The sequence below is a fragment of the Streptomyces sp. NPDC000410 genome, from assembly GCF_040300305.1.
In the GTDB taxonomy this organism is placed as follows: Bacteria; Actinomycetota; Actinomycetes; order Streptomycetales; family Streptomycetaceae; genus Streptomyces.
The window spans coordinates 57,672-114,965 of record NZ_JBEPDM010000004.1 but is presented as its reverse complement, the minus strand read 5'-3'; the positions used below and the strand labels follow the sequence as shown (position 1 = coordinate 114,965).

At 71.6% G+C, this 57,294-nt stretch carries 49 protein-coding genes (2 of these 49 running past the window's edge); 32 read left to right on the top strand and 17 right to left on the bottom strand.

All coding sequences use genetic code 11. The annotated features are described in order from the left end of the window. Positions 1-1,694, top strand: partial view of a 3-hydroxyacyl-CoA dehydrogenase NAD-binding domain-containing protein gene (locus ABT342_RS07450; protein ID WP_351568401.1) — the 3' portion only. The gene continues 481 nt to the left of window position 1, outside the view; the window shows 1,694 of its 2,175 coding nt (coding positions 482-2,175); its start codon lies beyond the left edge, outside the window; it ends in the stop codon at positions 1,692-1,694. 77 nt (positions 1,695-1,771) lie between these two features. Here ABT342_RS07450 and ABT342_RS07445 read toward each other — a convergent pair whose 3' ends face one another. Then, positions 1,772-2,515 carry a MerR family transcriptional regulator gene (locus ABT342_RS07445; protein ID WP_351568398.1) on the bottom strand — a complete coding sequence of 248 codons (744 nt, stop codon included), beginning with the start codon at positions 2,513-2,515 and terminating at the stop codon, positions 1,772-1,774. A 103-nt stretch (positions 2,516-2,618) separates the two neighbouring features. On the opposite strand from ABT342_RS07445, the gene ABT342_RS07440 reads away from it, so the two are divergent. The 3 genes from ABT342_RS07440 to ABT342_RS07430 all read left to right on the top strand — a co-directional run bounded on the left by ABT342_RS07440 (position 2,619) and on the right by ABT342_RS07430 (position 5,535). After that, a complete protein-coding gene (locus ABT342_RS07440) occupies positions 2,619-4,451 on the top strand; it encodes an AMP-dependent synthetase/ligase (RefSeq protein WP_351568395.1) in 1,833 nt (610 codons plus the stop codon). Between the two features lie 29 nt (positions 4,452-4,480). Further along, positions 4,481-4,960, top strand: a complete 480-nt coding sequence (locus ABT342_RS07435; protein ID WP_351568393.1) for a macro domain-containing protein — start codon at positions 4,481-4,483, stop codon at positions 4,958-4,960. A 92-nt stretch (positions 4,961-5,052) separates the two neighbouring features. Further along, positions 5,053-5,535 (top strand): hypothetical protein, encoded by a 483-nt coding sequence (locus ABT342_RS07430; protein WP_351568390.1) that lies wholly within the window; start codon positions 5,053-5,055, stop codon positions 5,533-5,535. Between the two features lie 147 nt (positions 5,536-5,682). Here ABT342_RS07430 and sph read toward each other — a convergent pair whose 3' ends face one another. Continuing rightward, complete coding sequence (gene sph, locus ABT342_RS07425; RefSeq protein WP_351568387.1) at positions 5,683-6,687, bottom strand: sphingomyelin phosphodiesterase; 1,005 nt, start codon at positions 6,685-6,687, stop codon at positions 5,683-5,685. A 138-nt stretch (positions 6,688-6,825) separates the two neighbouring features. After that, positions 6,826-7,965: an acyl-CoA dehydrogenase family protein gene (locus ABT342_RS07420; protein WP_351568384.1), complete on the bottom strand. Its 1,140-nt coding sequence runs from the start codon at positions 7,963-7,965 to the stop codon at positions 6,826-6,828. 88 nt (positions 7,966-8,053) lie between these two features. Here ABT342_RS07420 and ABT342_RS07415 point away from each other — a divergent pair, with 88 nt between their 5' ends. After that, on the top strand, positions 8,054-8,683 hold the full coding sequence (locus ABT342_RS07415; protein ID WP_502965479.1) for a TetR/AcrR family transcriptional regulator: 630 nt from the start codon (positions 8,054-8,056) through the stop codon (positions 8,681-8,683). Between the two features lie 161 nt (positions 8,684-8,844). Here ABT342_RS07415 and ABT342_RS07410 read toward each other — a convergent pair whose 3' ends face one another. From ABT342_RS07410 to ABT342_RS07395, 4 genes are read right to left on the bottom strand one after another with little or no spacing between them, the layout of a single operon-like run. Continuing rightward, positions 8,845-10,251, bottom strand: a complete 1,407-nt coding sequence (locus ABT342_RS07410) for an aldehyde dehydrogenase family protein (protein ID WP_351568381.1) — start codon at positions 10,249-10,251, stop codon at positions 8,845-8,847. After that, on the bottom strand, positions 10,248-11,117 hold the full coding sequence (locus ABT342_RS07405; RefSeq protein WP_351568378.1) for an oxygenase MpaB family protein: 870 nt from the start codon (positions 11,115-11,117) through the stop codon (positions 10,248-10,250). Before ABT342_RS07405 ends, ABT342_RS07410 begins: the two co-directional genes overlap by 4 nt. A 14-nt stretch (positions 11,118-11,131) precedes the next feature. Next, positions 11,132-12,640: a DUF6114 domain-containing protein gene (locus ABT342_RS07400; protein WP_351568375.1), complete on the bottom strand. Its 1,509-nt coding sequence runs from the start codon at positions 12,638-12,640 to the stop codon at positions 11,132-11,134. 12 nt (positions 12,641-12,652) lie between these two features. Further along, positions 12,653-13,273, bottom strand: a complete 621-nt coding sequence (locus ABT342_RS07395; RefSeq protein WP_351568372.1) for a DUF6230 family protein — start codon at positions 13,271-13,273, stop codon at positions 12,653-12,655. A gap of 111 nt (positions 13,274-13,384) precedes the next feature. Here ABT342_RS07395 and ABT342_RS07390 point away from each other — a divergent pair, with 111 nt between their 5' ends. Together ABT342_RS07390 and ABT342_RS07385 are read left to right on the top strand one after the other, a co-directional pair. Further along, positions 13,385-14,290: an oxygenase MpaB family protein gene (locus ABT342_RS07390; RefSeq protein WP_351568369.1), complete on the top strand. Its 906-nt coding sequence runs from the start codon at positions 13,385-13,387 to the stop codon at positions 14,288-14,290. After that, positions 14,287-15,144: an oxygenase MpaB family protein gene (locus ABT342_RS07385; protein ID WP_351568366.1), complete on the top strand. Its 858-nt coding sequence runs from the start codon at positions 14,287-14,289 to the stop codon at positions 15,142-15,144. The genes ABT342_RS07390 and ABT342_RS07385 overlap by 4 nt, the downstream gene beginning before the upstream one ends. A 218-nt stretch (positions 15,145-15,362) precedes the next feature. Here the strand turns inward: ABT342_RS07385 and ABT342_RS07380 are convergent, their stop codons facing one another. Both ABT342_RS07380 and ABT342_RS07375 read right to left on the bottom strand, forming a co-directional pair. Then, positions 15,363-16,382 carry a LacI family DNA-binding transcriptional regulator gene (locus ABT342_RS07380; RefSeq protein WP_351568363.1) on the bottom strand — a complete coding sequence of 340 codons (1,020 nt, stop codon included), beginning with the start codon at positions 16,380-16,382 and terminating at the stop codon, positions 15,363-15,365. Between the two features lie 98 nt (positions 16,383-16,480). Continuing rightward, positions 16,481-17,980: a M1 family metallopeptidase gene (locus ABT342_RS07375; protein ID WP_351568360.1), complete on the bottom strand. Its 1,500-nt coding sequence runs from the start codon at positions 17,978-17,980 to the stop codon at positions 16,481-16,483. 190 nt (positions 17,981-18,170) lie between these two features. On the opposite strand from ABT342_RS07375, the gene ABT342_RS07370 reads away from it, so the two are divergent. From ABT342_RS07370 to ABT342_RS07360, 3 genes are all read left to right on the top strand, one after another. Further along, the gene (locus ABT342_RS07370; protein ID WP_351568357.1) at positions 18,171-20,132 is read left to right on the top strand and encodes a Xaa-Pro dipeptidyl-peptidase; all 1,962 of its coding nucleotides are present in this window, start codon (positions 18,171-18,173) and stop codon (positions 20,130-20,132) included. Beyond that, positions 20,129-21,415: a M14 family metallopeptidase gene (locus tag ABT342_RS07365; protein WP_351568354.1), complete on the top strand. Its 1,287-nt coding sequence runs from the start codon at positions 20,129-20,131 to the stop codon at positions 21,413-21,415. The genes ABT342_RS07370 and ABT342_RS07365 overlap by 4 nt, the downstream gene beginning before the upstream one ends. A gap of 119 nt (positions 21,416-21,534) precedes the next feature. Beyond that, positions 21,535-23,163, top strand: a complete 1,629-nt coding sequence (locus ABT342_RS07360; protein ID WP_502965488.1) for a BCCT family transporter — start codon at positions 21,535-21,537, stop codon at positions 23,161-23,163. Between the two features lie 90 nt (positions 23,164-23,253). On the opposite strand, the gene ABT342_RS07355 is transcribed toward ABT342_RS07360, so the two are convergent. Further along, positions 23,254-24,213, bottom strand: coding sequence for an NAD(P)/FAD-dependent oxidoreductase (locus tag ABT342_RS07355; protein WP_351568353.1), 960 nt, complete (start codon positions 24,211-24,213; stop codon positions 23,254-23,256). 67 nt (positions 24,214-24,280) lie between these two features. On the opposite strand from ABT342_RS07355, the gene ABT342_RS07350 reads away from it, so the two are divergent. Together ABT342_RS07350 and ABT342_RS07345 are read left to right on the top strand one after the other, a co-directional pair. Then, entirely contained in the window at positions 24,281-25,309 is a 1,029-nt protein-coding gene (locus tag ABT342_RS07350; protein WP_351568351.1) for an oxidoreductase, read from the top strand. A 230-nt stretch (positions 25,310-25,539) separates the two neighbouring features. Next, positions 25,540-27,177: an ABC-F family ATP-binding cassette domain-containing protein gene (locus tag ABT342_RS07345; RefSeq protein WP_351568349.1), complete on the top strand. Its 1,638-nt coding sequence runs from the start codon at positions 25,540-25,542 to the stop codon at positions 27,175-27,177. A 271-nt stretch (positions 27,178-27,448) separates the two neighbouring features. On the opposite strand, the gene ABT342_RS07340 is transcribed toward ABT342_RS07345, so the two are convergent. Both ABT342_RS07340 and ABT342_RS07335 read right to left on the bottom strand, forming a co-directional pair. Then, the gene (locus tag ABT342_RS07340) at positions 27,449-29,836 is read right to left on the bottom strand and encodes a Tex family protein (protein WP_351568347.1); all 2,388 of its coding nucleotides are present in this window, start codon (positions 29,834-29,836) and stop codon (positions 27,449-27,451) included. A gap of 141 nt (positions 29,837-29,977) precedes the next feature. Beyond that, on the bottom strand, positions 29,978-30,832 hold the full coding sequence (locus ABT342_RS07335; protein WP_351568344.1) for an SCO6745 family protein: 855 nt from the start codon (positions 30,830-30,832) through the stop codon (positions 29,978-29,980). A 115-nt stretch (positions 30,833-30,947) separates the two neighbouring features. Here ABT342_RS07335 and ABT342_RS07330 point away from each other — a divergent pair, with 115 nt between their 5' ends. Beyond that, on the top strand, positions 30,948-31,973 hold the full coding sequence (locus tag ABT342_RS07330; protein WP_351568342.1) for a GlxA family transcriptional regulator: 1,026 nt from the start codon (positions 30,948-30,950) through the stop codon (positions 31,971-31,973). A 97-nt stretch (positions 31,974-32,070) separates the two neighbouring features. After that, positions 32,071-32,703 (top strand): DJ-1/PfpI family protein, encoded by a 633-nt coding sequence (locus ABT342_RS07325; protein ID WP_351568340.1) that lies wholly within the window; start codon positions 32,071-32,073, stop codon positions 32,701-32,703. A 21-nt stretch (positions 32,704-32,724) separates the two neighbouring features. On the opposite strand, the gene ABT342_RS07320 is transcribed toward ABT342_RS07325, so the two are convergent. Further along, positions 32,725-33,477, bottom strand: coding sequence for an enoyl-CoA hydratase/isomerase family protein (locus ABT342_RS07320; RefSeq protein ID WP_351568338.1), 753 nt, complete (start codon positions 33,475-33,477; stop codon positions 32,725-32,727). A gap of 75 nt (positions 33,478-33,552) precedes the next feature. Here ABT342_RS07320 and ABT342_RS07315 point away from each other — a divergent pair, with 75 nt between their 5' ends. Together ABT342_RS07315 and ABT342_RS07310 are read left to right on the top strand one after the other, a co-directional pair. Next, a complete protein-coding gene (locus ABT342_RS07315; RefSeq protein WP_351568335.1) occupies positions 33,553-34,212 on the top strand; it encodes an HdeD family acid-resistance protein in 660 nt (219 codons plus the stop codon). 143 nt (positions 34,213-34,355) lie between these two features. Beyond that, positions 34,356-34,853: an ATP-binding protein gene (locus ABT342_RS07310; RefSeq protein ID WP_351568872.1), complete on the top strand. Its 498-nt coding sequence runs from the start codon at positions 34,356-34,358 to the stop codon at positions 34,851-34,853. On the opposite strand, the gene idi is transcribed toward ABT342_RS07310, so the two are convergent. The 4 genes from idi to galE form a co-directional block, all read right to left on the bottom strand. Beyond that, entirely contained in the window at positions 34,828-35,421 is a 594-nt protein-coding gene (gene idi, locus ABT342_RS07305) for an isopentenyl-diphosphate Delta-isomerase (RefSeq protein ID WP_351568332.1), read from the bottom strand. The genes ABT342_RS07310 and idi overlap by 26 nt on opposite strands. A gap of 137 nt (positions 35,422-35,558) precedes the next feature. Continuing rightward, positions 35,559-36,806 (bottom strand): bifunctional class I SAM-dependent methyltransferase/N-acetyltransferase, encoded by a 1,248-nt coding sequence (locus ABT342_RS07300; RefSeq protein ID WP_351568329.1) that lies wholly within the window; start codon positions 36,804-36,806, stop codon positions 35,559-35,561. A gap of 271 nt (positions 36,807-37,077) precedes the next feature. Next, positions 37,078-38,025, bottom strand: coding sequence for a cation diffusion facilitator family transporter (locus tag ABT342_RS07295; RefSeq protein WP_351568326.1), 948 nt, complete (start codon positions 38,023-38,025; stop codon positions 37,078-37,080). Positions 38,026-38,168: 143 nt separating this feature from the next. Further along, entirely contained in the window at positions 38,169-39,152 is a 984-nt protein-coding gene (gene galE, locus ABT342_RS07290) for a UDP-glucose 4-epimerase GalE (protein ID WP_351568323.1), read from the bottom strand. Between the two features lie 265 nt (positions 39,153-39,417). Between galE and ABT342_RS07285 the strand changes: the two genes are divergently transcribed. The 16 genes from ABT342_RS07285 to ABT342_RS07210 form a co-directional block, all read left to right on the top strand. Beyond that, the gene (locus ABT342_RS07285) at positions 39,418-41,262 is read left to right on the top strand and encodes a DUF5941 domain-containing protein (protein WP_351568870.1); all 1,845 of its coding nucleotides are present in this window, start codon (positions 39,418-39,420) and stop codon (positions 41,260-41,262) included. Next, the gene (locus ABT342_RS07280; RefSeq protein WP_351568320.1) at positions 41,259-41,996 is read left to right on the top strand and encodes a phosphocholine cytidylyltransferase family protein; all 738 of its coding nucleotides are present in this window, start codon (positions 41,259-41,261) and stop codon (positions 41,994-41,996) included. The genes ABT342_RS07285 and ABT342_RS07280 overlap by 4 nt, the downstream gene beginning before the upstream one ends. Then, positions 41,984-43,045, top strand: a complete 1,062-nt coding sequence (locus ABT342_RS07275; RefSeq protein ID WP_351568317.1) for an iron-containing alcohol dehydrogenase family protein — start codon at positions 41,984-41,986, stop codon at positions 43,043-43,045. Before ABT342_RS07280 ends, ABT342_RS07275 begins: the two co-directional genes overlap by 13 nt. Then, positions 43,023-43,802 (top strand): CDP-alcohol phosphatidyltransferase family protein, encoded by a 780-nt coding sequence (locus ABT342_RS07270; protein WP_351568314.1) that lies wholly within the window; start codon positions 43,023-43,025, stop codon positions 43,800-43,802. Before ABT342_RS07275 ends, ABT342_RS07270 begins: the two co-directional genes overlap by 23 nt. Before the next feature lie 20 nt (positions 43,803-43,822). Further along, positions 43,823-44,695: a glycosyltransferase family 2 protein gene (locus ABT342_RS07265; RefSeq protein WP_502965487.1), complete on the top strand. Its 873-nt coding sequence runs from the start codon at positions 43,823-43,825 to the stop codon at positions 44,693-44,695. A gap of 100 nt (positions 44,696-44,795) precedes the next feature. After that, positions 44,796-45,725: an ABC transporter permease gene (locus tag ABT342_RS07260; protein WP_351568309.1), complete on the top strand. Its 930-nt coding sequence runs from the start codon at positions 44,796-44,798 to the stop codon at positions 45,723-45,725. Then, entirely contained in the window at positions 45,718-46,515 is a 798-nt protein-coding gene (locus ABT342_RS07255) for an ABC transporter ATP-binding protein (RefSeq protein WP_351568306.1), read from the top strand. Before ABT342_RS07260 ends, ABT342_RS07255 begins: the two co-directional genes overlap by 8 nt. Positions 46,516-46,842: 327 nt before the next feature. Next, positions 46,843-47,757, top strand: coding sequence for a squalene synthase HpnC (hpnC, locus tag ABT342_RS07250; protein ID WP_351568303.1), 915 nt, complete (start codon positions 46,843-46,845; stop codon positions 47,755-47,757). Positions 47,758-47,765: 8 nt separating this feature from the next. Continuing rightward, complete coding sequence (gene hpnD, locus ABT342_RS07245; protein ID WP_502965478.1) at positions 47,766-48,704, top strand: presqualene diphosphate synthase HpnD; 939 nt, start codon at positions 47,766-47,768, stop codon at positions 48,702-48,704. A 232-nt stretch (positions 48,705-48,936) separates the two neighbouring features. Then, positions 48,937-50,322: a hydroxysqualene dehydroxylase HpnE gene (gene hpnE, locus ABT342_RS07240; protein WP_351568297.1), complete on the top strand. Its 1,386-nt coding sequence runs from the start codon at positions 48,937-48,939 to the stop codon at positions 50,320-50,322. Beyond that, complete coding sequence (locus ABT342_RS07235; protein WP_351568294.1) at positions 50,319-51,428, top strand: polyprenyl synthetase family protein; 1,110 nt, start codon at positions 50,319-50,321, stop codon at positions 51,426-51,428. Before hpnE ends, ABT342_RS07235 begins: the two co-directional genes overlap by 4 nt. A gap of 118 nt (positions 51,429-51,546) precedes the next feature. Further along, positions 51,547-53,514 carry a squalene--hopene cyclase gene (shc, locus tag ABT342_RS07230; protein ID WP_351568291.1) on the top strand — a complete coding sequence of 656 codons (1,968 nt, stop codon included), beginning with the start codon at positions 51,547-51,549 and terminating at the stop codon, positions 53,512-53,514. Continuing rightward, positions 53,515-54,147, top strand: coding sequence for a phosphorylase family protein (locus tag ABT342_RS07225; RefSeq protein WP_351568288.1), 633 nt, complete (start codon positions 53,515-53,517; stop codon positions 54,145-54,147). It abuts the gene before it with no gap. A 5-nt stretch (positions 54,148-54,152) separates the two neighbouring features. Further along, positions 54,153-55,175 carry an adenosyl-hopene transferase HpnH gene (gene hpnH / locus ABT342_RS07220; RefSeq protein WP_351568285.1) on the top strand — a complete coding sequence of 341 codons (1,023 nt, stop codon included), beginning with the start codon at positions 54,153-54,155 and terminating at the stop codon, positions 55,173-55,175. Positions 55,176-55,256: 81 nt separating this feature from the next. Next, positions 55,257-57,155, top strand: coding sequence for a 1-deoxy-D-xylulose-5-phosphate synthase (gene dxs / locus ABT342_RS07215; protein WP_351568282.1), 1,899 nt, complete (start codon positions 55,257-55,259; stop codon positions 57,153-57,155). Next, positions 57,152-57,294, top strand: partial view of an aspartate aminotransferase family protein gene (locus ABT342_RS07210; protein WP_351568279.1) — the 5' portion only. The gene runs 1,243 nt beyond the window's last position; 143 of the gene's 1,386 nt are visible here — the first part of the coding sequence; it begins with the start codon at positions 57,152-57,154; its stop codon lies beyond the right edge, outside the window. The genes dxs and ABT342_RS07210 overlap by 4 nt, the downstream gene beginning before the upstream one ends.

The following is a 57,294-nucleotide window of genomic DNA, read 5'->3' as shown; positions in this document are numbered from 1 at the left end:
TCATGGGCATCGCCGACGCGCTGCTCAAGGTGCTGCTCCAGGGCACGCAGTACTCGCCCCGGCGGGCCCTGGAGAACGGCCTGGTCCACGAAGTGGCCGCCACCCCCGAGGACATGCTCGCCAAGGCGCGCGCCTTCATCGACGCCCACCCCGAGTCACAGCAGCCCTGGGACGTGCCCGGCTACAAGATCCCCGGCGGTACGCCGTCGAACCCGAAGTTCGCCGCCAACCTGCCCGCGTTCCCGGCCAACCTCAAGAAGCAGCTGAACGGCGCCCCCTACCCGGCCCCGCGCAACATCCTCGCCTGCGCCGTCGAAGGCTCCCAGGTCGACTTCGAGACCGCCCTGACGATCGAGGCCCGGTACTTCACCGAGCTGGTCACCGGGCAGACCGCCAAGAACATGATCCAGGCGTTCTTCTTCGACCTCCAGGCGGTCAACGCGGGCCGCAGCCGCCCGCAGGGCGTCGCACCGCGCAAGGTCCGCAAGGTCGCCGTCCTCGGCGCCGGGATGATGGGCGCGGGGATCGCGTACTCCTGCGCCAAGGCCGGTATCGAGGTCGTCCTCAAGGATGTGGGCATCGACGCCGCCGAGCGCGGCAAGGAGTACGCGCAGCGGCTGCTGGACAAGGCCCTGAGCCGGGGCCGTACGACCGAGGCCAAGCGCGCCGAGCTGCTCGCCCGGATCACCCCGACCGCCGACCCCGCCGATCTCGCGGGCTGCGACGCCGTCATCGAGGCGGTCTTCGAGGACCCGGCGCTCAAGCACAAGGTGTTCCAGGAGATCCAGGAGATCGTGGAGCCGGACGCGCTGCTGTGCTCCAACACCTCGACCCTGCCGATCACGCTGCTCGCCGAGGGCGTCGACCGCCCCGTCGACTTCATCGGACTCCACTTCTTCTCGCCCGTCGACAAGATGCCGCTCGTCGAGATCATCAAGGGCGAGCGGACCGGCGACGAGGCGCTCGCCCGCGCCTTCGACCTGGTCCGCCAGATCAACAAGACCCCGATCGTCGTCAACGACTCGCGCGGCTTCTTCACCTCGCGCGTCATCGGCCAGTTCATCAACGAGGGCGTCGCGATGGTCGGCGAGGGCATCGAGCCCGCGTCGGTCGAACAGGCCGCGGCCCAGGCCGGCTACCCGGCGAAGGTGCTCTCGCTGATGGACGAGCTGACCCTCACCCTCCCGCGCAAGATCCGTAACGAGACGCGACGAGCCGTCGAGGAGGCGGGCGGCACCTGGGCCGGACACCCGTCGGACGCGGTGATCGACCGCATGGTCGACGAGTTCGGACGCACGGGCCGCAGCGGCGGAGCGGGCTTCTACGACTACGCGGACGGCAGGCGGACGGCTCTGTGGCCGGGCCTGCGCGAGCACTTCGGCAAGCCGGACGTGGATGTGCCGTTCACCGACATGAAGGAGCGGATGCTCTTCTCCGAGGCGCTCGACACGGTGCGCTGCCTCGAGGAGGGCGTGCTGACGTCGGTCGCCGACGCCAACATCGGCTCCATCATGGGCATCGGCTTCCCGGCCTGGACGGGCGGTGTTCTCCAGTACATCAACGGCTACGAGGGCGGCCTCCCCGGCTTCGTCGCCCGCGCGCGCGAGCTGGCCAAGCGCTACGGCGCCCGCTTCGAGCCGCCGGCCCTGCTGCTGGCCAAGGCCGAGAGGGGAGAGGTCTTCACCGACGCCTGACCCCGGTCCGGGGACCTACCGCCCCGCACCGTCGCCCCCAGGTGTGAGAGGCGAGGGGGCCCGCCGCAGGTGGGCCCCTACCTCCCGTCGGCGCCGAACGCCTCCCGCAGTTCCTCCCGCAGTGACCGCTGGAACGCCGTCACCAGCGCCTGTATCACCATCGGCTGCATATGTGCCGACAGGGACTTCATCGCCGCCACATGATCGGGGTCCGACTCGCGCTCCCGGTACGGATTCCACACCTCGTCGCGGAAGAGGCGGGTCAGCTCGTGCGCCGCCGCCCTGGAGTGCTCCAGCAGCACCGTGCGGGAGGCGAGGATCGTCTCGTGCGCTATCGGTACGTCCAGCAGCTCCACCCCGAGCCGCAGCAGCCCGCCGTCCAGCCGGAACGCGTCGGGGACGCTGCCGCGGTCGAGGACGCCCATCGCCGCGAGCCGGTCGACGTCCTGGTCCGACAGGGGACGCCCGGCGCGGCGTTCGAGTTCGGAGCGGGGGACCTCCTCGGCGGACTCGGGCGCCCACGAGGCCACCAGGGCACGGTGGATCGCGAGATCCTGGGCGCTCAGATCGGGCGGCAGCTGCTCCAGGTAGCGTTCGATCGCGGCCAGCGTCATGCCCTGGTGCTGCAACTCCTCGATCAGGGCCAGCCGGGAGAGGTGATCCGGGCCGTACCGCCCGACCCGGCGCGCGCCGATCACCGGCGGCGGGAGCAGACCCCGCGTGCTGTAGAAGCGGATCGTGCGCACGGTGACACCGGCGCGCGTGGCCAGTTCGTCCACGGTCAGAGTCGGCTGCGTCGGCTCCTCGGTCTCGGTCGCCATGGCTCTCCTCGCTCCGCGTACGCACCAATCCGGTGCAACAGTATTGCTGTCTCACCAGTGTTGTGAAAGCGTCCCGCGCATTCGACGGCGACAGGAGGCGGTCATGACCACGATCCTGCGGCTTCCCGGGGGCGACCCGGACGCGCTCACCCTCCCCGCTCTGCTGCTGCGCAACGCCGAGGACCACGGCGATCTGCCCGCCCTCTCCTGGCGGGATGCCGCCGGCGCCGGCTGGACCACCCTCACCTGGCGCGAGGTGCGCCGGAAGACCGCCGTCCTCGCGGCCGGATACGCGGCGCTCGGAGTCGAGCGCGGCGAGCAGGTCCTGATGATGATGAGCAACCGGCCGGAACACTGGCTGACCGACCTCGCACTCAGCCACCTCGGCGCGATCCCCGTCACGGTCTACGGCACGGCGGCGTCCGAGCAGATCGCCCATATCGCGCGGCTGAGCGGTGCCCGGTTCGCGGTCGTCGAAGGCGCGCGGGAGCGCGAGCTCTGGGAGCCGCTGCTTGCCGACGGAGACGTACCCCTGCGGAAGCTGGTCGTCGTGGAGGCGGCCGAGGCGGGGCCGCACCGGGCGTACGGTTCGCTGTACGCGACCGGGGCGCGGCTGCACCGGCCCGAGTCGTTCGAGAAGGGGTGGCGCGAGACGCGAGCGGGCGACCCGCTCACCGTCGTCTACACCTCCGGGACGACCGGCGACCCCAAGGGCGTTCCCCTCACTCACCGCCATGTGATCACCAACGCGCTCTGTCTGGACCGGGTCGTCGAACTCCCCGCCCACGTCGAGCACATCTGCTATCTCCCCTTCGCGCACATCGCGGAGCGCATGCTCGGGATCTATCTGCCGGTCTTCCGGGCCTCGCACGTGTATCTGTGCGCCGATCCGACGGCGGTCGCCGGGGCCGTCCGCGAACTGCGCCCGGCGCAGTTCTTCGGAGTGCCGAGGGTGTGGGAGAAGCTGGCGGCCGGAGTGCGGGCGGCCCTTGAGATGCTGCCGGCCGAGCAGCGCGCGGCGATCGACGCGGCGGCGGAGGTGGCTCGCGAGCACATCGGCCACCGGGAGCGCGGTGAGACGCCACCCGCCGAGCTCGATGCCGCGTACCGGAAGCTGAAGGAGCAGGTGCTCGACCCGTTACTCGCGCTCGCCGGGTTCGACCGGCTGGTGTGGACGGCGAGCGCGTCGGCGCCGATGCCGCCCGATGTGGTGCGGTTCTGGGCCGGATTCGGGATCGTGATCATGGACGCCTGGGGGCTGACCGAGACGGTCGGCGTCTGTACCGCCAACAGCCCCACGGCGGGCTTCCGCCTGGGCTCGGTGGGCCGGCCCATCGTCGGTGTGGAGCTGAGGATCGCGGACGACGGCGAGATCCTGGTACGCGGAGAGACGGTCTTCGCCGGATATCTGCGCGGCGACGGGGGAGTGGAGAGTGCGCGCGACGCGGACGGCTGGTTCGCGACGGGTGACGTCGGCCGGATCGACGAGGACGGCTATCTGTGGCTCACCGACCGCAAGAAGGAGTTGATCGTCACCTCCTCGGGAAAGAACGTCGCCCCGGCACTCGTCGAGAACGCCCTCAAGGAACACCCCCTGATCGGCCAGGCCCTGGTGCACGGCGACGAACGCCCCTATCTGGTGGCCCTGCTGGTGCTCGACGGAGAGGTGGCGTCCGCCTGGGCGGTCGCCCACGGCCTCGATGGGGGCACGGGGGATCTGGCCGCGCATCCCGCCGTACGGGAGGAGATCGAGCGTGCGGTCACGGCCGCGAACGCCCGGCTCAGCCGCCCGGAGCAGATCAAGCGCTACCGGCTGCTGAGCGAGGAGTGGGGTCCCGACACGGGTGAGCTGACACCCTCGCTGAAGCTGCGGCGCCGGGTGATCCGCGAGAAGTACGCCGAGCTGATCGAGGCCCTGTACACCGGCGAGGGGTGACTGTCAGTGGTGCCTCGTACGGTAGGGGCATGTCGGGGATCACGTATGTACAGGGGGACGCCACCGCGCCGCACGGCAAGGGCGTCAAGCTGATCGCGCATGTCTGCAACGATCTGGGCGGCTGGGGCAAGGGGTTCGTCGTCGCGATATCCCGCCGCTGGCCGGAGCCGGAGGCGGCGTTCCGGCGCTGGCACCGGGAGCGGGCGGGCAACGACTTCGGCCTGGGAGCGGTCCAGTCCGTCCAGGTCTCCCCGTATGTGTGGGTGGCGAACATGGTGGGTCAGCGGGGCATGCGCACCGGCAGCAAGGGCGTGCCCGTGCGGTACGAGGCGATCGACACGGCCCTCGGGGCGCTCGGTGACAAGGCGGTCGAGCTGGGGGCTTCGGTTCATATGCCCCGGATCGGATGCGGGCTGGCGGGCGGCAAGTGGTCGAGGGTGGAGCCGCTGATCGCGGACCGGCTCGCCGCACGGGGCATACCGGTGACGGTGTACGACTACGACGGGTAGCGGCAACCCCTCGCCCCCGCCCGCTTCTTGGTGTGTACCTGACGCTAGAGTGCGGTGCTTGTTCGAATTACCGTACGATGGAGGGGGAGGGCATGAGCGGGCAACTGCGGGATACCGCAAGCGAGTTGGCCGAAGTCCTGTGGCGGGAGCACACCGTGTACCGGGACCGGTCCGGTGGGGTGGTCATACGCGGCGAGCACGTCCAGCGCTGGATCAGTCTGGCCCCGGCCGGGGGGCGGGACGAGATCCTCATCCGCGCGGGCCGCATCCTCGAAGGCGGCACCACCGCGCCGGCGCGCTCGGAGGCGATCGTGCCGCTCTCCGCCGGGACGAGTGACCTCGCCGCGACCTGCCGGCGCCTGCTGGCCGACGCCGCCGCCGACGCCGAGCCCCGCCACTCCTCGGCCGGGCCGCGGCGGACCGCCGGACCCGGCAAGGCCCCCAGGAAGTCCAAGGCGGCCAAGCGGCGCACTGACGAGCCGCGCAGGCACACGAGCGTCAGCTCCTGGGTGGTCATCGCCTGCGTCGTCGGACTCGTCGGCTACTACTGCTACAGCGTCGCCGCGACGTACTAGACGTACTTGGGGCGTCGTGAGCCCGGCATGATCCACCAGACACCCGGACACCTCTCGGGCATGTCTTCTCCGGGCGGGCACGCGCAGCGCCGCGACGACCGTCCGTACGACGGCCGTCGCGGCGACGAATCCGAACCCGCGTCGCGGCTACCGCCCGGACGCGACGACCGGGTAGTGGTCGGACAGGTTGGTGTACGTGTAGCTCTTGCCCCAGCTGGAGACGGTCCAGGGCGCGCTCTGCTCCTTGATCACGTCGTTGTTCCAGCCCGCGGGCCTGGCGTGCCCGGCGCGGTGCAGGACGTAGTCCAGGTCCTCGCGCGGGTCGTCCGGGTAGCGGTCGGACGCGATCGAGTTGTCCTGCGTGTCGAAGGAGTACGCGTGGCCGGTGCGCGAGTCCGCGCCGACGAAGCCGCCGTCCGCGAGCATCGTGGCGTACTCGGACGTACGGGAGTCCACGTTGAAGTCGCCCGCGACCAGGACCTGCTCGGAGGCCGGGATGTTCTTCGCGTCGAGGAACGCGTCCATCGCCTTGAACTGGCGGCTGCGCATCTGCGCCGCCTCGCCCGCGCCGCACCCCGGGTCGGTGGACTGGGCGTGCGTGCCGACGACGTGCACCTTGCTGCCGTTCACGTTCAGCACGGCGTAGACGAAGCCCTTGTTGGAGTACCAGTCGGCGCCGCAGGCGTCCTTGTAGACGTACTGCTCCTTGCGGACGATCGGCCACTTGCTGAGGACGGTGACGCCGCCGTCCTCCGGTGTCGTCGCCGAGTACGCCCCGCTCGTCGCGTCCCAGCCGGTCTTGGACCGGCCCATCACCGGGGTCTGGTACGGGTACTGGGCGGCGGCGTTCTGCTTCAGCGCGTCGGAGGAGGAGTTGTCGAAGGCCTCCTGGACCACGACGACGTCGTTGCCCTGGAAGAACGAGGTCCTGGGGATCTCCCGCGCGCGGTGGTCCTGGCCCCAGTTCGGGTACAGGTTCTTGCTGAAGAGGAAGACGTTGTACGTCAGCACCTTCAGCGACGGCGTCGCCGCGGCGGACTCGGCGGCGGGCGCCACCGCGGTCGCCGAGGGCGCGGCCACGGCCAGGGTGGCGGCGGCGAGCGCGGTGGAGAGTGCTGCGCCGGATATGCGGCGGAGCGTGGAGTGCGGCACTGGAACTCCCGTGTGAGGGTGTGGGGGTAATGCCTTGGCGCGCACATCAAAGCAGCGTCAGTTACTTCGGGGTAACCACCCGGTGCCGAGTTTCTTGCCGCAGATCCACGATCTTTCGAACATGTACCGACTTGCGGTCTACAGGCCGTAGCTCCGGCCGATGATGTCCCGCTGGATCTCGCTCGTCCCGCCGTACACCGTGGAGACCACCGCCGTGCGCAGATGCCGCTCCATCTCGTACTCCGTGGCGTAGCCGTAGCCGCCCATCATCTGCATCCCCTCCAGTGCCGCCCGTTTCGCCGTCTCCGTCGCCTTCAGCTTCGCCATCGACGCCTCGCGCGGAAACGGCCGGTCCGGCTCCGCGTCGCAGCCCGCCGCGACCCCGAACACCAGCAGCCGCACGCACTCGATCTCGGTCGCCAGCTCGGCGAGCCGGTGCCGCAGGGCCTGGAAGGAACCGACCGGGCGGCCGAACTGCTCACGGCCCTTCACGTAGGCGACCGTGTCGTCGAAGATCCGTTCAGCGAGACCCAGCATGTTCGCCGCGAGGAACAGCCGTTCCGCGTTCAGCCCCGCCATCAGCTGCTCCCACGCCCGGTCGACGGTGCCGACCACCGCGTCCGCCGGCAGCCGCACATCCGTGAAGTACACGTCGTTGACGTCCCGGCCCCCCATGGTCGGGATCCCCCGGATCTCGATCCCCTCGGCCGCGGCGGGCACGTGGAACATGGTCAGCCCCTCGTGCTTCCCCCTGCCCGCCTCCGTCCGGGCGACCAGCAGGATGTACTCGGCCAGATGGGCGTTGGAGATCCAGGTCTTGTGGCCGCTGACCAGCCAGCCGCCGTCGGCGCCGCGCTCCGCCCGGCAGTGCAGCGCCGCCACGTCCGAACCGGCGTCCGGCTCCGACATCGCGACGGCGAGCACCCGGCCCGCCACGGCGCCGCCTATCGCCGCCTTGCGCTGGGCCTCGCTGCCGAACCGCTCGTACGCCTTCGCGGTGATGACGGAGGTGATGAAGCCCCCCACCGGCATCAGCGCGCGAGCCGTCTCCCGCAGGAACAGACACACGTCCGTCATCCCGCCGCCCGCCCCGCCGTACTCCCGCGGCAGACAGACCCCGAGCCAGCCGAGCTCCGCGAGCCGCGCGTAGAGCCCGGGGGAGTGCGCGTCGCCGCCGCGCTGCTCACGTGTGGCGCACTCGCGCCGCGCGAAGTCGCGCAGCGCCCCGGCGAAGTCCCGTTGCTCGGGCGTGAGCGAGCGGTCCTGATCCATGGCCATGGAAAGCCCCTCCTGAAGTGGGCGGAGTTACAAAGTGATTGGGTTAGTGTCTGTGTAACAACGAAGGAACGGACGACGGGGAGGGCACATGGAGGACGGAACGCTGCTGGCCCGGGCGCTGAGTGGTGCCGCGTCGCCGCCGATGCCCGCCGACGCGCTGACCGAGCAGATACTCGACGCGGCCCGCGAACAGTTCATGACCTTCGGCCTGCGCCGCTCCACCGTGGACGACGTGGCGAAGCGCGCCAAGGTCTCCCGGGTCACCGTGTACCGTCGCGTCGGCAACAAGGACGCCCTGGTGTCCGCCTGCCTGCTGCGCGAGTACCGGCGCTTCGTCGCCGATGTCGACAGTGCCGTGGCCGCCCTGCCGGCCATGGAGGACCGGCTCGTCGAAGGCTTCGTCGCGGTGCTGCGGCACATCCGCGAACACCCGCTGATCGGCGGGCTGATGCGGCTGGAGCCCGAGACGATGCTGCCCTTCCTCACGCTGGAGAGCGGGCCCGCCTTCCTCGCCATGCGCGGATACCTGACCGACCGGCTGCGCCGTGCCCAGCGCGACGAGGGCCGCCCGGAGAGCGATCCGACACCGGTGGCGGAGCTGATGGTGCGGATCACGGTGTCCTTTCTGCTCAATCCGGTGAGCTGTTTCGAGTTGGACGACGATGATCGGGTGCGGGATTTCGCGCGGCGCTATCTGCTGCCGCTGCTGGACAGCTGACGCCGGTGGGGTGGGGGTGCCTGCGGCGGGCTACGGGCTGGGAGTGGGGCGTAGCCCCACAATCCAGCCCCGCCGGCGTTTGAGGCGCGGGGTCTGGGGCGGAGCCCCAGTTGTGGGAAGGGGCGGGTAGGGGAAAGAAGCCCGCCGCAGGCGCCGCCCCCCTACCACCGCCCGTGCCACCACCTCCCCAGCTCCACCGCCCGCGCCGCCCTCGCGCCCGGCGTCGCGAACGACGTCAGGTCGGCGAGCGGTGCGAAGCGGCGGACGGTCATGGAGCGGGGCGTCGCGAACGCGCGCAGACCGTCCGCGCCGTGGATCCGGCCGTAACCGGACTCACCCGTGCCGCCGAACGGCAGCGCCGGCACCGCCGCGAAGCCGAGCACCGAATCGACCGACACCGCGCCCGCACGCAGCCGCTCGGCCACCGCCTGCCCGGCGGCGCGGGAACCGGCGAAGACCGCCGCGCCGAGCCCGTACGCGGAGGAGTTCGCCCGCGCGACGGCCTCGTCCATGTCCCGCACCCGGTTGACGGCGACGACCGGGCCGAACGTCTCCTCCGTCATCGCCGACGCGTCCTCGGGCACCTCGGTCAGCACCACCGGACCGACGAACGGCGGCCGCAGCGACCCGGGCCCGCCCAGCAGAGCCCGGGCCCCGGCCGCGAGGGCCTCCTTCACGTGTCGTTCCACGACCGCGAGCTGTCCGGGCAGGGTCAGCGGGCCGTAGTCCTCGCCCGGCGTCAGCCCGCGCGCCCTGCTCACGATCCGCTCGCACAGGCCGTCGTACGCCGACCCGACGACGTACACCCGCTCCACGCCCGCGCAGGTCTGCCCGGCGTTCGCCATCGCCCCCCACACCACCGCGTCCGCCACGGCGTCGAGATCCGCGCCCTCGCCCACCAGTACCGCGTCCTTGCCGCCGCATTCCGCGAGCAGCGGCGTGAGGGTCGCGGCGCAGGCGGCCGCCACCTTCCGGGCGGTTCCCGGCGAACCGGTGAACGCGACCTTGTCGACGCCCGCCGATCCGGCGAGCACCTCGCCGACCGTCCCGGGTCCGGTGACCGCCAGGAACAGCCCGGCGTGCTCCGGCACCGCGTCGGCGAAGCTGCGGGCCAGTAATTCGCCCACCGAGCTGGTGAGTTCGGAGGGCTTGAAGACGACGCCGTTGCCTGCGGCCAGGGCGTAACCGATCGAGCCCATCGGGGTGTAGACCGGGTAGTTCCAGGGCCCGATCACCCCGATCACGCCCATCGGCCGGTACGCGAGCAGCGCTCGCTGGTGCGCGGACAGCGGCCCGGACGGCACGCGCCGACGCCCCAGCACCCGGCGGGCGTTGCGTGCCGCCCAGTCCAGATGCACGAGCGCCAGCAGCACCTCGGCCCGCGCGTCATGGTGCGGTTTGCCCGTCTCGGCGGCGACCGTCTCCGCGACCTCGTCCATCCGGGCGGCCAGCGACCGTTTCCAGCCGAGCAGCGCGGCGCGGCGCCCGCCCCAGCCGGCCGCCGCCCACCGCGCGGCGGCGGCCCGCGCTTGTACGACGGAGGCCTGTACCTCGTCCGGGGTGCTCATGAAGTCTCCTGTTCCAGTGGCCTGTTCTGCGCCCAGTGCGGGCCGAGGTCGTCGAGCGTCCAGCCGAACGGGTACGAGCGGGGCTTGGGCAACGACGGGCGGCGGTGCGGCCGGGCGGGCAGCAGCCGTACGACGTACGAGCGGGCCCGTACGGCGCGGACGGCCAGCGAGCGCAGCCAGGGCGGCTGGGGCCGGAATCCGAGGGGGCGCAGCAGCGGTTCGTCGAGGAGCGCGAGCGAGAGGCGGGCGATCAGGGGCCGCAGCGGGCGCGGATACCAGCTCACCATCGTCCGGAAGGTCGCCGCCGCCACGCGCCGGTTCGCCGGGTCGTACGCGAACATCTCCCGCTCGTAGTCGACGAGCAGCTTCTCGAAACCGGCGTACGTGGTCGGCGCGCCGTCGATGTGCATCGCCTGCGCCATCCGGTGGCCGACCAGGGCCAGCGCCTCCACCTCGTTGGCGCACAGCGGCCGCCAGCCGAACCGGTCGATCCAGCGTTTCGGTCCGACGACGGTCGTGGCGAGGACGAAGAGGAAGTCCTCGTTGGGGATCCGGTACCGGCCGTGGATGCGGTTGAGATGGCGGGCGGCGGCACGGCCGCGCGGTGAGTCGAAGCCGTCCTGGGCCATTTCGAAGCCGAAGAGGACGGTGTCGTCGTAGCGCTTCTGGCCGGCCTTCTCGAACTCCTGGGTACGGTCGAGGAGCTGGGAGATCCGGGGCACTCCGTAGTCCCGGAGGAAGGCGACGCTGACGCCCTGCATGTAGTCCCAGGGGAATTCGTACTGGGTGATCAGTTTGTGGATCAGCTCGTAGTCCTGGGCGGGGTCCATACGGCGGATCTCGCGGAGCCGGGTGTAGCGCCCCATGGCGGTTGGCCTCCTCAAGCGGTTCGGGGGCGGGCGTCGAGCCCTGAGAAGCGGACATCGGCGGCGTCGACGAGGACCTGGCCGGCCTCGACCGTCTCCAGGGTGAGCCGGGGGAGACGTACGGCCACGGGCAGATTGGCCGGGATGACGTCGGCGCCGAGGCAGATCCGGGGTGTGCTCACCCCCAGGAGCGGGATCTCGATCGAGCCGGTCAGCTGGGTGGCGTATACGTCGACATTCCGGATGTCGAGCTGGACGTCGATGGTCGAGGGCGTGCCGCTCGGCCCGGTGACGCGCAGGTGGTAGTCCTTCGCGACGATCCGTCCGGCATGCACCCAGAGGACTTTGACGCGGCCGCCGCCGAGGGTGGGGAGGTACGTGGCGCCGTGCACGATCGCGTCGTACGCGTCGAGCCGGGCGGCGCTCACCTGGGGGTGGTACGGGCTGACGGGGTACGTCGCCCGGCCGGGTCCGGGTTGCTTGCCCACCACGATCGGCGGCCTGAGAGGAGTGAGATCACCGGGGTCCGCTCCGGTCCCTCCGGTCGCCGCTGTCCCTCCGGTCGCAGCCGTCCCTACGGTCGGCGCGGTTCGCCGCGAGGGCGGCGGCCCTTGCGGAGGCGGGTTGTCGAGGCCGCCGGTGTCGACGCCGGTGAGGCAGGGGAGCGTGATCTGCTCGGCTCCGGTGGGCGCCGGGGCGTCGGCCGCCCGGGAGTGCCCGCCTCCGCGTGTGGGTGCGGCTCCGGTCGGTCCGGCGGCCAGTACGAGCACGGCCGCTGCCGCGGCGAGTGGCCTGAGCGAAGCGAGTGAGACGAGAGAGATGTGTGAGACGCGCGTGGCGAGTGGGAGAGCCGTGCCGTCCCCGGGCGACCGGTCCGGAATCCGGCGCGCGGCACGGCTCTCACGCGCTTTTGGGGACGGGTTCCTCACCTCCGGGCCGTGCGGGCCGCGTCCGTGGACGGCGGTGACGAACGGTTGCCCGTCCGCCGCCGAGGCCGGCGCCGGGACGTTCGGCGCCTGCGTGACCCGCGCCGCCGAGGCCTCCCGAGCCGACGTGGCCCGCGCCGCCGTCTCCGTACCCCTCGTACCCCCGTCCTCGGCTCGATGCGGCAGCCAGCCGAAAGCCATCGACGAGCCCAGCAGTCCGAGCCCCACTCCCACACCGAAGCCGCCCAGGTTCGTCGTCGCCAGGGACACGAGCGAGGCGATGGCCGTCACCACGGAGACGAACATCCGCTGGGCCGGTACGAAGACGAAGAAGAGGCCGCCCGCGATGAGCACCAACCCCACCCCGATCGCGGACATCGCCCCGATGCCGACCTTCAGCATCAGCGGCAGCGGCGCCAGCGGAAGGACGATCATTTCGAGACCGCCCAGCACGGTCCACACACCCGCCCAGAACGGGCGCCGCCTCCGCCAGGACCGCAGCGGCCGGCGCAGGCCCGGGGCCGGGAGGACACGATCCAGCCAGTCGCCGGTCTCCTTCAACAGCTCGGCCCCGAAGCCGAGCACCAGAGAGATCATGGCCCGGCCCCCTCAGTAGCACTCTGTGCCGTCGTGGCTGAGCTCGATCTCCACCTTGTCCAGCGTGAGCGACCCCCCGTTGGACGCCCACGCCGTGCTCTTCACGTCCCGTGCCACCGCCGACGACGCCTGTACACCGAAGAGTCCGGCCGGCCCGGTCACCCCGGGCGCGGCGTCGAGCGTCGAGGCGTCGCGGCCCGCCTGCACCCCGGTCACCCGCCCGCCCGCACTCGTCAGCGCGTCGGCGTTCACCACCAGGTTCTCGCCCTTGACCGGCTTGTCGCTGCCGGATCTGACGATCAGTGAGACCTCGCCGACCATCGGCAGGTCCTGCTTCATCGACAGACAGACCCCCTTGGCCGTGCCGCTCCTGATCCCGGCGAGCAGCACCGCGTGTCCCTTGCCGTCCTTGGTGCCGATCGACGACGGGAAGCTGGAGATCCCCTCGCCCGTGATCTCCTCCGCCGACACCTTGAAGTTCTTGCCGGAGACCGCGAAGGACGCGGCCATCGCGCCCTGGGCGAGGGCGATGACGACCGCGCCGACGGCCAGCACGCCAGGGACGAGCATCACCGCCGTTCTCTTCCAGTGCGTGCGCCCCTCGGGGCCCAACTCGCGCTGTTCCCGGGCCATATGACGGCCCCCTCTCGTCCGGAGAGTCAAAGTTACAAAGACTATTGACTTGTTTCACGAGACGCGTCAACACTGCTGACACAGATTCAGAAGAGCGAGAAAGGAGCGCTCATGGAGGGCGACCGCACCGCCAGGACGTCCGAGAAGTCAACGGGTCCGGCCCCCCGCCGCGGCGGAGCCGCCTGGCGGTACTTCGGGGACAGCCGCAACTTCCTCATCGCGCCCCAGCTGCTGCTCCTCCAGGTCGCCCACCCCGTCGTCGGCGCGGGCGTCGAGCAGCACTCCGACTTCCGCGCCGAGCCCTGGCAGCGGCTCTGGCGCACGGTCTCCTCCCTCGCCACCGTGATCTACGGAGGCCAGGCGGCCGCCACCGCCGAGGCCGACCGCATCCGCGAGCTGCACAAACCGATGAAGGGCACCGACGACCGGGGCCGCCGCTACCACGCGCTGAACCCCGAGGCCTACCACTGGGTCCACGCCACCCTCGTCCGCGGCGGCGTCGACGGGCACCGCGTCTTCGGCAAGGGCCTGAGTCCGCAGGAGACCGAGGCGTACTACCGCGACATGCGGGGCGTCGGGCGCGTCTGGGGCCTGCGGGACCACCACATGCCCCCGGACTGGGCCTCGTTCTGCGCGTACTACGACGAGGTCGTCCAGAACCGCCTCGAACTCAACCGGTCCGTCCACGACGTACTCGACGAGCTGCGCCGACCGCGGAAACCGCCGGTCCCGTGGATACCCGGCCCGCTCTGGCGGCCCTTCGCCGCCGTCGCCTCGCACTACGCCCTGCTGGTCACCGTCGGCACCCTGCCGCCCGTGCTGCGCGAGCGCCTCGGGCTGAGCTGGACCGAGCGCCAGGAGCGTGCGCTGCGCCGCTTCGCGCGCCTCGTCCGCGCGCTCACGGTGCTGCTCCCGCCACCCCTCCGGATCGCCGGAAGCCTGGCGATCGCATACTGGAATACGCACAAGCCGGGCACCGCACCAGGCGCCCGCCGACCGCTGGGAGCACACGTATGACCAGGCCGGACCCCGTACCGCCGCCTCCCGGCGGAGTGCTGTGGACCCTCGCGGGCGACGTCCGCGGGCTGCTCATGCTGCCCGCCGCGCTCACCATGCAGGTGGCGCACCCGGCCGTCGGCGCCGGGGTCGACGACCACTCCGTGTTCCGTACCGACCCCTGGGGGCGCGGAGAGCGCTCCCTGCGCTCGCTCCAGCTGTGGGTGTACGGCGGAGAGGCGGCGGCCGAGGAGGGGCGCCGGCTGCGGAAGCTGCACAGGACCATCCAGGGCACCGACACCCGGGGCCGCCACTACCACGCGCTCAGCCCCGAGTACTACGCGTGGGTCCACGCCACCGGGTTCCCCGTCTACCAGCACGCCGCGCGCTATCTCGTCCGCCCGCTCACCGACGCGCAGGAGCGGCAGCTGTACGCGGAGTGGCTGCGCGTCGGACGGATCCTCGGCATCCACGACCGGGACATGCCGCAGACGATCGAGGAGTTCTGGCCGTACTACCGCAAGGTCCTCGCCGACGAGTTGGAGGCGACCGCCGTCGTCCAGGAGCTCACCGCCGTCGACCGGCCGGTGCCGCCGCCCGACCGGGGGCCGCTCGTGCTGCGGCTGCTGCTGAGGGTGCTGTGGCCGGTACTGCTGCCGCCGCTCGCCCGCTTCCGGCGGTTCGTCACGGTCGGGCTGATGCCGCCTGACGCGCGTGAGGCGATCGGGTTGGAGTGGACGGACGAACAGGAGCGGAGGCTGCGGCGCTTCGGGAGGTTGGTGCGGGCTGTGGTGCCGGTGCTGCCGGAACGCCTGCGCTATCTGCCCCTGGCGCGCGAGGCCCGCAGCGCGGTGCGGAGCGCGCGGCCCCGCTGACCCTGACGGGGCGCGTCAGGGGGCGCCTGCGGCGGGCTCTTTCCCCACCCCGCCCCTTCCCGCAGTGTCGATTTGCGGCTCCGCCGCGTGGGGGGCTCTGCCCCCGAACCCCCGCGTCTCAAACGCCGGCGAGGCTGGATATGGGGCTCTGGGGGCTTGCCCCCAGTTTCGGGAAGGGGCGGGTAGGGGACAGCCCGCCGCAGGCGCCCGGCACCCCCTCACGCCGAGGCGCGGCGTACCAGTCGTGTCGGGGTGACCACCGGCAGTGGCGACGCGTCCGGCTCGCGCAGCATGCGCATCAGCAGGCGCACCATCCGGCGCCCGTTCCCCTCGATGTCCTGGCGGACCGTCGTGAGCGGCGGATCCGTGGTCCCGGCGACCGACTCCATGTCGTCGAAGCCGATGACCGCGACATCGTCCGGCACCCGCAGGCCCCGCTCGCGCAGCACCCGCAGTGCGCCCGAGGCCATCAGGTCGTTCGCGGCGAACACCGCGTCCAGGTCCGAGTGCCGTTCCAGCAGTTCCGCCATCGCGCGCGCCCCGCTCTCCACGGTGAACGCCCCCTGCGCGACGATGCCGCGCGCGGCTCCGAGAGCCTCGCGGTAACCGGCGACCCGGTCCAGCGCGGAGGTCTGGTCGCGCGGTCCCGCGATGTGCGCGACGCGGGTGCGGCCGAGCGCGACGAGATGGCGTACCGCCTCGCGCGCCCCGCCGCGGTTGTCGCAGTCGACGTACGGAACCGGCTGCCCGGAGGTCGTGCCCGGTCGCCCGCCGAAGACCACCGGCACTCCCGACTCCCGGACGATCGCGGGCAGTTCGTGCTCGTCGTGGAGCGAGAAGGCGAGTGCCCCGTCGACATGGCCGCCGCCGAGGTACCGGGCGATACGGTCGTGGTCCTCCGGCCCCTCCACCCACAGCAGCACCAGCTGGGAGTCGTTCGCCGTCAGTTCCCGGCTGATGCCGCGTAGCTGCCGCTCGAAGAACGGGTCGGAGAAGATCCTGAACTCGGGCTCGGCGATGACCACCGCGACCGCGCCGGTGCGCCGGGTCACCAGCGACCGCGCGGCCTGGTTCGGTACGTAACCGAGTTCGGCGATCGCCGTGCGCACCCGTTCCACCAGCGGCGCGCGGACACCGGCGCCGCCGTTGACGACGCGGGAGACCGTCGCCCGGGAGACCCCGGCGCGGGCGGCGACGGCCTCCAGGGTGGGCCGGGCTCCAGTGGTCGGGTCGGGCAACGGATGCTCCTCGTCGGCGCGTCGGACCGTACCGGCACGAGGGTAGCCGCCGGCGCCGCCGCCCGGCCCGGGGCGACGGCGCCACCACACCCCGTACGTCAGTGGTCGTGGTCGTGGATCGTGTTCGTCGCGGCGATCTTCTTGTACGACTTCGGCTGCACCGGCCGGACGCTGTCGGCGCCGGCGATCCGCGCGTCCGCCGCCGCCGGGGCGGCCGGCTTCGTCGGCTCGTACAGCCAGGTCTCGAACAGCTCCGCCAGCGGCTTGCCCGAGATCTTCTCGGCGTACCGGACGAAGTCGCCCACGCTCCCGTTGCCGTTCGCGTTCACGGTCGGCCAGCCCTTGAGGATCGCGAAGAAGTCGTCGTCGCCGATCTCGTTGCGCAGCGCCTGCAGGGCCAGCGCGCCCCGGTCGTACACGGCGATGTCGAACTGCTTGTCCGGCCCCGGGTCGCCCGGCTTCACCGTCCAGAACGGGTCGTCGGCCGGGTGCAGCGCGTAGATGTAGTCGGCGAGCTCCTGCGCGGTGCCCTCGCCCTCCTTCTCCGACCACAGCCACTGGCTGTAGCGGGCGAAGCCCTCGTTGACCCAGATGTCCTTCCAGCCCTTGACGGAGACGCTGTCGCCGTACCACTGGTGGGCCTGCTCGTGCACGACCACCGAGACGTTGGCGCCGTTCGCGAACTGGCGCGGGCTGTAGAACGGGCGCGTCTGCGTCTCCAGGGCGTAGCCGCTCTTCACGTTCGGGACGTAGCCGCCGAGCGCGTTGAACGGGTACGGGCCGAAGTACTCCTCCAGCCATTCCGTGACCTCGACGGTCCGCTCGACGCTCGCGCGCGCCGCGCCCGCGTTGTCGCCGAGGTCCTTGCTGTACGCGTTGAGGACGGGCAGGCCGCTCGCGGTCCTGTCGGTCGTGATGTCGAACTTGCCGACCGCGAGCGTGGCGAGGTACGGCGCCTGCGGTTTGTTCGAACGCCAGTTGTAACGCGTCCAGCCGAGCCGCGACGACTGCGACTGGAGCACACCGTTGCTGATCGCCTGCGTCCCGTCGGGCACGGACACGGAGATGTCGAACGTCGCCTTGTCCAGCGGATGGTCGTTCGACGGGAACCACCACACCGCCGCTTCCGGCTGCTGCGCGGCGACGCCGCCGTCGGGGGTGCGGTGCCAGGCGGTGTAGCCGCCGATGTTGAGCTCGGAGGGCTTGCCGGCGTACTTCACCACGACCGAGACCGGCCGGTTCCTCTCCAGCGGGGAGGCGGGCGTGATCTCGAGCTCCTGGTCGCCGCTCTTCGCGAACGCCGCCTTCCTCCCGTTCACCCGTACATCAGTGACGGTCAGTCCGAAGTCGAGGTTGAAGCGGGAGAGGTTCTGCTTGGTGGTGGCGAGGATCGTCGCCGTGCCCTCCAGCAGGTCGGTCGTCGGCTGGTACTTCAGCCGCAGGTCGTAGTGCGAAACGTCGTAGCCGCCGTTACCGCTGGCCGGGTAGTAGGGGTCGCCAATGCCCGAGGCCCCGGGCACGAAGTCTGCGGCCGATGCCGGGATCGCCAGCAGAAGTGAGGCCGCGAGCGCGCTCGGGACGAGGATTCTGCGGTGCACGAGTGCTCCAAGTCGTCGGTGCGGATGATCTCTTCGGACCTTATTCACGCCCATGTGCGCAGTCATGTCCATGGCCTCTGTTGTCACACGAATGCCATTCGGCCGACATGATGCACGGTGTCCCCATCGGACACTTTCGACCGTCTACTGCCCTCTTTTGCAAGGGAGTTGACCGGAGTACCTTCCGGCCATGCCGAAACGTGCCAGATCACTCATGGTCGCGGCCACCGCCGCCGCCCTGATATCCGCTCTCGTCCCACCAGCAGGGGCCGCCACGTCCGCCGCGCCCCGCGAGAGCCGACCCGTCTACTCGTACGACAACGCGATCCGTGAGTCCGCCTGGGTGGACACCCGGCTCGACGGCGACGGGGACGGCCGCACCGACCGCGTCGCCGTCGACATCGTCCGGCCGCGGGAAGCCGCGCGACAGGGCCGGAAGATACCCGTGATCATGGACGCCAGCCCGTACTACTCCTGCTGCGGGCGTGGCAACGAGAGCCAGAAGAAGACGTACGACGCGAACGGCGATCCCGTCCGGTTCCCGCTCTATTACGACAACTACTTCGTGCCGCGCGGCTACGCCTTCGTGGCCGTCGATCTGGCCGGAACCAATCGCTCCGACGGCTGCGTCGACGTCGGCGGCCGCTCCGACATCCTCTCCGCCAAGGCCGTCGTCGACTGGCTGAACGGCCGCGCCCGCGCCTACACCACCCGCACCGGCGGCGAGCGCGCCACAGCCGGCTGGACCACCGGCAACGTCGGCATGACCGGCAAGAGCTGGGACGGCACGATCGCCAACGGCGTCGCCGCGACCGGGGTCGAGGGCCTGAAGACCATCGTCCCGATAGCCGCCATCTCCTCCTGGTACGACTACTACTTCGCCAAGGGTGCCCCGCTCTACGACTCCGGCCCCGACTGGCTCTCCGACTACGTCGAAAGCCCCGAGGCCCGAGCCCGCTGCCAGGCCGTCCAGAAACGCCTGGTCGACGAGGCCCCGCGCACCGGCGACCGGACCCGGCTGTGGAGCGAACGCGACTACGTGCCGGCCGCCGACAAGGTGCGGGCCAGTGTCTTCGTCGTCCACGGGATGCAGGACCTCAACGTCCGTCCGGGGCACTTCGGTCAGTGGTGGGACGCCCTCGCCGAGCAGGGCGTGGAGCGCAAGATCTGGCTGTCCCAGACAGGGCACGTCGACCCGTTCGACTTCCGCCGCGCCGAGTGGGTGAAAACCCTGCACCGGTGGTTCGACCACTACCTCCTCGGTTACGACAACGGCATCGACCGTGAACCGATGGCCGACATCGAACACGCCCCCGACCAGTGGTCCACCGACCGTGTCTGGCCGCCCCGGTCCACCGCGACCACCACCGTCCGCCCCGGCAAGGGCACCACGGCCGGAGTCGGCACCCTCGGCCTGAAGCCCGCACGGCCCGGCGCCACCGAGACCTTCACCGACGACCCCCGGCTCGGCGAGACCGACTGGGCCGCGGACATCGACCGGTCCACGCCCGCCAAGGCAGGCTTCACCACCCGGCCGCTCAGCCGCGACCTGCGTCTGTCCGGCTCCTCGAAGGTCACCGTCACCGCCACCCCGTCGACCACGACCGCGCATCTGTCCGCCGTCCTCGTCGACCTCGGCCCGGACACCATCCGCGACTACGCCGCCGCGGGCGAGGGCATCACCACCCTTCCCGAGCGCACCTGCTGGGGCGCGAGCACCACCGGCGACAGCGCCTGCTTCAAGGAGACCGCGGCGCGTACGACCGCCGTCGACCACACCGTCGTCAGCCGCGGCTGGGCGGACCTCGGCAACCACGCGTCGCCGGACACGGGCCGCCCGCTCATCCCCGGCAGGCCGTACACGATCACCCTCGACCTGCATGCCACGGACCATGTCGTCCCGGCCGGACACCGCCTCGCCCTGATCGTCGGCGGCACCGACAAGGACCTCATCGACCCGCCGTCCACCACTCCGACGCTCACCCTCGACCTGGCGCGTACGTCCGCCGGCCTCCCGGTCGCCGGAGGCACCGCGGCCTTCCTGCGGGCCACCACGGGCACCCCGCCGGCCGCCGCCCCGCACGCGTCCCGGCTCGACGGTGTCGGCGAGCCGCGTCCGATCCGCCCGATCCCCGGAGGCAGCACCCGATGAAGCTCCGCACCCTCGCCGTGGCGCTCTGCGCATTCGCCGCACCGCTGACGGCCGTACCCGCCCACGCGGCCCCCGCTCCGGCGGCTGAGAGCCTGCCGCGCACCGGATTCGAAGCGTCGAACGGGGCGCGCTGGACCAGCCAGCCCGAGGAATGGCAGTTCCTCGACCTCGTCGACCGGGCGAGCGACCGGGTCTCCCTGCGCACCATCGGCACCACCCGGCAGGGCCGCCCGCTCCAGCTCGTACGCATCGGGGGCGAGCGCCCCACGGCGAACACCATGCTGCTGATCTGCAGTCAGCACGGCGACGAGCCATCGGGCCGCGAGGCCTGCCTCACCACCGTGCGCGATCTGGCCCAGGCCCGGGACGCGAAGACCCGTCGCTTCCTGGACCGTACGACCGTCCTTGTCATCCCCACCGCCAACCCCGACGGCCGCGCGGCCGACACCCGGGAGAACGCCGACGGCGTGGACATCAACCGCGACCACATCGCCCTCAGGACCGCCGAGGGCCGGGCGCTGGCCTCCGTCATCAGGGACCGGCGGCCCGACGTGATCTACGACCTGCACGAGTACGGGGCCACATCCCCGTACTACGACAAGGAGCTGCTCTCCCTCTGGCCGCGCAATCTGAACACCGACGCGCGCGTGCACGACGAGGCGCGCACCCTCTCCGAGGGGTACGTACGGCCCGCCGCCCATGACGCGGGCTTCAGCAGCGGTATCTACGGCATCTGGACCGACCCCGTCACCGGTGAGCCCGTCAAGCAGGTCGCGGGCGACGGCCAGGAGCGCATCCTGCGCAACACGGCGGGCATCAAGCACGCGGTCGGGCTGCTCGTCGAAACCCGCGTCGACGCCCTCACCGAGGCGGAGAAGAACGACCCGGCCCTCAACAACCGTCGCCGTGTGAGCACCCAACTCACGGCACTGGAGGGGGCGTTCAGCTTCGTCGACGCCCGGCGCGGCCGTATCGAGGCCGCCACGGGCGCCGCCCGCCTCGCGGGACTGAGGGACACGGGCCCGGTCCACATCGGCGGCGCCGACAACGACCCGGCGACCCCCGAGGAGACCCTCCAGGACCCGCCCTGCGGCTACCGGCTCACCGCCGCGCAGTACGCGGACGTCCGGGACGAACTAGCCCTCCACGGCGTCGTGGCGAGGCACGTCCGTGACGGAGCGTACGTACCGCTGAGGCAGTCGCAGCGGGCCCTCGTGCCACTGCTCCTCGACGAGCGGGCGGCATACCACCTTGTATCGGGACAGCCTGACACCGCCTGTTGATGCCGGGTGACGTGCGTGACCTGTGGTAGGGCCTACGGAGAGCGAAACAGCCGCTCCCTGAGCCCCACCAGCGAAAGGTGCCCCAGGTGCCACAGGTCTCGCACGACGATTCGTACGAATTGCACGACGTCACGCCGAAGACCGCCCGGACCGACCGGGTGCTCTTCGGCGTGACCGCCGCCCTGACGCTCGCCTTCGTCCTCTGGGGCTCCGTCGCCACGGACGTACTCAAGTCGGTCTCGGACGCCATGCTGGCCGGTCTCATCCACAACGGCGGCTGGGCGTTCGTCCTGGCCGCGTCGAGCTTCGTGGTCTTCGCGCTCTGGATCGCCATCAGCCGCTACGGCAGGATCCCGCTCGGGAGGGAGGACGAGCAACCCGAGTTCCGCACCGTGTCCTGGGTGGCGATGATGTTCAGCGCGGGCATGGGCATCGGTCTGATGTTCTACGGGGTCAGCGAACCGCTCGCGCACTTCATCACCCCGCCGCCCGGCACCTACCCGGCCGACCCGGCCGAGGCCATGGAGGTCGCCATGGCCACGACCCTCTTCCACTGGACGCTGCATCCCTGGGCGATCTACGCCGTGGTCGGACTGGCCATCGCGTACAGCACCTTCCGACGCCGCAGGCGCCAGACCGTCAGCGCGGTCTTCGAGCCCCTCATCGGAAAGAAGCACGCACACGGCGCGGGCGGGCGGGTCATCGACGGCCTGGCCATCTTCGCCACCCTCTTCGGCTCCGCGGCCTCCCTCGGTCTCGGCGCCCTCCAGATCGGCAGCGGAGCCGTCGAACTCGGCTGGCTGACCAAGGCGAGCACCGCACTGCTCGTCGCCATCATCGTCGTCCTCACCCTGGCCTTCGTCCTCTCCGCGGTCTCCGGGGTCGAGAACGGCATCCAGTGGCTGTCCAACATCAACATGGTGCTGGCGCTGATCCTCGCCGTCTTCGTCTTCATCGTGGGGCCCACCATCGTCGTACTCGATCTGCTGCCGACGTCGATCGCCACCTACTTCGGCGAACTGCCGCAGCTGGCGGGCCGCACCGAAGCCGCGCGCGGCGAGGGCGTCGCCGAGTGGCTGGGCAAGTGGACGGTCTTCTACTGGGCGTGGTGGATCTCCTGGACGCCGTTCGTCGGCATGTTCATCGCCAGGATCAGCCGCGGGCGGACGATCCGTCAGTTCATCGGCGGCGTCATCCTGGTGCCGAGTACGGTCAGCCTGTTCTGGTTCGCCATCTTCGGCGGAACCGCGATGAAGCTCCAGGAACGCGGGCGGCTCGGTGACGAGGCGTCGCCGGAGGGGCAGCTCTTCGCCGTGCTCCAGCAGTTCCCCATCGCCACGGCGACGAGCCTGCTGGTGATGATCCTGGTGGGGATCTTCTTCGTCTCGGGCGCCGACGCCGCCTCCATCGTGATGGGCACGCTCTCCCAGAAGGGCGCACTGGAGCCCGGCCGGTTCGTCGTCGTCTTCTGGGGCGCCGTCACCGGGGCCGTCGCGGCCGTGATGCTCCTCATCGGCGGCGGACAGGGCGACGCGCTGGCCGGCCTGCAGAACCTCACCATCCTGGTGGCCGCCCCCTTCGTGCTCGTCATGATCGGCATGTGCTTCGCCCTGATGCGCGACCTGCGCCACGACCCGCTGATCGTGCGGGGGGAGCGCGGTGAGGAAGCGGTCGAGACCGCGGTCATCGCGGGCCACGAGCAGTACGACGGCGACTTCGAGATCCGCATCGGCCCGTCGCGTCCCTGACGACGGTCCGCGGGCCGTCGTTTCCCCCGCCGCCCCGGCCCCGGGCCCGGCCCTCGGCCCCGGGCGCCGCCGGGGGAGCGGCGGGCCCGCTCAGTCCACCAGCCCCGCCACGGCGTACGCGCACCCCCACGCCACCGTCACCCCCGCCCCGCCGTGCCCGTAGTTGTGCACCACGGTCACCCCGGCCGGACCGGCCTCGGCCGCGAGCCGCACCCCGGCGCCGCGCACCGGCCGCAACCCCACCCGATGCCCCAGCACCCGCGCCCCCGCGATCTCCGGCCTGACCCGCGCACACCGCTCCACGATCGCCGCCGCGGTCGCCGGGTCCGGTTCCAGGTCCCAGGCGTCGTCCTCCGCCGTACCTCCCAGAATCAGCCGCCCCGGCTGCGGAAAGAAGTACGTCGTCTCGCTCGACGCCTCGTCCGCGGCCGTGAACCACGTGTCGATCCCCGGGTTCTCCACCAGCACCAACTGGCCCCGCACCGCCCGCATCCCCGGATCCGGTACCCACTCCCGCGCGCCGAGCCCCGTGCAGTTGACCACCACCGAAGCGCCCACCATCGCCTCGGCCGGCGAGCGCACGGTCCGGGCCTCCACCACACCGCCCGCCGCCTCCAGCCGCGCCCGCAGCCACCTCAGATACATGGGCATGTCGACCAGCGGCAGCCGGGCCCCGAGCCCGGCCGCGTACCCGCCCGGTACCTCACCCGGCGGCAACTGCCGCAGCCCCGCCACCTCTTGCGCCCACGGACCCAGCTCGTCGAGCCGGACATCCGCGTGCACACCGGCCACCACCCGCACCCCGGTCCGCACGGGATCGGCGGCCAGCTCCTCGTAGACCCGCAGCGACTCCAGGGACCACGCGCCGACGAGCTCCCGCGGCTCGATGCGGTACGGCCACCACAGGGCCCCGGCCAGCGCGGACGTGGTCGCCTCGGCGGCCTCGCGGGTCCACACCCGCACCCGCCGCCCGCCCTCCGCCAGCACCACCGCCGTCGTCAGCCCGATGACCCCGCCGCCCACCACGATCACATCGCCGTCGCCTGCCATGGCCGGGACCGTAGCGGAATACCCGATGCCGTGCGCACAACACGTCGCGGCTGGGGATACTCCAGACATGTCTGCCGAGTACGCGACCTTCGGGCTGGCGCCGGCGATGCGGGCCGGGGGAGTCCTCGCGGATGGTGGGTACCAGATCCACCGGGACTTCATCGACTTCATCGTCGACGGCCGGCCGCTCCTCTTCCAGCTCTCCGACCTCGACGCCGTCTCGCCGCTCGCCTCCGACATCCCGCCCGCGATCTTCACCCACCAGGTGCGCAGCCTGCTGCTGGAGGCCGACGCCCCCCTGCCCGGCGGTCGTTACGTCATCTACGGCTGCCCCGAATGCGAACGGCTCGACTGCGGCGCCGTCACCGCCGTCATCGAGCGCGACGGCGAGGCCTTCGTCTGGCGGGACTTCGCCTGGCAGACGGAAGAGACCCCCGACCTGGAGCGGGGCGGGTACCACGGCCTCGGCCCGTTCCGCTTCCGTGCCGCCGAGTACCGTACGGAACTGGAACGGCTGCTCGCCGACGAGGCGGGCGGCACCCTGCCGCGCCGCCGGGTCCTGCTCATCGGCGCCCGCGTCGCCGTTCTCGCCAAGCTCGCCGCCGCCCTGCGCACCATCGGCATCGGCGCCGACATCACCCACGACGCCACGGCCGTCCCGGCCGAGGAGCTGCGCGCGTACGGCGCCGTCGCCTTCGGCCGGGCGGTCGGCCAGGAGGAGCGCGCGGCGGTGCGCGCCGCGTTCGAACAGGCGGGGGTGGACGTCGCGTACGTCGACGGTCTCGCCCCCGTCATCCCGCTCCTCGTCGCCCAGATCGAGCATGCCCTCGACCGCGGCCCGTCGGAGCGCCGCCGCCTGAACGGACTGACGGCGTCGGGTCCCGACGCGGTGGTGACCCTCACCTCCGCCTGCCGCGTCCAGCTCGTCGCGTACCGCCTGGACCGGCTCTACCGCACCCACACCCATGAGGTCTTCGACGGCGTGCTGGAGCCCGGCACCCACCGCATTCCCCTGGACGGGCGGGCCGTGAAGGGGCAGTCCTTCGTGGTGGCACGCGCCATGGGAGGCGTGCTGGTCGCGCCCGTGGAGCGCTGACACGGCCGCGGGGTCCGGGTGGGCCCTGCCCGGCGCTGTCCGGGCCGTCGTCACGTGGCGCTGTCCGGGCTGTCGTCACGTGGCGCTGTCCGGGCTGTCGTCACGCCGTGCCGATGTGCCGCTACCGCGACGGGACGCTCCGATCCCCTTCCCCGCCCCGACGCCGATTAGGATCGACCACCGAGCCGCGCCGCGCGGCGCGACCGCAAGACGACGAGGACCCGCACCCGATGACCGCAACACTCGTGGCCAAGGCGCTCGCCGCCGGGCACGGCGACCGTTCACTCTTCTCCGGGCTCGACCTCGTCGTCGCTCCCGGCGATGTCATCGGGCTCGTCGGAGCCAACGGCGCCGGCAAGTCGACCCTGCTGCGGCTGCTGGCCGGCCTCGACACACCGGAACAGGGCGAGCTGCGGCTTTCGCCGCCGCACGCCACCGTCGGCCACCTCCCGCAGGAGCCGGAGCGGCGGGCCGACGAGACCGTACGGCAGTTCCTGGCGCGCCGCACCGGTGTGGCCGCCGCGCAGGCCGCGATGGACGAGGCGACGCAGGGCCTTGTCGACGGTGCCCCCGGCGCCGACGACGCGTACGCGACCGCCCTCGAACGCTGGCTGAACCTCGGCGGCGCCGACCTCGACGAGCGCGCCGAGGAGGTCGCCGGCTCGCTCGGCCTCACCGTCGGGCTCGACCTGCCGATGACCGCGCTCTCCGGCGGCCAGGCCGCCCGCGCCGGGCTCGCCTCGCTCCTCCTCTCCCGCTACGACGTCTTCCTGCTCGACGAGCCGACGAACGACCTCGACCTCGACGGCCTGGAGCGGCTGGAGACGTTTGTCCAGGGCCTGCGCGCCGGCACGGTCGTGGTCAGTCACGACCGCGAGTTCCTCACCCGCACGGTCACCAAGGTCCTCGAGCTCGACCTCGCCCAGCAGCAGATCACCCTCTACGGCGGCGGTTACGAGGCCTACCTGGAGGAGCGGGAGACCGCGCGCCGGCACGCCCGCGAGGACTACGAGGAGTACGCCGACAAGAAGGCCGCCCTCGAAGGCCGCGCCCGGATGCAGCGCTCCTGGATGGACAAGGGCGTCAAGAACGCCCGGCGCAAGGCCACCGACAACGACAAGATCGGCCGCAAGTTCCGCAGCGAGGCGAGCGAGAAGCAGGCCGCCAAGGCCCGCCAGACCCAGCGCATGATCGAACGGCTCGACGCCGTCGAGGAGCCCCGCAAGGAGTGGGAGCTGCGCATGGAGATCGCCTCCGCGCCACGCTCGGGCTCCGTCGTCGCCACCCTGCGCGACGCCGAGGTCCGGCGCGGCGACTTCCGCTTCGGGCCGGTCTCGCTCCAGATCGACTGGGCCGACCGGGTCGCGATCACCGGCGCCAACGGCTCCGGCAAGTCCACGCTGCTCGCCGCCCTCCTCGGGCGTCTCCCGCTGGACCGCGGACACACCTCGCTCGGCTCCGGCGTCGTCGTCGGCGAGGTCGACCAGGCCCGGGGGCTCTTCCACGGCACGGATTCGCTGCTGGACGCGTTCTGCGCGGCCGTACCGGACACCGAACCCGCCGACGTACGCACCCTGCTCGCCAAGTTCGGCCTCAAGGCGGATCACGTCCTGCGCCCCGCCACCACCCTCTCGCCGGGCGAACGCACCCGCGCCGCACTTGCCCTCCTCCAGGGCCGGGGCGTCAACCTCCTCGTCCTCGACGAGCCGACGAACCACCTCGACCTGCCGGCCATCGAGCAGCTGGAGTCCGCGCTCGACTCGTACAGCGGCACACTGCTGCTGGTCACGCACGACCGGCGGATGCTGGACGCGATCCGTACGACACGCCGTATCGAGGTGGCGGACGGCAAGGTGACGGAGTCCTGACCGCTGGGCCGCTCCGCGCCCGTGCCCCGGTGTGGGTGGGGCGCCTGCGGCGGGCTTTTCCCCCACCCCGCCCCTTCCCGAACTGGGGGCAAACCCTCAGGCCCCGTACGGCCTTCGGCCGTGTCCTCAAACGCCGGACGGGCCGGAAGTGGGGCTCAGCCCCACAATCCAGCCTCGCCGGCGTTTGAGGCGCGGGGGTTCGGGGGCAGAGCCCCCGACTCGGGAAGGGGCGGGGCGGGGAGGAAAAGCCCGCCGCAGGCGCACGCCCCGCCTACCGCCCGCCGCGCCCCTTCGGGTCCAGCAGGCCCGCCTTGCGCAGGGCATCCGCCATCGCGCTGTTCGCCGGGGCCGGGCCCGGGGCCGCCGCCTGGTTCTGGCGGCCGCCGCCCCCGGCACCGCCGCCGCGGCGCTCTCGCCCGCCACCCCCCTGGCGCTGCTGCGGCGGGCGCCCGCCCTGACCGCGCTCGCGACGGGGCTGCGGGGAGCCGGCCGCCTCGTCGTCCAGACGAAGCGTCAGCGAGATCCGCTTGCGCGGGATGTCGACGTCGAGGACCTTCACCTTCACCACGTCGCCCGGCTTCACCACATCGCGCGGGTCCTTCACGAACGTGCGGGACATCGCCGAGACATGGATCAGCCCGTCCTGGTGGACGCCGACGTCCACGAACGCGCCGAACGCCGCCACGTTCGTGACGACCCCCTCCAGCACCATCCCCGACGCCAGGTCGGAGATCTTCTCGACGCCCTCCTTGAAGGTCGCCGTCTTGAACGCGGGCCGCGGGTCGCGCCCCGGCTTCTCCAGCTCGCGCAGGATGTCCGTCACCGTCGGCAGACCGAACGTCTCGTCGACGAAGTCGTCGGCGCGCAGCGACCGCAGCACCGACGAGTTGCCGATCAGCGACGCCACCTCACTGCCCGCCGTCTTCACCATCCGCCGCACCACCGGATACGCCTCCGGGTGCACGCTCGACGCGTCCAGCGGATCGTCGCCGCCCCGGATGCGAAGGAAGCCCGCGCACTGCTCGTACGCCTTCGGGCCGAGCCGCGCCACGTCCTTGAGGGCCTTGCGCGAGCGGAACGGCCCGTTCGCGTCGCGGTGCGCCACGATGTTCTCGGCGAGTCCCGTGCCGATGCCCGACACGCGCGAAAGCAGCGGCGCGGACGCGGTGTTGACGTCGACCCCGACACCGTTCACACAGTCCTCGACGACCGCGTCCAGCGACCGGGACAGCTTCACCTCGGACAGATCGTGCTGGTACTGGCCGACGCCGATCGACTTGGGGTCGATCTTCACGAGCTCGGCGAGCGGGTCCTGCAGCCGCCGCGCGATCGAGACCGCGCCGCGCAGCGAGACGTCGAGACCGGGAAGCTCCTGCGAGGCGAACGCGGACGCCGAGTACACGGACGCGCCCGCCTCCGACACCATCACCTTGGTGAGCTTCAGCTCCGGATGCCTGGTGATCAGGTCACCGGCCAGCTTGTCCGTCTCGCGGGACGCCGTGCCGTTGCCGATGGCGACGAGCTCGACCGCGTGCTCCTTCGCCAGCCGGGCGAGCTTCGCCAGGGACTCGTCCCACTTGTTGGCGGGCACATGCGGATAGATCGTGTCCGTGGCGACGACCTTGCCGGTCGCGTCCACGACGGCGACCTTCACGCCCGTACGGAAGCCGGGGTCGAGGCCCAGCGTCGCCCGCGTACCGGCAGGCGCCGCGAGCAGCAGGTCCCGCAGGTTCGCCGCGAAGACCCGGACCGCCTCGTCCTCGGCGGCCGTCCGCAGCCGCAGCCGCAGGTCGATCCCGAGGTGCACGAGGATCCGCGTCCGCCAGGCCCAGCGCACCGTGTCCGCCAGCCACTTGTCGCCCGGACGGCCCCGATCGGCCACGTCGAACCGCCGGGCGACCATGCCCTCGTACGTCGAAGGGCCGTCGGTGGGCTCCTCGGGCTCCAGCTCCAGGGCGAGCACGTCCTCCTTCTCGCCGCGCAGCATCGCCAGGATCCGGTGCGAGGGCAGCTCGGTGAACGGCTCGGCGAAGTCGAAGTAGTCGGCGAACTTCGCGCCCGCCTCCTCCTTGCCGTCCTTCACCTTGGCCGCGAGCCGGCCCCGCGTCCACATGCGCTCACGCAGCTCGCCGATGAGGTCGGCGTCCTCCGAGAACTTCTCGGTGAGGATGGCGCGGGCGCCCTCCAGCGCGGCGGCAGGGTCCGTGACACCCTTGTCGGCGTCCACGAACGCAGCGGCGGCCGCGAGCGGTTCGACGGACGGATCGCCGAGCAGACCCTCGGCGAGCGGTTCGAGACCGGCCTCGCGCGCGATCTGCGCCTTCGTGCGCCGCTTGGGTTTGAAGGGCAGATAGATGTCCTCCAGACGCGCCTTGGTGTCGGCCGCCCGGATCTGCGCCTCCAGGGCCTCGTCCAGCTTGCCCTGTTCGCGTACGGAGTCGAGGATCGCGGTCCGCCGCTCCTCCAGCTCCCGCAGATAGCGCAGCCGCTCCTCAAGCGTGCGCAGCTGCGCGTCGTCGAGCATCTCGGTCGCTTCCTTGCGGTAGCGAGCGATGAACGGCACGGTCGACCCGCCGTCGAGCAGCTCGACGGCCGCCTTCACCTGCCGCTCGCGTACGCCGAGCTCCTCGGCGATCCTGCCTTCGATGGACGTCGTCACGGTTCCCCGACTCGCCTTCTGATGCTGGCTGTGCTGGCTGTGCTTGAGCCTGCATTCTGCCGGGTGGCCGGGTGCCGTGTCGCGTGGCCCCTCCGAGGCCGGCCCCAGGGCCTGTCTTTCGGCTCGGGCCCCAGGGTCTGTCTAGCCGCGCAGATAGGAGGGGAACGCACCGGCCGCGACCGCTGTCGTCAGGAATCCCTGCGCCAGTTCGGTGAGGCGTTCGACACCCTCCGTGCCCAGGTGCTCGTACGGGGCGCGATCGAGCCGGTCGGTGTGGTCCTCCAGCTCCGCACGCAGGGCAGAGCCCGCGCTCGTCAGCGCGCCCTCGGCGTCCAGCAGTCCGCGCTCGCGCAGCCGCTGCGAAGCCGCCTCCCAGTCGCCGCGCCGCCAGCCGCGGCTGGCGATGATCCAGCCGGGGGACATGCCCTTGCCGGTCGCGGTGTGGCTGACCAGTGCCTCCAGCGGGTCGAGCCCGGCGGACAGCAGCGCGGTCAGATGGCCGTCGCCGCGGTGCTCGCGCAGGAGCGTCGCCGCGTGCCAGTACGCGAGGTGCGGCTCCTCGGGCACCGGCAGGTCCGCGTGCGCCGCGTAGAGCGGGCGGGCGTGGCGGGTGCAGGCCTCCGTGGCGCGGAGCGCGAGCCGGGCGGCCTCCGCCATCGCGTCCGAGGCGACCCCGTCGCCGAGGAGCCTGCGCAGGGTGGCGTCCACGGCGCGCATCCGGGCCGCCAGCACGGTGGCGGGCGGGGCGATGTCCCACACGGCCGGCAGGTGCCGGGCGATGAGCTCGTGGTTGAAGTTGTAGAACGTGGCCGCCACCGTGCCCGGCCCGACGGCGCCTATCGCGGCGGCCCGCCCCGCGAAGTACGCCGCGCTCGTGTCCTCCACGCCGATGCCGGCGAGCTCCTGTGCGTAGTCGGGGGAGAAGTACACGGTGGAGTGCAGCGGGTTGACGGCGTTGTGGCAGCGGCGTCCCGCGCGCGGGGGCAGAGAGGTCATGACCCGTACGTTACCGACTGGTCGGTACGACGCAAGGGCGGGGCCGGACCGTCGTGGCAGGAAAGGTGGGGTGGACGTCATTGCGGTCACGGTGGCGGGCCCGGACGATGGACACATGCAAGAGAGATCACTCCTCGTCGTCCTCTTCGACGGCGTGCAGAGCCTCGACGTGACCGGCCCCGTGGAGGTCTTCGCGGGCGCCAACGCCTACCCGGGCGCGCCCTTCGCGTACCGCATCCGCACCGCCTCCCTCGACGGCGCGCCGGTGCGCACCTCCAGCGGGCTGACACTCGTACCGGACGGGGGTCTGTACGAGGCCGACGCACCGCACACCCTGATCGTCCCCGGCGGCCAGGGCACCCGCCGGCCCGCCCCCGAGCTGATCGACTGGCTGCGCGCACACGCCCCACGCGCCGAGCGCCTGGTCTCCGTCTGCACCGGCGCCCTGCTGCTGGCCGAAGCGGGGCTGCTCGACGGGCACCGGGCGACCACCCACTGGTCCGTCTGCGACCACCTCGCGCGCACGCACCCCGAGATCGACGTCGACCCCGAACCGATCTTCGTACGGGACGGGAAGCTCGCCACCTCCGCCGGCGTCACCTCCGGGATCGACCTGGCGCTCGCCCTGGTCGAGGAGGACATGGGCCGCGAGACCGCCCTCACCATCGCCCGCCACCTGGTCGTCTTCCTGCGCCGCCCGGGAAACCAGGCGCAGTTCAGCGCCCAGCTCGCCGCCCAGACCGCACAGCGCGAGCCGCTGCGCGAGGTGCAGCGGTTCATCACCGAGCACCCGGACGGCGATCTCTCGGTCGAGTCGCTGGCGTCCCACGCCCGCCTCTCGCCCCGTCAGTTCGCGCGGGCCTTCCGCTCGGAGACCGGGACGACACCGGGCAAGTACGTCGACCGGGTCCGCCTCGAACACGCGCGTCGGCTGCTGGAGGACACGGGCGACGGCGTCGAGGAGATCTCCCGCGCCTGCGGCTACGGCACGCCCGAGGCGATGCGCCGGGCCTTCGTGAAGGCCCTCGGAACGGCGCCGGCGGAATACCGCCGCCGCTTTCACGTGCCCGTCCACCGACCCGCGGAACCTGCCGACCGAGCCGCGGAACCAGCCGACCGACCTGGAGAACCGACCCACTGACCTGTGGGACCGACCGACTGACCTGCAGAACCGACCCACTGACCTGTGGGACCGACCGACTGACCTGCAGAACCGACCAGAGGAAAGGCATCATCCGATGCAGATCGCAGTCCTGCTCTACGACCGCTTCACCAGCCTCGACGCCGTCGGCCCGTTCGAACTGCTCAGTCGGCTGCCCGGTGCCGAGACCGTCTTCGTCGCGCGGGAAGCGGGCCCCGTACGCAACGACCAGGGGAACCTCGCCATGGTCGCCGACCGTTCCCTGGCGGAGGTCACCGCCCCGGACATCGTCGTCGTACCCGGCGGGCCTGGCTCGCGCGGGGTCATGCGCGACGAGACGGTCCTCGACTGGCTCCGTACGGCCGACGCCTCCAGCACCTGGACGACGTCCGTATGCAGCGGCTCCCTCATCCTCGCGGGGGCGGGACTGCTGAAGGGCCGCCGGGCCACCAGCCATTGGATGGCGCTCCACAACCTCACGGAGTTCGGCGCCGAGCCGACCGGCGAGCGTGTCGTCTTCGACGGGAAGTACGTCACCGCCGCCGGGGTCTCGTCCGGGATCGACATGGCCCTGCATCTGCTGGGCCGCCTCGCGGGCGACCAGGTGGCCCGGACCGTACAACTGCTCACCGAGTACGACCCGCAACCGCCTTACGACGCGGGCTCGCCGGACAAGGCACCGCGGGAGCTGGTGGAGTACTGGCGCGCACGCTCGGCCCAGGTCCTGTGACCATCGTCCGGTACGGGGCCGTCACACCGTCCAGGTGAACCTCGGAGCCCTGCGCTCCAGGAACGCGGCGACGCCTTCCGCCGTGTCACCGCTCGCACCGGCCTGCTCCGCCCAGTACCCGTCCCGGTCCGTCCGGCCCGCCGCGAACTCCTTGGCCGCGGCCTGGGTCAGCTGCGACCGGGACGCCAGCACCCGGGTGAACTCCGCGACCCGCTTGCCCAGCATGCCCTGCGGCAGGACCTCGTCCACCAGCCCGGTCCGCAGGGCCCGTTCCGTATCGATCAACTCGCCCGAGAACAGCAGGTACTTCGCCGTCGACGGCCCCACCAGCGACACCAGCCGCCGGGTCGAGGAGGACGCGTAGACGATGCCGAGCTTCGACGGGGTGATCCCGAAGGACGCGCCCTCCTCGGCGAACCGCAGATCGCAGGCCGCGGCCAGCTGGCAGCCGCCGCCCACGCAGTAGCCGCGCACCGCGGCCACCGTCGGCTTGGGGAAGGCGGCGAGCGCCTCCTCGGCCCGTACCGCCAGGGTCGGCTGGTCGTCGCCCGGCCGGCGCAGCGAGGAGATGTCGGCGCCGGCGCAGAAGGTGCCGCCGTCCCCCGTCAGCACCAGTGCCCGGACCGCGGCGTCGCCCGCCAGACGCTCCAGCAGCTCCGGCACGGCCTGCCACATCGCGGCCGTCATGGCGTTGCGTTTGGCGGGATTGCTGATGACGACGGTGGCGACGCCGTCCGTGACGGTGTGCTTGAGCTCCGGCTCCGTACGGTCCATGCGCCGGATGCTATCCGCACTCCACCAACCTAGGATCAAGAAGGGATCACGAGGGGGTGCGACGAGGAGGCACTCATGACCGGTCCCACGCGCAGGGCCCGCAAGGAGCACGAAGACCGAAGGGACCACGAGGGCAGGAAGCTCAGGCGCAGCTTCGGCTGGCTGGCGGCGCTCGGGGTGATTCTCGTGATCTGCGGGCTGGTCGGTCTTGTCTACACCGGCCTGGCGACCCTGACCTCGATGCTGCTCTTCGGCTGGCTGCTGCTGATCGGCGGACTGGTCGGGCTGCTGCACGCCGTGCAGTCACGGGGCACGAACTTCTTCTGGCTCGCCGTGGTGGTCGCCGCGCTCAACATCGCGGCCGGCGTGGTCGTGCTCCGCCATCCCACGGGCAGCGCGGAGGCGCTGACCATGTTCGCCGCGCTGCTGTTCCTGACCGGAGGGGTGTTCCGGCTGGTCGGGAGCGTGGTGGTGCGCGGACCGCAGTTCGGCTGGACGCTCGTGCAGGGGGCGTTCGGAGTGCTGCTCGGCGTTCTGGTGCTCGTGAACTGGCCCGAGAGCAGCCGCTATGTGCTGGGCGTGTTCTTCTCGCTGGCGTTGCTCTTCGACGGGCTCGGACTGATCGCGATCGGGGTCGGCGGCCGCCGGGTCATCGGCATGCTCACGGACGACGGCACGACGGCGGAGCCGACAGAACCGGTAACCGGAGAAGATCAGGACCGGTCACACAACTGACGCTGTCATACGCACCCGGTCAGAACCCGTCGATAGAGGCCGATTTCTGTTCAGCGGCCCGGTGCGGACCAACTCGGTACCAACACTCGGACTGAAGAGTTTCCGAGCAGAGCATCACGAGCACGAGGGTGGGTGCCGGACTTATGGAGAGCCCCGGGAGCATCCCGGCGCGGCCACTGTCGTACGAAGGCGTCTGGCGGTTCACCGCACCCGCGCTCGAGGTCTCCGTCCCGCAGGCCAGGCACGCCGTCCGCGACCTGATCCGCCGCCAGGGTGTGCCGGTCGACGGCGATCTCCTGGCCGGGCTGCTGCTGATCGTCTCCGAGCTGGTCACCAACTCCGTACGGCACGCGGCCCTGCTGTCGCCCGAGGTCGCCGTCGAGGTCGCGATCGGCCCGGAGTGGATCCGGGTGGCCGTCGAGGACAACCACCCGTACCGGCCCAAGGCGCTGGAGACCGACTACGGCCAGACGGGCGGGCGCGGCCTGCTGCTCGTCCGCGAGGTCACGCGGGAGGCCGGCGGCGAGTGCGACGTGGAGCACACCGCCACCGGCGGAAAGATCATCTGGGCCGCGCTGCCGCTCGCCCCGGTCCCCGGGCTCCCCGGCGGCGGGGTCACCAGCCCCCGGCCGGTCCCGTGAGCTCCTTGATCGCCGGACGCGCCGCGTCCAGCACGGTCATGAACCACGCGGAGAACGTGTCCCGCGCATGACGCTCGGCCAGCTCGGCCGCCGTCACGAAGGCCGTCTGCTCGACCTCGTCCGGGTCCGGCCGCAGCGTGGCCTGCACCATCCCCACGAAGAGATGGTTGAACTCCTGCTCCACCAGCCCCGACGCCGGGTCCGGGTGGTTGTAGCGGACGGTGCCCGCCTCCGCCATCAGCGACGGTGAGACGCCCAGCTCCTCGTACGTACGACGCGCCGCGGCGGCGAACGGAGCCTCACCCGGATAGGGATGCCCACAGCAGGTGTTCGACCAGACACCGGGGGAGTGGTACTTCCCGAGCGCGCGGCGCTGGAGCAGCAGCCGCCCCTGCTCGTCGAAGAGGAACACCGAGAACGCGCGGTGCAGCCGGCCGGGCGCCTGATGGGCGGCGAGCTTCTCGGCGGTGCCGATGGTATGGCCCATCTCGTCGACCAGTTCGAGCAAGATCGGCTGCTGGGTGCCGTTCGGCGAGCTGTTCGTCGCGGCGGCGGGTGTGGTCGGCATAGCCATCCTTCGCTTCGGTCCTCGGCCCTGCGGGGCGATCTCAGTCTGCCGTACAAAAGCGGCTTGTCCGCACTTCACCGTCACGGGCATGTCCGGGCCCGCCACGCCGACCGCGCGGCGGGCCCGGAGGGTGCTGCCTAGACCCCGAAGGCCTCGGGATAGCTGATCGTGCCCTTCGGCAGCGCCGTGGATTCGTCCAGGACCAGCGCCATCATCGCCTCATCGGGCACCTCGAACCCGGGCGCGATGCCCAGCCGCGAGGCGGGCGTGAAACCGAACCGCGGGTAGTACTCGGGATGCCCCAGCACCAGGACCAGCCGCTCACCGCGCACCCGTGCCGCGTCCAGCACGGCCCGGATCACGGCGGAGCCCGCGCCCCGCCGCTGGTGGCCGGGCGCGGTGGCGACCGGGGCCAGCGTCAGCGCCGTACCGTCCCCGACCCGGCAGCGAGTCAGCAGCGCGTACGCCGCGACCGAACCGTCCGGCGCCTCGGCCACGTACGACAGACCCGGCAGCCAGGCCGCCTCGTCCCGCCGCAGCGCGTCGACGAGATCCGCCTCGGACGGGGTCTCGAAGGCCGTCGCGTTGACGGCGTGCACGTGCGGGATGTCAGCGGCGGTCTCCGGCCGGGTCCGCCAGCGGGGGTCGGCCGGCCGCAGGACGTAGCCGGTGTAGCCGTACTCCGACCCGTGGTCGCGGCGCATGGCGATCTCCGCGAGGGTGGCGGGGAGAACCTCCGCCATCCCGGGGGCGGTGGGATCGGCCGCGGCCACCCGGGCGCCGAGCGGTCCGTAGTACTCCGCCCAGTCGCTCTCGGGCTGGCGGTGCACCCCGAGGATGTTGTAGCCCGCCCGCACCGCGGCCGCGGCGTTCTTGGCCGGCGTACGCAGCGCGTAGTGCTCGTCCCAGAAGGCGCGGGCCTCGGCACTCGGGCTGTCGCCGGTCCACTCGCACTCGCTGACGACGAGCGTCCCGCCGGGGGCGAGCAGCCGTCGCCACTCGCGCAGCGCGGTGTCGAAGCCGATCGCGTACGCCGAGCCCTCGGCCCAGACCAGGTCGAAGGACCCGTCGGGGAAGGGCAGCTCGGCCATGTCGGCCCTGACGGTACGGATCCGGTCGCCGAGCCCGTCGGCGTCGGCCGCCCGGCGCAGTTCGTCGAGGAACGGCTCGTGCAGATCCACGGCCGTCACCCGCGCGCCGGCCTCGGCGGCCAGCAGCAGCGAGGCACGGCCCGGACCGCAGCCCAGGTCGAGCACGCGGGGACGGGACGGCAGCGGACCGGCGAGCGCCAGCAGACGACGGGTCGAGTCGTCGGAGCCGGGGCTCTGCCGGGGCAGGCCGTGGTGAAGGGAGAAGAAGGCGTCGTGAATGACGTTGTCGGACAACGTGGGAACCCTTTGAGTGTGAGGGCCCCGGCCGCATCGCGGATCCGTACGACTCCGTACGAATCGATGCGCGTCTGTACGCGAGTGCGCGTAAGGATGCGCGTCAGTACGAGTCAGTACACGTCAGGTCGGCCGAGAGCCCGGAAGTCGATGAAGTCGATGACGGACCGAGCGCTGCGCAGGGCAGCCTCAACTGCGACGGTCATCAACCCCAGCTCCTCTCAAAGGCGTGGCGGAACCCGATCATTCCGCCTTCCGACTGTAACAGCCGTCAGTGACAGAGCCTCGGCTCATGGGCCGCGTGACCGCTGGGCTCCAGCTGGAACGTGCAGTGCTCCACATCGAAGTGCGTCCCCAGGCAGCCCTGCAGCTCGTGCAGCAGCTTCTCGTGCCCGATCGCGTCCAGGACGTCCTGGGCCACGACGACATGCGCCGAGAGCACCGGCATCCCCGACGTGATCGTCCAGGCGTGCAGATCGTGGACGTCCTCGACGCCGGGCAGGGCCAGTATGTGCTCGCGGACCTCGCCCATGTCGACGCCCTTGGGGGCCGCCTCCAGCAGCACGTTCAGCGTCTCGCGCAGCAGTTTGACCGTACGCGGAACGATCATCAGGCCGATCACCAGTGAGGCGATCGGGTCGGCCGCCTGCCAGCCGGTGGTCAGGATGACGACCCCGGCCACCAGGACCGTCACCGAGCCCAGAGCGTCTGCCAGGACCTCCAGATACGCCCCGCGCACATTGAGGCTCTCCTGCTGTCCCCGCATCAGCAGGGACAGCGAGACCATGTTGGCGACCAGACCGACGAGGGCGAACGCGATCGCGAGCCCGCCCTTGGTCTCGGCGGGCGTCATGAACCGCTGCACCGACTCGTACAGCACATAGCCGCCGACACCGAGCAGCAGCAGACAGTTCGCCAGCGCGGCGAGGATCTCGGCCCGCGCGAAGCCGTACGTGCGCCTCGCGTCGGCCGGACGGCCCGCGAAATGGATCGCCAGCAGTGCCATGGCGAGACCGAGCGCGTCCGTCGCCATGTGCGCGGCGTCGGCGATCAGGGCCAGCGAGTCGGCCAGGACGCCGCCGACGACCTGCAGGACCATCACGCCCAGGGTGATCGACAGCGCGATGCGCAGCCGCCCCTTGTAGGCGGCCGCCGCCGTGCCGGTCGGCGGCGGCCCACCGTGCCCGTGTCCGTGCCCGTGGTCGTGGCCAGCCCCCATGAGAACGCCTCCCGGATCGACTCGTTGATCTGTCCGAATGGCCAGTGAACTACGGGTGGGGGGTATCCGGCAACACGACGCTGAACACCGTTGTCATATCGTCTGACCTGCGAAGATGTTCGCAGGTCAGCGCCTCGGGCCGATCAGCGGCGGCGTGCCTCGGGGTGGTGCAGCACCCAGCCCTCCCACGCCGACTCGACCATCTCTCGCACCCCCCGCGAGGCCGTCCAGCCGAGCTCCTTCGCGATCCGCTCCACCGACGCCACGGCCCGCGCGGCATCCCCGGCACGGCGCGGCTCGACGACCGCGGGCGTGCCGTGACCCGTCACCTCGGCGACCAGCCGGGCGAGCTCCCGTACCGACACGCCCTCGCCCCGGCCGATGTTCACGGTGAGGTCCCCGGCGCCGGTCTGTCCGGCCAGCCGGCGGGCCACCGTGAGGTGGGCGTCGGCGAGATCGGCGACGTGGATGTAGTCGCGGACGCAGGTGCCGTCGGGGGTGGCGTAGTCGTCGCCGAAGATACGGGGCGCCTCGCCGCGGGTGATCCGGTCGAAGAACATCGGGATGATGTTGAACACCCCGGTGTCGGCGAGCTCGGGCCGCGCCGCGCCCGCCACGTTGAAGTAGCGCAGACAGGCGGTGGCGATCCCGTGGGCCTGCCCCGCCGCCCGCACCAGCCACTCGCCCGCGAGCTTGGTCTCGCCGTACGGATTGATCGGCACGGCGGGGGTCTCCTCCGTGATGAGCTCCACATCGGGGACCCCGTACACGGCGGCGGACGAAGAGAAGAGGAAGCGCGGTACGCCGGCGGCGACCACGGCCTCCAGCAGCACCGTGAGCCCGTGCACGTTCTGCCGGTAGTAGCGCAGCGGCTGCTCGACGGACTCCCCGACCTGCTTCTTGGCGGCGAGGTGCACCACGCCGGTGACCGCGTGGTCGGCGAGCGTGCGGTCGAGCAGCTCCCGGTCCAGCACCGAACCGCGGACCAGGGGCACGCCGTCGGGGAGCCGCCCCGCGACTCCCGTCGACACGTCGTCGAGCACGACGAGGCGCTCCCCGGCCTCGGCCATGGCATGCGCCACGTGGGCTCCGATGTACCCCGCTCCACCTGTGATCAGCCAAGTCATAGCCGCAACCCTAGGCCCTGCGCGGGCCTGGTTTGTGGGGTACGGCGTGGATCGACAATGATGATCTCCGGCCGGGCCGCCGCGGCCCGGTCACGCCCGTGAGCGGCCACGAGGCCGCCGGGCGGAGCGGGAGTGTCCGCACCGGGAAACCTCGGTGAACTCGTGTTTCCGTTCATCCGATAGCCTCAGCCGACGTGCCGCCGCCCGGGTCCCGGGCCGAGCCGCCGTGCACACCCATCTGTTCCGCGCCAAGGAGTGAGTCCGTCTGTCGACCGCCATCCTCACCGGTCCGCCGGTACCCGGATCGCCGCTCGAAGGCGATCTCCGGTCGCTGGGCTTCGATGTGCGTATCGCCTCCGGCCCCGACGAGACCGCCGAGCTTCTCGCCGCGGTCCCGGGCGCCGAACGCGTCGCCGTCGTCGACCCGCGCTTCGTCGGCCACGTACACGCTCTCCGCCTGGGTCTGACCGACCCCCGCTTCCCCGCCGCCGCGGTCACGGGGGCCGTCACGGCCCAGCCGGCGGCGCGGGGGGCGCTGCTGACGGCGCTGCGCGCAGCGGCGGAGACCACCGCCCGCGACACGGCCCCGGCGGCGGAGCCGGGCTCGTCCGACGAGCGGGGCGTCAGTCTCGCCGACCGCGCCGCCGAGGCGCTCGACGCGGAAGGCGTCAGCGCGCACCGGCCCGAGCTCGGGTCGCTCGTCGCGACCGTGCCCGGGGATCCGCAGGCGCGCAACGAGGCGCGGCAGGCCGTCGCCGCCGTCGACGACGAGGACGTACGGCTGCGCTCCGCCGTGAAGGCCCGCGACGGGTTCTTCACCACCTTCTGCATCAGCCCGTACTCGCGCTACATCGCCCGCTGGTGCGCCCGGCGCGGGCTGACCCCCAACCAGGTCACCACCGCCTCGCTGATCACCGCGCTGATCGCGGCCGGCTGCGCCGCCACCGGCGATCGCTGGGGCTTCGTCGCCGCCGGCGTGCTGCTGCTGTTCTCCTTCGTCCTGGACTGCACCGACGGGCAGCTCGCCCGCTACAGCCTGCAGTACTCGACGATGGGTGCCTGGCTCGACGCGACGTTCGACCGCGCCAAGGAGTACGCGTACTACGCGGGCCTCGCGCTCGGGGCCGCGCGCGGCGGGGACGACGTATGGGCTCTCGCGCTCGGCGCGATGGTGCTCCAGACCTGCCGCCACGTCGTGGACTTCTCCTTCAACGAGGCCAACCACGACGCGGTGTCCAACACGAGCCCCACCGCCGCCCTCTCCGACAAGCTCGACAGCGTCGGCTGGACGGTCTGGGTGCGCCGCATGATCGTGCTGCCGATCGGCGAGCGCTGGGCCATGATCGCCGTACTGACGGCCGTGACCACGCCCCGGATCGTCTTCTACGCCCTCCTCGTCGGCTGCGCCTTCGCCGCCGCGTACACGACAGCGGGCCGTGTCCTGCGCTCGCTTACTCGCAAGGCGCGCCGCACGGACCGCGCGGCACGGGCGCTCGCCGATCTCGCCGACTCCGGCGCGCTCGCCGAGAGCCTCGCGGCGGTCTTCGCCAAGGCCGCGCGCGGCCTTCCCGGGATCGCGCCGCTCGCGATCGCCGTGGCGGGCGGTGCGGCCGTCGTGACGGCCGCAGCTGTCGCGGACTTCGGCAGCTGGTGGCCCGTGGCGGCTGCCGCGCTGTACGCCGCGACCTCCGGTTTCGCCGTGGCCAGGCCCCTCAAGGGCGCCCTCGACTGGCTCGTCCCGCCGGTCTTCCGGGCCACGGAGTACGGCGTGATCCTGCTCCTCGCCGCCCGCTCCGAGGTGAACGGGGCCTTGCCCGCGGCTTTCGGGCTGGTCGCGGCCGTCGCCTACCATCACTACGACACGGTGTACCGCATCCGCGGTGGCACCGGCGCGCCGCCGGCCTGGCTGGTGCGGACGATCGGCGGGCACGAAGGCCGCACGCTGGTGGTGGCGGTCCTCGCCGCCGTCCTGGCGTCGGACGCCACCGCGTTCACCGTCGCACTCACCGCATCCGCGGTGGCCGTAGCGCTGGTGGTGCTCGTGGAGTCCATCCGCTTCTGGGTCTCCTCCGGGGCACCCGCCGTACATGACGAAGGAGAACCCGCATGATCGGCCTCGTACTGGCAGCCGGTGCCGGACGGCGTCTGCGTCCCTACACCGACACGCTTCCGAAGGCCCTCGTGCCCGTCGACGGTGACACCACCGTCCTCGACCTCACCCTCGGCAACTTCGCCGAGGTCGGCCTCACCGAGGCCGCCATCGTCGTCGGCTACCGCAAGGAAGCCGTGTACGCGCGCAAGGAGGAGCTGGAGGCGAAGTACGGCCTGGGGCTCACCCTCATCGACAACGACAAGGCCGAGGAGTGGAACAACGCCTACTCCCTGTGGTGCGCCCGTGACGTGCTCAAGCAGGGTGTGATCCTCGCCAACGGCGACACCGTGCACCCGGTCTCCGTCGAGAAGACGCTGCTCGCGGCCCAGGGCGACGGTCAGCGGATCATTCTCGCCCTCGACACGGTGAAGCAGCTCGCCGACGAGGAGATGAAGGTCATCACGGCCGACGGCAATGGTGTGCAGAAGATCACCAAGCTGATGGACCCGGCCACCGCGACCGGTGAGTACATCGGCGTCACCCTCATCGAGCCCGAGGCCGCCGAGGCGCTCGCCGACGCGCTGAAGGCCACCTTCGAGCGCGACCCGGACCTCTACTACGAGGACGGCTACCAGGAGCTCGTGAACCGGGGCTTCCAGATCGACGTGGCGCCGATCGGCGACGTCAAGTGGGTCGAGATCGACAACCACGACGACCTCGCGAAGGGCCGTGAGATCGCGTGCCAGTACTGACCCGGCTCATCCCGTCGCCGGTCGTCGTCGACATCAGCCGCGGCGCCATGGACGATCTGGCCGGCCTCCTGGCCGACCAGCGGATCTCCTCGTCGGGCAAGCTGGCGTTCGCGATCAGCAACGGATCGGGCCAGGCGCTGCGCGAGAAGCTCGCGCCGCTGCTGCCCGACGCCGACTGGTACGAGGTCGCCGACGGCACCATCGACTCCGCCGTCAGGCTCGCCGACGGCATCAAGGGCAAGCGGTACGACGCCGTCGTCGGCCTCGGCGGCGGCAAGATCATCGACGTGGCGAAGTACGCCGCGGCGCGGGTCGGCCTGCCCATGGTCGCCGTCGCCACGAACCTCGCCCACGACGGGCTCTGCTCGCCGGTGTCCATCCTGGACAACGACAACGGACGCGGCTCCTACGGCGTCCCCACGCCCATCGCCATGGTCATCGACCTCGACGTGGTCCGTGAGGCCCCGGTCCGCTTCATCCGCTCCGGCATCGGCGACGCGATCTCCAACATCTCGGCGATCGCCGACTGGGAGCTGTCGCACCAGGTCAACGACGAGCCGATGGACGGACTGGCCGCCGCCATGGCCCGTACCGCCGGAGAGTCGGTACTGCGCCACCCCGGCGGGGTCGGCGACGACGAGTTCCTCACCGTGCTCTCCGAGGCGCTCGTCCTGTCCGGCATCGCCATGTCGATCAGCGGCGACACCCGGCCCTCCTCCGGTGCCTGCCACGAGATCAGCCACGCCTTCGACCTGCTCTACCCCAAGCGCTGCGCGCTCCACGGCGAGCAGGTCGGACTGGGCGCCGCCTTCGCGATGCATCTGCGTGGCGCTCGCGAGCAGTCGGTGCTCTTCGCCGAGGTACTCCGCAGGCACGGCCTGCCGGTGCTTCCCGAGGAGATCGGCTTCACCCCGGACGAGTTCGTACGGGCCGTGGAGTACGCGCCGCAGACCCGCCCGGGACGCTTCACCGTCCTCGAACACCTCGACCTGTCCACCGACCAGATCAGGGACGCGTACGCCGACTATGCCAAGACCATCCGTAGCTGAACTCCGACCGGTCGTTCACCCGGCAGGGGTGAAGGACCGGCGTAGCGGAGAGCACTGGGGCGGCCGCCTGTACATGCGCGAGATCTCCCTGCGTATCACCCGCCTCCTGGTCACCACCAAGGTCACGCCGAACCAGCTGACCTACCTGATGACCGTCTGCGGTGTCCTCGCCGCCCCGGCCCTGCTCGTGCCGGGCATCTGGGGCGCCGTCCTCGGCGTCGTCGCGGTCCAGCTCTATCTGCTGCTGGACTGCGTCGACGGGGAGGTGGCCCGCTGGAAGAAGCAGTACTCGCTCTCCGGGGTCTACCTGGACCGGGTCGGCGCCTACCTGTGCGACGCGGCGGTCCTCGTCGGCTTCGGCCTGCGCGCCGCCGACCTGTGGGGCGGCGGGCGGATCGACTGGCTGTGGGCCTTCCTCGGCACCCTCGCGGCGCTCGGCGCGATCCTGATCAAGGCCGAGACCGACCTGGTCGGCGTCGCCCGGCACCAGGCCGGGATGGAGCCGGTCAAGGACGCGGCGGCCGAGCCGCGTTCGTCCGGTGTGGCGCTCGCCCGCCGGGCCGCGGCCGCGCTGAAGTTCCACCGGCTGGTCCTCGGCATCGAGGCCTCGCTGCTCATCCTGGTGCTGGCCGTCGTCGACCAGGTCCGGGGCGATCTGTTCTTCTCCCGTCTCGGTGTGGCGGTGCTGGCCGGTATCGCGTTGCTGCAGACCGTGCTGCACCTGGTGTCCGTGCTCGCCTCCAGCAGGCTGAGGTGAGTGCCCCCGTGACCTCCCCCATGAAGCTCGGCGCCGTCATCATCACCATGGGCAACCGCCCCGACGACCTGCGTGCGCTCCTCGACTCGGTCGCCAAGCAGGAGGGCGACCCCGTCGAGGTGGTCGTCGTCGGCAACGGCGCCCCGGTCACCGGCGTCCCCGACGGCGTACGCACGGTCGACCTGCCGGAGAACCTCGGCATCCCCGGCGGCCGCAACGCCGGCATCGAGGCCTTCGGCGCGTCCGGCACGGACGTCGACGCCCTGCTCTTCCTGGACGACGACGGCCTGCTGCCGAACACGGACACCGCGCGCCTCGTCCGCGAGGCGTTCGAGGCCGACCCGGGGCTCGGGATCATCAGCTTCCGGATCGCCGACCCGGAGACCGGTGCCACCCAGCGCCGCCACGTACCCAGGCTGCGCGCGTCCGACCCGATGCGGTCCTCCCGCGTGACGACCTTCCTCGGCGGCGCCAACGCCGTCCGTACGAAGGTCATCGCCCAGGTCGGCGGGCTGCCGGACGCGTTCTTCTACGCCCACGAGGAGACGGACCTCGCCTGGCGGGCGCTGGACGCCGGCTGGATGATCGACTACCGCTCCGACATGGTGCTGTTCCACCCGACGACCCCGCCGTCCCGGCACGCGGTCTACCACCGGATGGTGGCCCGCAACCGGGTCTGGCTGGCACGCCGCAATCTGCCCGCGCCGCTGGTGCCGGTCTACCTCGGCGTGTGGATCCTGCTCACCCTCGCCCGCCGGCCCTCGGCCGCGGCGCTCAAGGCGTGGTTCGGCGGTTTCCGGGAAGGCTGGACCACACCGTGCGGGCCCCGGCGGCCCATGAAGTGGCGTACGGTGTGGCGCCTGACCAGACTGGGCCGACCGCCTGTCGTCTGACGGCCCGGATCTGAGAGCATCGGGCGTACTTCGTTTCCGGGACCTGGCCGCCACCTGAGCGCCCACCTGCCGCGCATCTTGAACACGAAAGTTTCAACTTGTGAGTGACACAACCCATGACGGTGCGATCGCGACGAGCGCCCCGCCATCTCCCGACGACCGTCTGACGCCGGCGGAGCTCGCCGCCAAGTACGGACTGTCGGTGAGCGGTGCCCGACCGGGGCTCGTCGAATACGTCAGGCAGCTCTGGGGCCGCCGCCACTTCATCCTGGCCTTCTCCCAGGCGAAGCTCACGGCCCAGTACAGCCAGGCGAAGCTCGGTCAGCTGTGGCAGGTGGCGACGCCCCTGCTCAACGCGCTCGTGTACTACCTGATCTTCGGGCTGATCCTGGATGCCAACCGCGGGCTGTCGACCGAGGTCTACATTCCGTTCCTGGTGACGGGTGTGTTCGTCTTCACGTTCACGCAGACCTCCGTACTGGCGGGTGTGCGGGCGATCTCCAACAACCTGGGTCTGGTGCGGGCGCTGCACTTTCCGCGCGCCTCGCTGCCCATCTCGTTCGCCCTGCAACAGCTCCAGCAGCTGCTGTTCTCGATGATCGTGCTGGTGGTCGTGGCGGTCGGCTTCGGCAGCTTCCCGTCGCTCAGCTGGCTCCTGGTCGTGCCGGCGCTCGCGCTGCAGTTCGTCTTCAACGTCGGCCTCGCGCTGGCCATGGCGAGGCTCGGCAGCAAGACCCCCGACCTGGCCCAGCTGATGCCGTTCGTCCTGCGCACCTGGATGTACGGCTCGGGCGTGATGTTCTCCATCCCGATCATGCTCCAGGACCAGCCGGCCTGGATCGCCGACATCCTGATGTACAACCCGGCGGCGATCTACATGGACCTCATCCGGTTCGCCCTGATCGACGGGTACGGCTCGGAGAACCTGCCCTCGCACGTATGGCTCGCGGGTCTCGGCTGGGCCCTGTTCGTGGGCGCCGTCGGGTTCGTGTACTTCTGGAAGGCCGAGGAGCGCTACGGACGTGGCTGACGACAAGAACGACCTGAGAGCCGCCGACCGCGTGCCCACCGTCATCGCCGACGACGTGCACATCGTGTACCGCGTCAACGGCGGCGCGGGCGGGCGGGGCAGCGCGACCGCCGCCCTGAACCGGATCATCCGCCGGGACCGGGGCGAGTCGCGCGGCGTGCGCAAGGTGCACGCCGTGCGAGGCGTGACCTTCACCGCCTACCGGGGCGAGGCCATCGGCCTCATCGGCACCAACGGCTCCGGCAAGTCGACCCTGCTGCGGGCCATCGCCGGCCTGCTGCCCCCCGAGAGCGGCCACGTCTACACCGACGGCCAGCCGTCCCTGCTCGGCGTCAACGCCGCGCTCATGGGCGATCTGACCGGTGAGCGCAACGTCATCCTCGGCGGACTCGCCATGGGCATGTCCCGCGAGGAGATCCGGGAGCGCTACCAGGGCATCGTCGACTTCTCCGGCATCAACGAGAAGGGCGACTTCATCACGCTGCCCATGCGGACGTACTCGTCCGGTATGGGTGCGCGGCTGCGGTTCGCCATCGCGGCGGCCAAGAACCACGACGTGCTGATGATCGACGAGGCGCTGGCCACCGGTGACCGCAAGTTCCAGATCCGCTCCGAGGCGCGCATCCGTGAGCTGCGCAAGGAGGCCGGTACGGTCTTCCTGGTCAGCCACAGCAACAAGTCGATCAGGGACACCTGCGACCGCGTCCTGTGGCTGGAGAAGGGCGAGCTGCTGATGGACGGCCCGACCGACGAGGTCATCAAGGCGTACGAGAAGGAGACCGGGAAGTAGCTCCCGCTCGCGCAGCACGGACGGGCCCCCGCCGGATCGCTCGGCGGGGGCCCGTCCGTGCGGAGCGGTCCGCCGGTCGTGGGCGCGCCACCCCGGCGTGGTGTGCACCGTTGTACAACGTAAGCTGTACCGGTGCTGATTCGCGGCAAGTGGGGCGATACGTCCCAGGCTTCCCGCCCTCAGGGCCGCTGTTCGCCGGGAAATACCGGCGGCGTGTCCGAAATAGGATGTATTGGGTCGGCAGTGTAGAACGGGAGATGTGACGGCTATGACGGAAAATCTCCAGCTCCGCGTGTGCAGCGCCGTCCACGCGCCGGGCAGTACGCAGTGACGGGTTCCCGGCAGGTGCGCCCCGACGCCGCCACACGCGCCACCCTCGACAAGGCCGCGCACGAGAACTTCCCGGTGGCGCCCTTCTTCCTGCCGCGCGCCTGGCGCGGCGACCTCATGGCCGTGTACGGCTACGCCCGGCTCGTCGACGACATCGGCGACGGCGACCTCGCTCCCGGCGCGGGCGACGCCCGCCATCTCGGCCTCAGCCGCGCCCAGGCGGAGGACCGGCTGACGATGCTCGACGCCTTCGAGGCCGATCTGCGCCGCGTCTTCGCCCATGAGACGCCGCGCCACCCGCTGCTGCGCGCGCTCGTGCCCACCGTGCGCCGGTGCGGGCTCACCCCCGAGCCGTTCCTCGGCCTGATCGAGGCCAACCGTCAGGACCAGCTCGTCCGCCGCTACGAGACGTATGATGATCTTGTCGACTACTGCGAACTGTCCGCGAATCCCGTCGGGCGGCTCGTGCTGCGGATCACCGGCACATCCAGCCCGGAGAGGGTCCGCCGCTCGGACGCGATCTGCACCGCGCTCCAGATCGTCGAGCACCTCCAGGACGTACCCGAGGACCTGGCCCGCGACCGTATCTATCTCCCGGCCGAGGACATGAAGCGGTTCCACGTCAGCGAGGCGGACCTGGCCGCGCCCAGTGGGGGCGCGTCGGTGCGTGCGCTGGTCGCGTACGAGGCCGAACGCGCCCGGCTGCTGCTGGATGAAGGCACCCCGCTCGTGGGTAGCGTCCACGGCAGGCTCAGGCTGCTGCTCGCCGGGTTCGTGGCCGGGGGGCGTGCCGCGCTCGGCGCGATCGCGGACGCCGGGCACGACGTGCTCGCCGGACCACCCAGGCCCACCAAGCCCGGACTGCTGCGTGAAGTGGGAGCGGTCTTGCGTAGAGCGCGTAGAGAGGGGTGAGTCGGAGCATGGAGGTACACCCGCACATGTCCGCACCCGTGCAGGCCGCATACAGCTACTGCGAGGCCGTCACCGGCCGGCAGGCGCGCAACTTCGCCTACGGCATCAGGCTGCTGCCCGCGGACAAGCGGCAGGCCATGTCCGCGCTGTACGCCTTCTCCCGGCGCGTGGACGACATCGGCGACGGCGCACTCGACGAGAACGCGAAGCGCGACCGGCTCGAGGCGACCCGCGAGCTGCTCGGCAGGATCCGCGACGGCGCGGTCGACGAGGACGACACCGACCCGGTCGCCGTAGCCCTCACCGACGCCGCGCGCCGCTTCCCCATCCCGCTCGACGGGCTCGACGAGCTCATCGACGGCGTGCTCATGGACGTCCGAGGCGAGACGTACGAGACGTGGGACGACCTCAAGACGTACTGCCGGTGTGTCGCGGGCGCCATCGGGCGGCTCTCGCTCGGGGTGTTCGGCACGATGCCCGGCGCGCAGGGCGCCGACCGCGCGCCCGAGTACGCCGACACGCTCGGCCTCGCCCTCCAGCTGACCAACATCCTCCGGGACGTCCGCGAGGACGCGGGGAACGGGCGCACCTATCTGCCCTCCGACGACCTCGCCAAATTCGGCTGCTCCGGGGGCTTCAACGGCGTCACCCCGCCCCCCGGCGCGGACTTCACCGGCCTGGTCCACTTCGAAGTGCGGCGCGCCCGCGGACTGTTCGCCGAGGGCTACCGGCTGCTCCCCATGCTCGACCGCCGCAGCGGCGCCTGCGTCGCGGCGATGGCCGGCATCTACCGCCGCCTCCTCGACCGCATCGAACGCGACCCCGAGGCCGTCCTGCGCGGGCGCGTCTCGCTGCCCGGCCGCGAGAAGGCGTACGTCGCCGTGCGCGGCCTGTCCGGCCTGGACGCCCGGCACATCTCCCGGCAGACCCTCAGGAGGCGCGCCTGATGTGCCGCTCCGCAAACCCGCACAAGCGGGACGCATCCGTCCGTGCGGCCGCGGCGTCCTCGACGACGACGGTTCGCCGGGCACGGGCCCTCGACCCGGCGGTGGGCTCACGACCGGTGGGGGGCCCGGCCGCGGGTGCGGTGCGCCCGTCGGCGCGTCCGCACTCCGAGGCCGTCACGCGCCCGGGTGTAACGCGCGCGGGCGCGACCGCGCAGAGCTGGAGGGAGGGCTCATGACGCGCGACACCACGACATCCCCGCACGCCGTGGTCGTCGGCGGTGGACTCGCCGGTGTCACCGCGGCACTCCGGCTGGCCGACGCGAAGGTGCGCGTCACCCTCGTGGAGAACCGGCCGCGGCTGGGCGGCCTCGCGTTCTCCTTCCGGCGCGGGGAGCTCACCATCGACAACGGGCAGCACGTGTACCTGCGCTGCTGCACTGCCTACCGGTGGTTCCTCGACCGGGTCGACGGGGCCCGCCTCGCCCCGCTGCAGGACCGCCTCGACGTCCCCGTGCTCGACGTGGCGCACCCCCGTGGACCCCGGCTGGGCCGGCTGCGCAGGACAGTGCTGCCCGTGCCGTTGCACCTCGCGGCGAGCCTGGCCACCTACCCGCATCTCTCGCTCGCCGAGCGTGCCGCGGTCGGGCGTGCCGCCCTCGCGCTCAAGGCGCTCGACCCGGCCGACCCCGCCCTCGACGACGTCGACTTCGCCGGCTGGCTCCGCCGCCACGGCCAGACCGGCCGCAGCATCGAGGCCCTCTGGGACCTCGTCGGCGTCGCCACCCTCAACGCCACCGCGCCGAACGCCTCGATGGGCCTGGCCGCGATGGTCTTCAAGACCGGACTGCTCTCCCGCCCCGGCGCCGCCGACATCGGCTGGGCGCACGTGCCGCTCGGCGAGCTCCACGACACCCTCGCCCGCAAGGCCCTCGACACCGCCGGCGTGCGTACCGAACTGCGCACCCGCGTCAGCGCGATCACCCGCACGGACGACGGCCGCTGGAACGTCACGGCAGGCGCCGAGCGGCTCGACGCGGACGCCGTCGTCCTCGCCGTACCGCAGCGCGAGGCCCACGCCCTGCTGCCCGAGGGCGCGCTCGACGACGCGGACCGGCTGCTCGAGATCGGCACCGCGCCGATCCTCAACATCCATGTGATCTACGACCGCACCGTGCTGCGCCGGCCCTTCTTCGCCGCGCTCGGCACCCCCGTCCAGTGGGTCTTCGACCGCACCCACGCCTCCGGACTCGACCACGGCCAGTACCTGGCGATGTCCCAGTCGGCCGCCGAGGACGAGATCGACACCCCCGTCGCCACCCTGCGCGCCCGCTACCTGCCCGAACTGGAGCGGCTGCTGCCCGCCGCGCGCGGCGCGGAGGTACGGGACTTCTTCGTCACCCGGGAGCGCACGGCCACGTTCGCCCCCACCCCCGGCGTCGGCAGGCTGCGGCCCGCCGCGCGTACCCGTGCACCCGGCCTGTATCTGGCCGGTTCGTGGACCGCCACTGGCTGGCCCGCGACCATGGAGGGCGCCGTACGCAGCGGTTTCAGCGCCGCGGGCAGCGTGCTCACCGCCCTCGGCCGCCCCCATGAACATCCGCTCGAGGAGGCGGCATGAGACTTGAGCCAGGAATCAGAGGAGAGAAAGTGCCGACTGCGCCTTCGGCGAACCCGGTTGTCCCAGCTGTCGACACCGCGGACGTCACCGCGCTGCTCGAGCGCGGGCGGACGCTGTCCACCCCGGTGCTGCGCGCCGCCGTGGACCGGCTCGCGCCGCCCATGAACACCGTCGCCGCGTACCACTTCGGCTGGATCGACGCCGAGGGCCGCCCCGCGGACGGCGACGGCGGCAAGGCCGTACGCCCGGCGCTGGCACTGCTGTCCGCGCAGGTGGCCGGGGCCGCTCCGGAGGTCGGCATCCCCGGCGCGGTCGCGGTGGAGCTGGTGCACAACTTCTCGCTGCTCCACGACGACCTGATGGACGGCGACGAGCAGCGCAGGCACCGCGACACGGTGTGGAAGGTGCACGGTCCCGCGCAGGCGATCCTCGTCGGCGACGCGCTGTTCGCGCTGGCCAACGAGATCCTGCTGGAAATCGGCACGGTGGAGGCCGGCCGGGCCACCCGCCGCCTCACCGTCGCCACGCGCAAGCTGATCGACGGGCAGGCGCAGGACATCTCCTTCGAGCACCGCGAGCGGGTCACCGTCGAGGAGTGCCGGGAGATGGAGGGCAACAAGACCGGCGCGCTGCTGGCCTGCGCCATGTCCATCGGCGCGGTGCTCGGCGGCGCCGACGACCGTACCGCCGACACCCTGGAGGAGTACGGCCACCACCTGGGGATCGCCTTCCAGGCCGTGGACGATCTGCTCGGCATCTGGGGCGACCCCGATGCGACCGGCAAGCAGACCTGGAGCGACCTGCGCCAGCGCAAGAAGTCCCTCCCGGTCGTGGCTGCGCTCGCCGCGGGCGGCCCGGCCTCCGAGCGGCTCGGCGAACTGCTCGCCGCCGACGCCAAGAGCAATGACCTCGACAGCTTCTCCGAGGAGGAGTTCGCCACCCGCGCGGCCCTGATCGAAGAGGCCGGCGGCCGTGACTGGACCGCCCAGGAGGCCCGTCGCCAGCACGCCATCGCCGTCGCGGCGCTGGACCGTATCGAGATGCCGGAGCAGGTGCGCGCGCAGCTCGTCGCGCTCGCCGACTTCGTCGTCGTACGCCAGCGATGATCACCAGCACCCTCACCATCACCCTCATATGAGTTCGTAGTCGCCGGCCGGTGTCCCACCGGACACCGGCCGACGGCAGACCCGCAGCAGCAGATTCCGACTGTGCGAAGGGGAAGCCATGACAGCGACGACCGACGGAAGTACGGGGGCCCCCGGCCCCCGGACAGCCGCGGCCAGCGAACCGACCGACACCCGAGTCGCCGCCGAACAGGCGGCACGACGCTCCATCGAGCACCTTCTCGGCAGGCAGGACGCCGAGGGCTGGTGGAAGGGGGACCTCGAAACCAACGTCACCATGGACGCCGAGGACCTCCTGCTGCGCCAGTTCCTCGGGATCCGGGACGAGACGACCACCCGCGCCGCCGCCCTCTTCATCCGCGGCGAACAGCGCGAGGACGGCACCTGGGCCACCTTCCACGGCGGACCCGGCGAGCTCTCCACCACGATCGAGGCCTACGTGGCCCTGCGGCTCGCCGGAGACGCCCCGGGCGATCCGCACATGGCCCGCGCCGCCGCCTGGATCCGCGAGCAGGGCGGCATGGCCGCGAGCCGCGTCTTCACCCGTATCTGGCTCGCGCTGTTCGGCTGGTGGAAGTGGGACGACCTGCCCGAACTGCCGCCCGAAATCGTCTGCCTGCCCAGCTGGTTCCCGCTCAACATCTACGACTTCGGCTGCTGGGCCCGGCAGACGATCGTGCCGCTCACCGTCGTCTCCGCGAAGCGGCCGGTGCGGCCCGCGCCGTTCCCGCTGGACGAGCTGCACACCGACCCGCGCGACCCCAGCCCCGTCAAACCCCTTTCCCCGGCGAACAGTTGGGAGGGGTTCTTCCAGCGACTCGACAAGGTCCTGCACGGCTACCACAAGGTCGCCCCGCGCCTGCTGCGCCGCGCCGCCATGAACAGCGCGGCCCGCTGGATCATCGAGCGGCAGGAGAACGACGGCTGCTGGGGCGGAATCCAGCCACCCGCCGTCTACTCGGTGATCGCCCTGCGTCTGCTGGGCTACGACCTGGACCACCCGGTGATGCGCGCGGGCCTGGAATCCCTCGACCGCTTCGCCGTGTGGCGCGAGGACGGGGCGCGGATGATCGAGGCCTGCCAGTCACCCGTGTGGGACACCTGCCTCGCCACCATCGCACTCGCCGACGCCGGACTGCCCGCCGACCACCCGGCGCTCGTGAGGGCTGCCGACTGGATGCTCGCCGAGGAGATCGTACGGCCCGGGGACTGGGCCGTACGCAAGCCCGGACTGCCGCCCGGCGGCTGGGCGTTCGAGTTCCACAACGACAACTACCCCGACATCGACGACACCGCCGAAGTCATCCTCGCGCTGCGCCGCGTACGGCACCCCGACCCCGCGCGGGTCGACGCCGCGATCGCGCGGGCCGGCCGCTGGACGCTGGGGATGCAGTCGAAGAACGGCGCCTGGGCCGCCTTCGACGCCGACAACACCAGCCCGTTCCCCAACCGGCTGCCGTTCTGCGACTTCGGTGAGGTCATCGACCCGCCGTCCGCCGACGTCACCGCGCACGTCGTCGAGATGCTCGCGTACGAGGGCCGGGCCCAGCACCCCCGTACCCGCAGGGGAATCGAGTGGCTGCTCGCCGAACAGGAGCCGGACGGGTCCTGGTTCGGGCGCTGGGGCGTCAACTACGTCTACGGAACGGGCTCGGTCGTCCCCGCCCTGACCGCGGCCGGACTGCCCGCGGCGCACCCCGCGCTCCGGCGCGCCGTCGGCTGGCTCGAATCCGTCCAGAACGACGACGGGGGCTGGGGCGAGGACCTGCGCTCGTATCACGAGCGGTCCTGGGCCGGCCGCGGCGCCTCGACCGCGTCCCAGACGGCCTGGGCACTGCTGGCCCTGCTCGCGGCGGGGGAACGGGACGGCAAGGCGGCCGAGCGGGGCATCGCCTTCCTCGCCGGGACGCAGCGCCCGGACGGCTCCTGGGACGAGCCGTACTTCACGGGCACGGGCTTCCCCTGGGACTTCTCCATCAACTACCACCTCTACCGGCAGGTCTTCCCGCTCACGGCGCTCGGCCGCTATCTGCACGGGGAGCCCCTCGTCCGGCGGGACGGGGCCTGAATGGACGCTTCCGGTGATCTGCTGATCGCCTGCGCCCTCGGCATCGAGCGGTTCGCCCTGCGCCGCGCCCGGCGCGGCGGCGCGCCGGGCCGGGTGACCCTGCTCCGTACGGGCATGGGCCCGCGCAACGCGGAGCAGGCCGTCGTGACCGCGCTCGGTGACGCAGGCATGCGCGATGCGGCGGTCATCGCGTCCGGCTTCTGCGCCGGGCTCGCCCCGGGCATGCACCCGGGGGATCTGGTCGTGGCCGACGAGACCCGCGGCCCCTGGGGCAGCACGCCCTGCACCGGGCCGAGGCTGCTCGTGGACGCGCTCGCCCGTGCCGTGCCCGGGCGCACCGTCCACATCGGCCCGCTGACCGGATCCGACCATGTCGTACGAGGTCAGGAGCGCGCCGAGCTCGCGGCCACGGGGGCGCTGGCGGTGGACATGGAGTCCGCCGCCACGCTCCGGGGCGCGCTGTCCACCGGTCCGCGCCCGGTTGCGGCCGTCCGGGTGGTCGTGGACGCTCCAGAGCACGAACTGGTCCGCATCGGCACGGTCCGCGGTGGAATATCTGCTTTCCGTGTTCTGCGTGCTGTCCTTCCGGCTTTCCACGAATGGCACCGTTCTTTGCTGCTCCCCAGGAGGTGAGCTAGATGGCCATGCCGCTCCGTCAGACCATCAGGGTCGGGACCTATCTGCTTGAACAGAAGCTCCGCAGGCGTGAGAAGTTTCCGCTGATCGTGGAGCTGGAGCCGTTGTTCGCGTGCAATCTGAAGTGCGAGGGCTGCGGCAAGATCCAGCACCCGGCAGGAATCCTCAAGCAGCGGATGCCTGTAGCCCAGGCGGTCGGCGCGGTTCTGGAGTCCGGGGCCCCGATGGTCTCCATCGCGGGCGGCGAGCCGTTGATGCACCCCCAGATCGACGAAATCGTCCGGCAGCTGGTCGCGAGGAAGAAGTACGTCTTCCTCTGCACCAACGCCATGCTGCTCCGGAAGAGGATCGAGGACTTCTCCCCGTCGCCGTTCTTCGCCTTCGCCGTCCATATCGACGGACTGCGCGAACGGCACGACGAATCGGTCGCCAAGGAAGGAGTGTTCGACGAGGCGGTGGCGGCGATCAAGGAAGCCAAACGGCGTGGCTTCCGGGTCACCACCAATTCGACCTTCTTCAACACCGACACCCCGCAGACCGTCATCGAGGTGCTCAACTACCTCAATGACGACCTCAAGGTCGACGAGATGATGATCTCGCCCGCGTACGCCTACGAGAAGGCGCCCGACCAGGAGCACTTCCTCGGTGTCGAGCAGACCCGCGAGCTGTTCCGGAAATCCTTCGCGGGCGGCAACCGGCGGCGCTGGCGGCTCAACCATTCGCCGCTCTTCCTGGATTTCCTGGAGGGCAAGGTCGATTTCCCCTGCACCGCGTGGGCGATCCCGAACTACTCCCTCTTCGGCTGGCAGCGGCCCTGCTACCTGATGAGCGACGGATACGTCCCCACGTACCGGGAACTGGTCGAGGACACCGACTGGAGCAAGTACGGGCGCGGCAAGGACCCGCGCTGCGCGAACTGCATGGCGCACTGCGGCTACGAGCCGACCGCCGTTCTCGCCACCATGGGCTCCCTCAAGGAGTCGCTGCGCGCCGCCCGGGACACGGTCTCCGGGAACGGCGGATGAGGACGGGCCGGCGGGCGGTGCTCCACGGCCGCCCGCCGTCACCGTGAGTCCGAACAGATCAGTCAGAGAGGGGGCCCGAGCATGACGATTCTGGAGAACATCCGGGGGCCGCGCGATCTCAAGGTGCTGGACGAAGCGGAACTCGACGAACTGGCCGAGGACATCCGGGAATTCCTGATCCATGCCGTGGCCGGAACGGGCGGCCATCTGGGGCCGAATCTCGGCGTGGTGGAACTCTCCATCGCACTCCACCGCGTCTTCGACTCGCCCGCCGACCGGATCCTGTGGGACACCGGACACCAGAGTTACGTCCACAAGCTCCTCACCGGCCGGCAGGACTTCTCCAAACTCCGCGGCAAGGGCGGCCTGTCCGGCTATCCCTCCCGCGAGGAGTCCGCACACGACGTCATCGAGAATTCCCACGCCTCCACGGTCCTCGGCTGGGCCGACGGACTCGCCAAGGCCCATCAGGTCCTCGGACGGGACGACCACGTCGTCGCGGTCATCGGCGACGGGGCGCTCACCGGTGGCATGGCCTGGGAAGCCCTCAACAACATCGCCGCCGCCGAGGACCGGCCCCTGACCATCGTGGTCAACGACAACGAGCGGTCCTACGCACCGACCATCGGCGGCCTCGCGGGCCACCTCGCGGCCCTCCGCACCACCGACGGCTACGAGCGCCTCCTCGCCTGGGGCAAGGACGTCCTCCAGCACACACCCGTCATCGGACAGCCCCTGTACGGGTCGCTGCACGGTGCCAAGAAGGGTTTCAAGGACACCTTCGCGCCGCAGGGCATGTTCGAGGACCTGGGACTGAAGTACGTGGGCCCCGTCGACGGCCACGACATCGCCGCCGTCGAGTCGGCGCTGCGGCGGGCCAAGCGCTTCCACGGGCCGGTGCTGGTGCACTGCATCACCGAGAAGGGCCGCGGCTACCGGCACGCGGAACAGGACGAGGCCGACCGGTTCCACACCGTGGGCCGGATGGCCCCCCGCACCTGCGAGCCCTCGGAACCGTCCATCGGCCCCTCCTGGACCTCGGTGTTCGGCGACGAGATCGCCGCGATCGGTGCCGAACGGCCCGATGTCGTGGCGATCACCGCCGCGATGCTGCACACCGTGGGGCTGACGAAGTTCGCCGCACGCTTCCCCGACCGCGTCTGGGACGTGGGCATCGCCGAGCAGCACGCGGCGGTCTCCGCGGCGGGCCTGGCGACCGGCGGGCTCCACCCGGTCGTCGCCGTCTACGCCACCTTCCTCAACCGCGCCTTCGACCAGTTGCTGATGGACGTGGCCCTGCACCGGTGCGGTGTCACCTTCGTCCTCGACCGGGCCGGGGTCACCGGCGTGGACGGGCCCTCGCACAACGGCATGTGGGACATGTCGCTCCTCCAGGTCGTACCGGGCCTCCGGATCGCCGCCCCGCGCGACGCCGACCAGCTGCGGGCCCAGCTGCGCGAGGCCGTCGAGGTGACCGACGCGCCGACCGTGCTGCGCTTCCCCAAGGAGGCGGTGGGGCGGCCGCAGCCCGCCCTGGACCGGGTCGGCGGGATGGACGTACTGCACCGGAGCGACGACGCCGGCGTACTGCTGATCTCCGTCGGGGCGCTGGCACCGGTCTGCCTGCAAGCCGCCGAGCTGCTGGAGGGCCGCGGACTGGGGTGCACCGTCGTCGACCCCCGCTGGGTCAAACCCGTCGACGAACAGCTCGCCCCGCTCGCCGCCGCGCACCGCGTCGTCGCCGTGGTCGAGGACAACAGCAGGACGGGCGGGGTCGGTTCCGCCGTGGGACAGGCGCTGCGGGACGCCGGGGTGGACGTACCGCTGCGCACCTTCGGCATTCCCGAGCAGTTCCTCGCACACGGGAAGCGCGGCGAGGTGCTGGCCGACATCGGACTGACGCCGGTGGAGATCGCGGGGCGGATCAGCGCCGCCCTGGTACGCGTACGCACGAAGTCACGCGAGGAGTACGGCCGATGACCACCAAGTTCGATCTCGCGGAGCTGCTCGCCGCGCGCGGCGCCGAGCGCTACGAACTGCACGCACGCCATCTCAACCACCAGCTGCCGCGCATGCTCCACACCATCGGCTTCGACAAGGTGTACGAGCGCGGCGAAGG

What these genes read in the sequence shown, in the direction of transcription:
- ABT342_RS07315 (WP_351568335.1), top strand. Translation starts at nt 33,553, where the DNA reads ATGACCGGTCCCACGCGCAGGGCCCGCAAGGAGCACGAAGACCGAAGG.
- ABT342_RS07330 (WP_351568342.1), top strand. Translation starts at nt 30,948, where the DNA reads ATGCAAGAGAGATCACTCCTCGTCGTCCTCTTCGACGGCGTGCAGAGC.
- ABT342_RS07420 (WP_351568384.1), bottom strand. Translation starts at nt 7,965, where the DNA reads ATGGCCATGGATCAGGACCGCTCGCTCACGCCCGAGCAACGGGACTTC.
- ABT342_RS07440 (WP_351568395.1), top strand. Translation starts at nt 2,619, where the DNA reads ATGACCACGATCCTGCGGCTTCCCGGGGGCGACCCGGACGCGCTCACC.
- ABT342_RS07430 (WP_351568390.1), top strand. Translation starts at nt 5,053, where the DNA reads ATGAGCGGGCAACTGCGGGATACCGCAAGCGAGTTGGCCGAAGTCCTG.
- ABT342_RS07410 (WP_351568381.1), bottom strand. Translation starts at nt 10,251, where the DNA reads ATGAGCACCCCGGACGAGGTACAGGCCTCCGTCGTACAAGCGCGGGCC.
- ABT342_RS07385 (WP_351568366.1), top strand. Translation starts at nt 14,287, where the DNA reads ATGACCAGGCCGGACCCCGTACCGCCGCCTCCCGGCGGAGTGCTGTGG.
- ABT342_RS07370 (WP_351568357.1), top strand. Translation starts at nt 18,171, where the DNA reads ATGCCGAAACGTGCCAGATCACTCATGGTCGCGGCCACCGCCGCCGCC.
- dxs (WP_351568282.1), top strand. Translation starts at nt 55,257, where the DNA reads ATGACGATTCTGGAGAACATCCGGGGGCCGCGCGATCTCAAGGTGCTG.
- ABT342_RS07225 (WP_351568288.1), top strand. Translation starts at nt 53,515, where the DNA reads ATGGACGCTTCCGGTGATCTGCTGATCGCCTGCGCCCTCGGCATCGAG.
- ABT342_RS07350 (WP_351568351.1), top strand. Translation starts at nt 24,281, where the DNA reads ATGTCTGCCGAGTACGCGACCTTCGGGCTGGCGCCGGCGATGCGGGCC.
- ABT342_RS07320 (WP_351568338.1), bottom strand. Translation starts at nt 33,477, where the DNA reads ATGGACCGTACGGAGCCGGAGCTCAAGCACACCGTCACGGACGGCGTC.
- ABT342_RS07405 (WP_351568378.1), bottom strand. Translation starts at nt 11,117, where the DNA reads ATGGGGCGCTACACCCGGCTCCGCGAGATCCGCCGTATGGACCCCGCC.
- hpnH (WP_351568285.1), top strand. Translation starts at nt 54,153, where the DNA reads ATGGCCATGCCGCTCCGTCAGACCATCAGGGTCGGGACCTATCTGCTT.
- ABT342_RS07400 (WP_351568375.1), bottom strand. Translation starts at nt 12,640, where the DNA reads ATGATCTCTCTGGTGCTCGGCTTCGGGGCCGAGCTGTTGAAGGAGACC.
- ABT342_RS07265 (WP_502965487.1), top strand. Translation starts at nt 43,823, where the DNA reads ATGAAGCTCGGCGCCGTCATCATCACCATGGGCAACCGCCCCGACGAC.
- ABT342_RS07295 (WP_351568326.1), bottom strand. Translation starts at nt 38,025, where the DNA reads ATGGGGGCTGGCCACGACCACGGGCACGGACACGGGCACGGTGGGCCG.
- ABT342_RS07270 (WP_351568314.1), top strand. Translation starts at nt 43,023, where the DNA reads ATGCCAAGACCATCCGTAGCTGAACTCCGACCGGTCGTTCACCCGGCA.
- hpnE (WP_351568297.1), top strand. Translation starts at nt 48,937, where the DNA reads ATGACGCGCGACACCACGACATCCCCGCACGCCGTGGTCGTCGGCGGT.
- ABT342_RS07280 (WP_351568320.1), top strand. Translation starts at nt 41,259, where the DNA reads ATGATCGGCCTCGTACTGGCAGCCGGTGCCGGACGGCGTCTGCGTCCC.
- shc (WP_351568291.1), top strand. Translation starts at nt 51,547, where the DNA reads ATGACAGCGACGACCGACGGAAGTACGGGGGCCCCCGGCCCCCGGACA.
- ABT342_RS07310 (WP_351568872.1), top strand. Translation starts at nt 34,356, where the DNA reads ATGGAGAGCCCCGGGAGCATCCCGGCGCGGCCACTGTCGTACGAAGGC.
- ABT342_RS07435 (WP_351568393.1), top strand. Translation starts at nt 4,481, where the DNA reads ATGTCGGGGATCACGTATGTACAGGGGGACGCCACCGCGCCGCACGGC.
- ABT342_RS07365 (WP_351568354.1), top strand. Translation starts at nt 20,129, where the DNA reads ATGAAGCTCCGCACCCTCGCCGTGGCGCTCTGCGCATTCGCCGCACCG.
- ABT342_RS07335 (WP_351568344.1), bottom strand. Translation starts at nt 30,832, where the DNA reads ATGACCTCTCTGCCCCCGCGCGCGGGACGCCGCTGCCACAACGCCGTC.
- ABT342_RS07325 (WP_351568340.1), top strand. Translation starts at nt 32,071, where the DNA reads ATGCAGATCGCAGTCCTGCTCTACGACCGCTTCACCAGCCTCGACGCC.
- galE (WP_351568323.1), bottom strand. Translation starts at nt 39,152, where the DNA reads ATGACTTGGCTGATCACAGGTGGAGCGGGGTACATCGGAGCCCACGTG.
- ABT342_RS07445 (WP_351568398.1), bottom strand. Translation starts at nt 2,515, where the DNA reads ATGGCGACCGAGACCGAGGAGCCGACGCAGCCGACTCTGACCGTGGAC.
- ABT342_RS07395 (WP_351568372.1), bottom strand. Translation starts at nt 13,273, where the DNA reads ATGGCCCGGGAACAGCGCGAGTTGGGCCCCGAGGGGCGCACGCACTGG.
- ABT342_RS07235 (WP_351568294.1), top strand. Translation starts at nt 50,319, where the DNA reads ATGAGACTTGAGCCAGGAATCAGAGGAGAGAAAGTGCCGACTGCGCCT.
- hpnD (WP_502965478.1), top strand. Translation starts at nt 47,766, where the DNA reads ATGGAGGTACACCCGCACATGTCCGCACCCGTGCAGGCCGCATACAGC.
- ABT342_RS07355 (WP_351568353.1), bottom strand. Translation starts at nt 24,213, where the DNA reads ATGGCAGGCGACGGCGATGTGATCGTGGTGGGCGGCGGGGTCATCGGG.
- ABT342_RS07415 (WP_502965479.1), top strand. Translation starts at nt 8,054, where the DNA reads ATGGAGGACGGAACGCTGCTGGCCCGGGCGCTGAGTGGTGCCGCGTCG.
- idi (WP_351568332.1), bottom strand. Translation starts at nt 35,421, where the DNA reads ATGCCGACCACACCCGCCGCCGCGACGAACAGCTCGCCGAACGGCACC.
- ABT342_RS07390 (WP_351568369.1), top strand. Translation starts at nt 13,385, where the DNA reads ATGGAGGGCGACCGCACCGCCAGGACGTCCGAGAAGTCAACGGGTCCG.
- ABT342_RS07345 (WP_351568349.1), top strand. Translation starts at nt 25,540, where the DNA reads ATGACCGCAACACTCGTGGCCAAGGCGCTCGCCGCCGGGCACGGCGAC.